This is a genomic window from Haloarcula amylolytica (assembly GCF_049705545.1).
GTDB classification, from domain to species: domain Archaea; phylum Halobacteriota; class Halobacteria; order Halobacteriales; family Haloarculaceae; genus Haloarcula; species Haloarcula amylolytica_B.
The window spans coordinates 1,649,223-1,703,284 of sequence record NZ_JBNAMU010000001.1 but is presented as its reverse complement, the minus strand read 5'-3'; the positions used below and the strand labels follow the sequence as shown (position 1 = coordinate 1,703,284).

The following is a 54,062-nucleotide window of genomic DNA, read 5'->3' as shown; positions in this document are numbered from 1 at the left end:
AGAGTGCAACGATGGAGCGCCCGGTTCCCTGCATGTAGTACGCGACCGGCGCGAGCCCGAGCAGCGCCAGCAACGTTACGATCCGAGGGCTTGACGCAGACATACCTGGCCGTACGTTAGAGGGGTTATAAAAAGAAACGGGTCGTTCCTGCCGGCTGAAAACACCATCAGGGGTTTTTTTAGGTGATCTGCTATTCTCCCAGATATGGTACGGCACGAAGCTAGAAGCAGCCAGCTGCCAGATTCGCACGACGCGGTGGGGGTGCGACGATGGCGCTGAGTCGGCGACAGTTCGTCGGTGCCGCAGCCGGGACAGCGGCGCTGGCCGCGACCGGCACGGCGACAGCACAGGAAGAACCGGACTACGGCGGCTGGTTCGACGACGTTTCGAACTACGACGGGACCGTCGACCAGCGAGGACAGGACACCGTTACAATCACTGTCGGCGCGCAGGGCAACAACGGCGCGTTCGCCTTCGACCCGCCGGCAGTGATGGTCAATCCGGGAACGGAGGTTGTCTGGGAATGGACCGGCGAGGGCGGCGGCCACAACGTCGTTTCTGACGGCGACGGCCCGCTTGACTCGGGCGATCCCGTCAGCGAAGCCGGAACGACCTACAGCCACACCTTCGAGTCGGAGGGGATGTTCAAGTACGTCTGTGTTCCCCACGAAGCGCTCGGGATGAAAGGCGCAGTCGTCGTCCGGTCCGGTGGCAGCGGCGGCGGCGACTCCGATGGCGGCGGTCAGCAACAAGGACCGCCGGCAAACCCGGATTACGGCGGCTGGTTCGACGACGTTTCGAACTACGACGGAACGACAGTCGACAGAACCGACGCCGATAGCGTCGAGATATCGGTCGGCGCGCAGGGCAACAACGGCGCGTTCGCCTTCGACCCGCCGGCGGTCCGGGTGACACCCGGGACTGAGGTAACCTGGACCTGGACCGGCGAGGGCGGCGGCCACAACGTCGTTTCTGACGGCGACGGCCCGCTTGACTCGGGCGACCCCGTCAGCGAAGCCGGAACGACATACAGCTACACCTTCGAGGAGATGGGCGTGTATAAGTACGTCTGTGTCCCTCACGAGTCGCTCGGCATGAAGGGCGCCGTCGTTGTCGGCGGCCCACTTGACGGTGGCAGTGGTGGCAGTGGCGGCGGAAGCGGACAGGAGGGTGGCGGTATCGAACTCTCCGGCCCGCAGTGGCTCCTTTCGGGCTCGGTCCTGCTGGCGTTCTTCTCGCCGCTGTTGTTCGCGTTCGCGATGCGGCGCCGCCAGAGCGGGCGGCCGCCACAGACGAGTGAGGGTGGCGAGCTGCGGCGGGCGACCGGTCCGGAACCGGTCGAAGAGGCTGCGGAAACTGAACCGGCTGTCGAACTGGGCCACGACGAGTACGACCCGAAGGGAACAGCGGCGCTGGTCGCCTTCTACTTCGTGCTGATCGGCCTGCTGTGGGTGTTCATGTACTTCGTCGAGTTCCTCGGCCGTGTCTCAATAATCGGGTGATAGCATGCAGGTTCATAGATTCGAAAAGGTCTGGCTCGGCGCAGCGATACTGCTCATCGTCGGTTTCATCGCGACCATCGCCTACGGATCGGTCGGCGTTGGCGTCGGGATGGTCGGCGATTCGGGCGGACAGATCAGCGCAGAGGCGGTACAGAACGGTAACACTGGAACCCAGTTCGACGACCCCGGTGTCGTCAAAGAGGACGGGCAGTACGTCGTGTACGTCGTCGCCCGGCAGTTCCAGTTCTCTCCCGGAACCGGAGACACACCGATCCGCGTGCCCGCGGGTGAGAACGTCACGTTCAGAGTAACCAGTGCCGACGTGGTTCACGGGTTCTCCGTGGTCGAGACCAACATCAACACGATGGTCATTCCCGGGCAGGTCTCGGAAGTCTCGGCCCGGTTCAACGAGCCCGGCACCTACGGGCTCATCTGTCATGAATACTGCGGGGCGGCCCATCACACGATGGGTGGCTCCGTCGAAGTCGTCCCGCCGGAGGAGTACGATATGCAGCAAGAGAACATCGACCAGTCCGCAGATGACGCACAGGCTCAGGAGGAGGCGGATCAGTAATGGTGTTCGTCGACTCCTATCCGAAAACGTCGAAGCTCGTCCGTAGCGAGTTCCTCGTCTCGTTCATCGCGCTCGGAATCGGTGCGCTGTTCGGCGTCATCCAGGCGCTCCATCGCACCGGCGTGTTCCGGGGCTTCGTCAGTTCGGCTGACTACTACACCATTCTGACGGGCCATGGCGTCCTGCTGGCGCTCGTATTTACAACGTTCTTCATCGCGGGACTGTTCGCGTGGGCCGTCACAAACAGCCTCGAACGCGAGCTCCCACAGCGAATCGCCTGGTCGGCGTTCTGGCTGATGCTCACGGGAACAGTGCTTGCGGCCGTGTCCATCATCGGTGGTATCGTCGGTTCGCCGTCGATTCTGGGTCACGACCTCGAAGCGGACGTGCTGTTCACCTTCTACGCCCCGATGAAGGCCCATCCGGCGTTCTACATCGGCGCCGCGCTCATCATCGTCGGCTCGTGGATCGCCGGCCTCGCGTACTTCAAATCCCTGTGGGAGTGGCGCTCTGAGAACCCGGGTGAGCGGATTCCGCTGCAGACGTTCATGGTCCTGACGACGATGCTGATGTGGTACATCTCCACCATCGGCGTCGCCGTCGAGGTCGTTGCCTTCCTCATTCCGTGGTCGCTCGGGCTCATCCAGAACGTCGACCCGCTGCTGACGCGGACGCTGTTCTGGTACTTCGGCCACCCTGTCGTGTACTTCTGGCTCATGCCGGCGTACCTCGTCTGGTACACGATCCTGCCGAAGCTGGCCGGCGGGCGACTGTTCAGTGACCCGCTGGCCCGCGTCGTGTTCGTCGCCTTCCTGCTGCTCTCGACCCCGGTCGGCTTCCACCACCAGTACACCGACCCCGGCATCCCCTCGGGCTACAAGTTCATCGCGATGACGAACACGATGTTCTTGCTGTTGCCCTCGCTGCTGACCGCGTTCACCGTGGTCGCATCGGTCGAACACGGCGCTCGCCAGCGGGGTGCAAAGGGCTACCTCTCCTGGCTTCGAGATCTGCCGTGGGACAAACCGGCCTTCGCCGGCTGTATGCTCGCCGGCCTGATGTTCGCCGCAGGAGGGTTCTCCGGTATGATCAACGCCGGGATGAACATCAACTACCTCATCCACAACACCATCTGGGTGCCCGGCCACTTCCATCTCACCGTCGGGACTGCGTTCGCGCTGACGGCGATGGCGATCAGCTACTGGCTGGTCCCACAGATCACCGGGAAGAAGCTTCGACAGCGGGGCTTGGCCGTGTTCCAGCCCTACGTCTGGTTCGTGGGCATGGCCGTGATGTCGAACGCCATGCACCGCGCCGGGCTCGCCGGTATCCCACGACGGACTGCCGAACCGACGTACGACGAGTTCGCGTTCGAGGGCGTCGCCGGAACGGTCGGCGAAATGCGACTCCAGATCGCCATCGGCGGCTTCCTGCTGTTCGTCGGCGCGGCGATGTTCCTCATCGTCATGGCCGACACGCTGCTCGCACGACGCGGCGGGACGCTGTCGGTCAACAGCAACATCCCGGAACCACTGTCCGGTCCGGACCACAGTCCGCGCATCCTGGACAACTACAAGCTCTGGACGGCTATCGCCCTCCTGCTCATCGTCATCGCCTACGGTCCGCCACTCGCCAGTATGGTCGCTGACGGACTGTTCGCACCCGGTAGTCCGCCGATCCCGGTCTAACACCACTTCACTACTCTCTCATTATGTTCGAAGACGTCGACGGTCCGGAGAAGAAAACGCTGCTACGACTGCTCATCATCGTCGGAATCGGCTTGCCGATCCTCATTGAAGTCGTTACGTTCGGGAGTATGCTGGGTCATCACCTGACAGGAGACACCGGAGGCGAGGCGGTCACTGAAACGCCGACGGCGGAGTCGGCCGGTGCCGGGGTGGGCGACCCGATCCTCGAATCCTCGGCAGTCTCAGCTCGCATCGAGGCGGCGTCTGTCGTCACCGCGGACGAGGGGTGGCGGTTCACGCTCACGGTGAACGTGACGAACACCGGGTCCGACACCGCGGCAGTTCGTCTCGACAGCGTCACAACCCGGAGCGGCGAGACGATTGAGGGGGCCGCGAGCACTGGACGGCTATCAGTGGAGCAAACTGACGACGTGACTCAGTCGTGGCTGCTTCCCCCCGGCGAACGACCGGATACCGTCTCTGTAACGGTGTTCCGGTATCCGGCCGGGGAATCAGTACAATCGACACAGTACACCGTTGCGCTCGGTGACATCCCCGTGTCGAACCGCTAGCGGCCGACGGGGTCGCCACAGGACGGGCAGGTGTCGGCGTCGGGCGGGAGCGACTCGCCGCACTCGCCGCAGTACGACTGTCCGGCATCGCGTCCGCCCGGCGTGAAGACGGACGTGTCGTCCATCCACGCTTCGTCGGTCCCATTCGTATCCCCCGTCCCGGCAGTCTCCGGTTCCGTTTCCGTACCGCTGTCCTTGGCTGCCGCCCCCGGTCCGGCGTCCTCATCTGAGGACCACACGTTATCTTGCGCCGATTCGTGGGCAGGTGGTTTCGCCCGTGGCGCTTCGTCGGGCGAGAACACTCGCGTCCCGGTGTGGCCCGGTGACTCCTCTGCGCTGCCATCGTCCGCGGTGTTGGTCCCATCCCCAGCCTGTTCCGGGGAATCCGGTTCAACACCCACGTTCTGGTCAGGAACTGGAGTCTCGTCGCCGTTTTGCGGACCGCCGACCGGTGGCATGATGGGGAACCGCTGGTCCGGACGGCGCTGGGGGTTCGAAAGCGGCGCACGGATTCTGACGACGGTTCCAGCGAGCAGTTGGAACAGGAGGTACGCGCTCGCCAGCACGCCGGGGACGGCGATAAACAGAGGTGTGGCTTGCGATGGCTGTACACCCGTCAGTTGCAGCGCCGTCTCGGCCACGGGGCCGACGCCGGCCTGTGCCAGCCACGGGGACAGTGTCGACGACCCGCCGGGTGCGTTGACTGGCTGGATCAGCCACCCAGTACCGAGGGAGGCAGCGCTCACGAACACCAGTACCGACAGGAGGGGCGGGACCGAGAGCGTGTACACGCGGTGTCCGTAGGCGACGGTCCGGACGACGAGATGCACCGTCCCGAACAGTGCAACCACTGTGAGCGGACGCCGCTGCCCGAGCGTGACAGTGAGCAGCAGGCAGCCGAGGAGCACACTGCCAGGGATAGCGAGCAACAGGCTCGGATGGTCCAATCGATACGCGTCGACGAGGTTGCCGTAGCTGTTCCGAAGCCGTCGGTTGAGGAGCACGACGGTCGCAAGCGACGGACCGACGAGCCAGACACCGGCAGCGAGGGCAGTCCGCATCGAGACAGCGACCCCTTCGATTATCGCGAGAACAGTGCCTTCGAGCCCCAGCGTCTCCATCAGCAGTCCCGTTGCGAGCACCCAGCCGCCGTACGTGACCCATGCCAGGCCCACGCCGACGAACAGCCAGGTTTCGGCTCGCAGTAGTGCGGCGGACTCGCGGAGTTCCAACCCAAGTCGACCACGCTCCATCGCCCTGATGTTTCCCGACCGACCGCTTAACTGTGGGTGGTCACACCGCCCGGATTGTCATCGTGGCGACGCCCGACAGTTCGAGTTCATCGCCCGGGTGGATCTGTTCCCGGTCGCCTTTCTTCAGCGGCGTCTCGTTCAGCAGGGTCGGGTTGTCCCCGAGGTCGACCAGGTAGTACCCTTCCGGCTGGCGGTCGAACCGGACGTGTTCGCGGTGGATCCGAACTGCTTCGTCTTCCGGCCGTCCGGCATCCAGTAGCGCAGCCCGGATTTCCCGGCCGATGCGGTCCCCGTCTTCGACGGTGATGTCGCGACCCTCGACCGAGAGAACGAGTTTGTCCGGGACCGTCGCGTCGTCCGTGGACTGTGATGCGAGCGTGTCGACGGCGTTGCCCGCGGCCGCCGATTCAGCCCCTGTCTCGTCGCCGGTCGACGAGTCGGATGCCGAGTCAGCAGTCGGCGCGTCGGTTTCGCCGCGGTGGGCGTCTAGGTTCTCCCCGCAGTTGACGCAGAAACTGGCATCGTCGTCGATGGCGGTGTCACAGGACGGGCAGAAATCGAGCGATCCGTCGTCACCCGGCGTGATGTCCTGTACATCGGCGCCGCAGTCGACGCAGAAATTCGCGTCGGCGTCGAGTTCCCGATCGCAGTCCGGGCAGGTAATCGTCGCCGGCTCGTCATCTGCGTCCGGGGTTTCGTCGGGCGCTTCGACGTGCTCGTCGGAGTCGCCGCCGGACTGGTCCGGTTCGTCGTCGGACTCGTCGGGCCCCCCAGCTTCCGGCTCGGTCTGGCTTTTGTCTTCGCTGTCGGTTTCATCTTCGTGTCCCGTAGCCGTCTCCGCAGCTTCGTCTCCGGCTTCGGCTGCCCCAGTGTCCGAAGCCTCGTCCGTCCCTTCCGCTATCAGGTCGGCATCGTCCGGCACCCCGTCGTCGGTGTCGAAATCGGCGGCGGTTTCGTCAGTGTGTTGCCACTCACCACAGTCCGGGTTTGTGCACCACCCACCGGCAACTGTCGGATCGAAATCCTCGTCGCATATGGGGCATTTTACCGTGTGGTCGGATTCAGGCATGGGTTTCGTTAGAGTCTATAGAGTCGAGAAATAAAATACTTGTCCCACGAAACTTTCCCGCTACTCGTCTGTCATAATAACTGTATCACGTTCGGAAATATCGAGGTCCGGATCGATATCTCGAACCGGCATTCCACCGCTTTCCGGCGTCTCCGGGAGCGCGCTGTCGGCGAACAGGAGCACGGAGATATTGTCCTTCCCGCCGCGGTCGTTCGCCAGCGCCACGAACTCCTTACTCGCCGCGTCGAGAGACGAGGCATCGAGGACCACGTCTCGGATTTCGTCGTCGGTGACGACCGCTTCACGGATTCGGTCGGCCACCGCGTCGGCCCGGTCCGAGTCGACGTACTTCTCGTGCAGGCCCGGCGCGTCGGTCTGTGCATCGATGAGTCCGTCACTGGTCGCCAGTACCGTGTCTTCCGCGTACAGTCTGACTGTCCGTGTGTCCACCTGAACAGTCGCCTCGCCGGGGTCCTCGTAGCCGGATCCGCCCAGAGCGCGCGTGATTTCGTTTCCGTTGGGGTGGACGTGGGCCTCGACGGGGTCGATTTCGTCGCTGTCGACCCACTCCTGAACGACAGCGTGGTCCCTTGTCAGCGGCGAAATCGTCTCACGGGCACTGTTGACGACGTAGGCTCGGCTATCACCGACCCAGCCGTAGTGAAGCTTCCCATCGGCGTAGATTCCCGCGACGACCGTCGTGTAGGACTGGGTCCCGGTCTCGTCGGCGTACCGGATGATTTCTCGATGGGCCGCCGTAATCGCCTCGGCAACGGCGGCTTCGAGTTCCTGTTCGCCGGGCGGGTCCGGGAGGACGTCGCGGGCGACATCGACGTCGAACCCGCCGGGATAACTCCGGGCCGTTCGAATCGCCACGGGGGCGAGGTGTTCAGCCACGATAGTCGTCGTAATGTACGACGCAATGTCTCCGGCGTCGTGTCCGCCGGCACCGTCGGCCACCACGAACACGCCGGCCGAACGGTTCATTGGTCGGCTGTCGCCGTCAGTGTCGGACGACTCCGATTTATCGGCGTCAACAGCCCCAGTATCGGCTGTCCCGTCCCCTGCTTCGTCATCGTCCGCTCTGTCTGAGTTCAGAGACTGCGGTCTGTCTTGCCCGCGGTACCCGTCCCGATGGCCCTCCTCGAACACCGTCAGTGAGACGCTGTCCTCGTTGATTCCCTGTCCTCGCTTCCTGTCGCCGATGTCGTAGTTCGTGCTGTATCTCATGACTCCTCCGGATGGAACTCGAACGTGACCCCGTAGGTCGGATGGACCAGCGACACCAGGTCGCCGTCGGTGAGTGTGACCGCCTCGGGTGGGACGTTGCCGTGTCGGTCGGTCGGGTCCTCGCCCTCGGAACGCAGTCGGTCACGCCCGGGCGCGGAGAGGACCCGCTGCCAGCCGGCCCCTTTCTGGACGAACGTCCCGTTGAGACTCCGGTCGTGGAGGGACCAGTCGCCGTCCTCGATGTCGAACTGAACCTGGACCGAGGAGATGTACTCCCCCTGTGGGTCTTCAATCGTTATCGACGCTGGGGGACCGCTCGCGCCCTGTCGCCCGATGGTGTCACCGGGCTCGATGGTGAACTGCCTCTCCGCCTGGATGTACGTCACCGACGCCGTTGCGGGCGGCGTGGGATCGCGCTGTTCGAGGACCTCCTTGAGGACCGTCGCGTTCCGGTATCGGTCGCGGTAATGTGACTGTGTGGCTCGTTCAACGATTTCAGCCAGATAATCGTCGCAGTCGGCCCCGAACGCCTGCGGGTTCACACCGTCTTTCTTCGGGACGCTCCCCTTGAGCAGGAACAGGAGTATCTTCCCGATGGAATAGACATCCGACCACGGCCCCTGCCGAACGTCGGTTCGGCTGGCCTCGGCGACTTCACGCGGCTTGAACGGCCCCAGAATCGTCGTCCCGGTGTTGCCGGAGGTCGGATCCTCGGTGGCATCGAACCCCGTCGCCGTATTGAAATCGATGAGCGTGGGCGTGATGTCGGGCGTGAGCATCACGTTCTCCGGTTTCAGGTCCCGGTAGACGATCTCGTTCTCGTGGAGAAACCCCATCGCGTCACAGAGGTCGATGCCGATCTGTCGGACCTGCTCGCTGTCGTCGATCGGGCCGTGCTGGTCGATGACCTCGTCGAGTTCGATCCCGTCGACGATCAGTTGGACGACCAGAAACGGAACGTCACGCTCCGTGACCTGGTCGTAGTAGTCCATCACGTTCTCGTGGCCGCCGGCTCGGCGGATGCGCTCGAGCGAGCCGACTTCCTTTTTGAAGTACTCCTCGATGATATCGGGGTCGTTCTGTGATTCGGTGTAGTTGGGGTACTTGACAGCGACCGCCTCGCCCGTCTCGGTGTCTCTGGCGCGGAACGCCTTTGCGAACCCGCCCTTGCCGAGGAACTCCTCGAGTTTGTATCGGCCGGCGATGACATCACCGCTCTCGGGTTCCCAGGTCATGAATTACCCGTCTCTCCGGCCTATTGCGGCACTGCCGACACGGCGGGTTCGCGGGGTCACTTTTGGATGCCCTCGTCGGTGACGATCTTCGTCGCCTTGTTCTGCTCTTTGCGTCCGCCTTCCATCACGATACGCGTTTCCCGCTCAGCTGTCTGGACGGCTTCGGTGTCCTCGCCGTGGATGCGCGTCATCCGCTCCAGTTGGGTCTGGGCTTCGGCGACGTTGCCCTTGCCGAGTTCCGTCTTGATAACCGTCTGTCGGTGATCCACGTCGACCTGTTCGTTGTGCTCGGCCAGTTTCCCCTCGTCGTCGGTGTAGTCGACGGTGATTGATTCCCGCGTCGTCTCGCCGCCGGCGTGCAGCGTGACATCCGCCAGGGACACAGCGTCCTGCGGGTCATTGGCCGGGGCGTGTATCTTTAGCACGACCCGCTGAGTCTCCCGATCAAGTAGATCGGGCAGCGGTACGACGGCCGCGTTGTCCTCCCAGTCGAGGTCAACGGACTGGGTCTGTGGGAGCGAGCGATACACCTCGCTCACTTCGACGCCGTCGGCCACGTCGAGTTCCAGTCTGGCGTCTGGGGCGACGACTGTGCCGGCCTCCTCGACTGCATCACCGAAGAACGACTCGATGTCACCGGCGGCGTCCAGATGGGTCCACTCGCCGCGAGCGACAGTGCCGAGGGTCCGGATAGTTTCCTCGCGGTAGTCGCTCCCGATGCCGGCCGCCTTGATTCGGATACCCTCACTGTCGATTTCGCGGGCCAGCGCTCCGAACGCTTCCGGGTCGTGGGCATTGTCCTTTCCATCAGAGAGGAGGAGGACCCGCCTGGCCGTGCTGTCGTCGCTCGGTAAATCCTGCAGCGATGCCTTCGCTTCCAGCAGGCCGCTGTACATGTCAGTGCCCCCGCCAGCGGAGATATCAGCGACCGCGTCTACTGCCGTCTCGCGCGAAATACTCTCCCATCGCGTCGGCTCCAGCACCGTCGTGACCTCGCTGTCGAAAGCGATGATCGATATGTAGTCGTCCTCATCGAGCAACCCGAATACCCACTCCGCACCCGCGCGTGCCTGCTCGATATCGTCGCCGGCCATCGACCCACTGGCGTCGATACAGAGGGCGATCTGTCGCGTGGGTGGTTCCTCCAACCGTCCGGGCTCGACTTCGATCTCAGCGGTCAGTTTCGCCCCGCCCGTCGGCACGTAGGGTCGGTTGACCTCGCTCACGACAGTAGCGGTCATACTGGTAGTTGGGTCGTACGGAGTAGTTATATGTTTCCCTCAGATCGAGGGAAAAAAGTGTCAGCTACCACCTCGCCCGGTAGCTTGCTGCTACCGCCCCGCTCCCAGCAGTAGGCGCTATTTACTTCACCGTTCACGCTGCCTCGACCCGACTACCAACCCAGAGGAGCGTTCCGAGCAGCGCCACGAGAGTGATGGGAAGCAGCCACTGGAACAGCGAGAGGATGCCAGCACTCGCCTGGACCCCGACCACGAGCAGGATAGTGGGGCCACAACAGGCGAACCCGGAGAGCAGTCCCGGCAGGCCCGCGACAGTCCCTGCGCCCGGGCCGAGGCGACAGGCCGACGGACCGCGCCACGCGACGACGGAGACGGCGAGGTTGAGTCCGACCAACGATGCCAGGATGGCCCCGAGAAGCATGTTCAGCGGCGCGACGAGCAGTTCAACGGGACCGACGACCACTAACGCAATTGGTTCCCACTGAAACGGCCCCACCTGCCGGAGCGCGCGGGTGAGCGGGTCACTGACAACTGACACCGAAAACCCCGACCGGCCGAGCCCCAGATGTCTGAGCCCGACGAGATACAACAGGAAGTACGCTAGTCCCGTCAGACCCAGGGTCATCCGTCCGTCGGGGCGGGTGAGTGCACCACGAACTGCGACAGCCGTGTTCCCGAGCAGGCCTTCGATTCTGGCAGCCAAGCCGGCCTCGCCCGTCGAACTGTCAGTCGACATACGAACTCCTCGGATAGAATCCAGCCCAGGCGAACCACATCGCGTCGAAGGCCAGCGAACGGTCCAGCGGAAGGGAATCGGCATCGTGTGTGGTCCCGTCAAGCGTGTAGCCGTCGTCTGACACCTCGACCGTCGCTGACTCCGGGTTCGCGTATACGTAGCCCGTTGCGAGGTCGGTGTCGGCGACGGCGACGTACGGCGTGTCGTCGATGTGACCGGTCAGCACACGCTGACGCAGCAGTGTTTCTTTATCGAAAGCGAGCGCCCCCGTTTCCGTCCGGGTTCCGATGACGATGGCCTTCGGATGAGCGCGGCTGTCACCCTGCAGCGGCTCGAACAGCGTTCGAGTACTCGAATAATAGCCGCGTTTCTCGTTGTACTGGCCGTACGGATCGACGCCGTAGCGCCGCGAGAAGCCGGTGTCTTCGGTCAGGACGGTTGTCTCCGGATAGGCGCTAGACCAGCGCTTCCACGTCGTCCAGGTGACCCGGAACTCCCGCAACGACTCGCCAGTTAGTGGGCCTTTAATTGCCGTCGCGAGCATCTGTGGCCACCAGCTGTCGGTACCCCGGTCGTACATCGTCAGGTTCGAGTTCACCAGCCGACCGGAGACGCCGAACTCCACCGCGCCGCGCTCGAACCCCTGTGCGGTGCCCGTCAGCGGACAGTATGTGACCGCGACGGGGTCGGCAGCGATGGTGTCGTTGACGATTTCGTGGTGGACGAGAATGTACTGCGGGTACGCTTTCGCTTCCCCGTCACGGGTCACGCCGAACACCGGGTCGTCCGGAGCCAGTAGGTCTGGGGCCCTGTCGGCAAACGTCGGGTCGTCGATGGCCGGAATGCCGTCTTTGGGAACGCCGCCGCTGACGACGTTCTCTTCGAGCGTTCCGATGTCGTAGTCCAGATATAGTCGGCTGTCAGCTGTGGGTGGTTCTGGCCCCTCGTTTCGGTCGGTTGCAGTCGATGCCGTGCCGGTTCCAGTACCGGTCCCGGATGCCGAGCCGCCGCCGGTCGTCGAACCGTCGTCTCCTACGCAGCCCGCACCGCCGAGTGTCACACCGACTCCAACCGTAGCGAGAAGCTGTCGGCGGGAGATTTCCATATCATGTGTGTGTTTCCCAACCACTAAGTCTCGCGGTGAGGGGGCGGTAACTCCCTGTTTGGCCACTCAGTGAACCAATCTCGTTGAGCGAGCCAGCGGTCGGGCCACTTAGCTGACGAGATCAGCGACCAACGACGAGACGTACTCCAGTTCGTCTTCGTTCACGCCGTGACCCATCCCCTCGTAGATGCGTTCCTCCACATCCCCGTTCAGTTGCTCGAAGACCGAGGCGGTGACATGAACGCGCTCCTCGGGGATGTGCGGGTCGACGTCGCTACAGCCCAGGAACACCGGCGTCTCCTCAGTGTCGCCCTCGTACTCGCTTTCATCGATGGTCTCGCCGATGAGGCCGCCACTGAGGGCCACGAGGCCGCCGTAGCGCTGTGGGTTGCGGGCGACGAACTCGCTCGCGAGACAGGCCCCCTGGGAGAAGCCCAGGACGAGCACGTGGTCGGTCGGAATCCCGGCATTCTCGGCTTCCGTGATGGCGTCCTCGATAGCCTGCAGCCCCGATGTCCGTCCGGGTTCGTTCTGCTCGACCGGCGAGAGGAAGGAGTTGGGGTACCAGGTGTTCCGCGCGGCCTGTGGGGCGAGCAACGCCAGCCCGTCCTGCTGGAACTCTGCCCCCATCTGGACGATGCTCCGGGCAGTCGCACCCCGGCCGTGAACCAGCACCGCCGCCGCGCTCGCCTCCGAGAGCGTGGTTCCCGCGGTCACGAGCTGCTGGTCCTGATGGGGGTCGCTCACCGCTCTCCTCCCGGTTGTCGGCTGCGTTCTGCCAAGTCCGCGCAGTCGGTTTCTTTTCCCGCTCGTCCGGTTGCCGAAGCCAGCCACCGTGTCGTGTGCATACCCCAGATAGCGCGCGAAGATACTTGACTTGGCACATCGATCAGTAGATCGAAATGTCCGTGCTCAGGTTCGCAAGCGGAGTTCGATATCGTCGCCGTCACGCACTGTGAAACCAGTGTCAGTTTCGGAGACAGCGTAGTCGGACCGACGGAGGCGCTTGCGTGTCGTATCGAGAGTCGCTTCGTCAGGCAGTCGAATCTCGAACCACGCCAGTCCCTGTCCGTGGTGGGGCCTGGACCGCCCCTGCCAGACGTTAGCCCCGATGTGGTGGTGGTAGTCGCCGGCCGCCAGAAACACTGCCCCGTCGTACGTGGCCCTGACTCGCAGTCCGAGTGCATCGGCGTAGAACGACCGGGCCGTCTCCACCGACGAGACCTCCAGATGCACGTGTCCAATGTCGGACCCGGCGGGCATCGACTGTTCGCCGGCGGCAGCAGCCGCGACTGCCTGCGTATCGAGGGGCTCCGTGACCATTTCGACGTGACCCGACGGTGTCTCCTCCCACGACGCCCGCGGGAAGTCCCGATAGATTTCGACACCGTTACCGGCCGGGTCCGACAGATACAGCGCCTCGCTGACGCCGTGATCCGATGCGCCGGTGAGTGTCCACTCCGAGTCGATACGCTGGAGTGCGTCACCCAGCGCCGCTCGGGATGGAACGCGAAACGCGACGTGGTACAGCCCGGCCCCGGCAGAATCTCTCGCTGGTGCGTCTGGCCGATGGTTCAGGATCAGTAGTTCCTGTCCACCCACACCGAGTATCGTCCGGTCGTCGTCTGAGTCCAGGACGTGCAATCCCACAACATCACGGTAGAAATCGACGACCGGTAGCGGGTCAGCAACAGTCAGGGCTACCCGGCCGATTTCAGTTCCCGACGGGAGAGGCGCTTGGTCCATACCGATGGTAGACAGAGGCGACCCATAATCCTGGGTGCCAGCCGCCGACCGCAACGACCGGGTCGTATCGGCAGGGTGCCTCCTGAGCCGACTAAGCATCGTCGCTGAGGCCCAGTTAGCCTATGGCAGCGCCTTCACGGAAACGTAGAATTTAGTGTAAGATATACACAGTATACTTTGTTGCGGGAAACAGTCATAAACTATCACGTAGTATTAGCAGGGTCGTGTGTTAACCTTCATCAGAGTAGTACTATAACCTTCGAGTTGTTACCTTGGGTTGACTATGAAAAAGCAGGAGCTCATCCACCTTCACGGCCTGCTTGCACAGGTACAGAACCACTACGAAGCCGAATCCGGGACGGAAGTGGACCACGACGAATACGCGGAACTGGGCGTCAAGCCGACATCGATTCACAAGTCGAAAACAGACCACAAGGCCGCTGTCTTTGCGATTGCTGACGGTATTGCATCCGAGATGGCCGACGAATCCAAAGAGCCTGTTTCTGCCGCCGCGGACTAACAGTTCTCCGTAGTTTCTACGCAGTGCTCCCGACGAGCAGTGCCATTAGTGGTTATATAACGACTGCCAAATTCGTATCAGAAGCGCCATACGTCGAAGAGTGAAACAGATACGCCCCGACTGCTCGACGACCGGGCTTACTCGTCGATTAATTCCTCGAACTCGGGTAATACGTCGTCCGATTCGTCCTCGGACTGGCCCGACGACTGGTCGTCGGCCTCGGCCGTCGACTCGGTGGTCGAGGACTCGTCTTCCGTCGTCTCGTCGGATTCTTCCGGGATCTCCTCGATTTCGAGCACGTCAAGCGGGATGTTCTCAAGCCGTTGTCCGATCTCCTTGCGGGCGATTCGGGCGGCGTGTTCGTCCCGTTCGACGTTGAAGACGGTCATCTCCAGTTCGAGTGCGACGAGACTCTCATCGGCCGCGAGAAAAGCGGGTTCCAGTGTCTCACCGCAGTGTGGGCAGTGCCGATCCCCCATGTTAATCTCGACGTAGTTGAGGTCGGGATTCAGCATCTCCCCCGTCTTCGAGATGGCGATGCGAACTGCCTCGTCCGCAGACGCCACGTCGTACACTGGGACTGCGGCCTCGACAACAACTCGGCAATTCATACTAGCATGTTCGTTTTCCAATATAATGAAGGTTAGCCCTGGAACAGCGTTCATGTCATACCTCGTATATCGGGGTGTAGCGGGACGGAAAACTCCATTGAGGGTGACTCCGGCGAGCGGCGCAAAACATCACGACGACGAAAAACAGTGACAGGTGAGACAGACTGTAGTTACTAGTCCGCCGAGATGTGTGTCAAGGCGGTGTGAACGGAACTCGTAACGTCATTACCTCCAGGCCCGTACCACACAGACAATGGAACAGGGCGTTATCGATGTCGGGTCGCTGGCCGGCGGGATCGACTTGCAGGCAACTGTCGAGAGCGGTCAGTCCTACCTCTGGAACCGGGACGACGGCGAAATGTACCAGCGTGACGGAGCGACTGGCAGCGACGCGTGGTACTGGACCACAGTCCGTCGAGACGGCTCGCCAGCAGTTATTCGCGTCCGCCAGCGGGACGGTGTCCTCGAATGGGAGTCGACAATCGACGCCGAGGCGGACCTCAAACGGCTCCTCCGGCTTGAAGACGATCTCTCCGCGATTCGGGAGACAGCACCAGACGATGACGTGGTCCAGTCAGCCTACGATAGGTTCTGGGGGATGCGACTGGTTCAGGACCCACCCTTTGGCGCGCTCGTTTCGTTCATTTGTTCGGCTCAGATGCGCGTCGCGCGGATTCACGGCATGCAGCAGGCGCTCCGTGACGCGTTCGGCGAAAAAGTCGAATTCGACGGCCGGACGTACAACGCCTATCCGACGCCCGACGCACTGGCCGAAACGACCGAAGCGCGGCTCCGGGACCTCGGGTTGGGCTATCGTGCGCCGTACGTCCAGCGCACTGCGGAGATGGTCGCGACCGGCGATGCCGACCCGGAGGAAGCCGTTGGCCTCCACTACGAGGACGCCAGGGAGTCGCTCACCCGCTTCGTCGGCGTCGGCGACAAGGTCGCGGACTGCGTGTTGCTGTTCTCGCTTGACTACCTCGAAGCAGTCCCTCTGGACACCTGGATCCGGACGACCATCGAGGAGTATTACCCGGAGTGTGAGCGGGGGAACTACGCCGACACGTCGCGGGCCATCCGGGCCGCACTCGGTGGCGAGTACGCCGGCTACACGCAGACGTATCTGTTCCATTACCTCCGAACGGGCAGTAACGAGGAGTGATACGCGTAGCGGGAGGCGACAGTATAACGGGGTCCGCCGGCAAACCCTCGGACATGGCTCGCACGCGAGCACACGTGTTCGTCTCCGGTCGTGTTCAGGGCGTCTATTACAGAGCGACCACGCGGGAGCGCGCACAGGACCAGGGGGTCGACGGGTGGGTCCGTAACCTCGACGACGGACGCGTCGAAGCGGTGTTCGAGGGCCCCGAGGACGACGTAGAAGCGATGGTCGAGTTCTGCCACGAGGGGAGCGAACGCGCGAACGTAACCGACGTCGAAGTCGAGTTCGAGGAGCCGGAGGGTATCAACGGTTTCGAGGTCCGCTGGTAAGCCGCCGTCCCGTAGAGTTACTTCACTGGCGGGCGAACCCGCGGGTATGCTCACCGGCTCCGAAATGGGTGTCATCGATGAGAACGCCGCGGCGCTCGGCGTCCCGCGCAAACAGCTGATGGAGTCGTCCGGGCACGCCGTCGCACGGGCGGTCCGTACCCTCGCTGACCCCGGCGACCAAGTCACCATCGTCGCTGGTCGAGGGAACAACGGCGGAGACGCGCTCGTCACCGCCCGCTTTCTCGACGAGTACGACCTCCGCGTCCTTTTGTTGGGCCGCCCGGACGCCATCTCGACGACGATTGCCAGGGAGAACTGGGATGCGCTCCAGCACGCTGAGTATCCGACGGAACCAGTCAAAGATTCCTCGGCCTTCGACCTTGGGAGCCCTGACGTCGTCGTCGACGCGATGCTAGGAACGGGGATCGCCGGTGCCCTCCGGGAACCGGAGGCAACGGCCGCCACGGCGATGAACGAGAGCGACGCGACCGTCCTCTCTGTGGACGTCCCGTCGGGCCTCGACGCCGAAACGGGGCGGCTGGCCGAGAACGCCGTCGACGCCGACCACGTGGTCACGTTTCACGACACCAAGCCCGGCCTGCCGGACCTCGACGTCCCGGTCACCGTCGCCGACATCGGCATCCCCGACGCTGCGGAGTTGTTCATCGAGCGGGGCGACCTCACCCGCCTCGAACGGGACCCTGCGAGCCACAAGGGTGATAACGGCGAAGTACTGGTCGTCGGTGGCGGCCCGTACACCGGTGCGCCGGCGCTCACGGCCCAGGCTGCCCTCAGAGGCGGGGCCGACCTCGTCCGAGTCGCCTGCCCGGCCGTCGTCGCGCGCGAAATCCAGTCCTACAGCGAGAACCTCATACTGCGACCGTTCGACGGTGATCACCTCGCGCCACCACACGTCGACCGCCTCGCCGAACTGGCGGCAGAGCACGACACGCTGATCGTCGGGCCAGGGCTCGGGAACGCCGACGCGACGCTGGAAGCGGTCGGGGACCTGCTGTCAGGATTCGAGGGGACGGCCGTCGTCGACGCCGACGCCCTTTCCGTGGTTCCGGACATCGAAACGGACGCGGACCTCGTCTGCACGCCCCACCAGGGCGAACTTCTCGGCATGGGTGGCGAGACGTCCGAGGACTGGCGAGAGCGAGCGGACCTCGTCGAGTCCTTTGCATCGGAGATCGGCCAGACGCTGCTGGTCAAAGGCCCGTACGACATCGTCTCCGACGGCGAGCGGACTCGCGTCGGCCGGACGGGCAATCCGGGGATGACGGTCGGCGGAACCGGCGACGTGCTCGCGGGCGTGACGGGGGCGCTCGCCTGCGTTCAGGACCCACTCGATGCGGCCGCTATCGCCGCCTACACTGTCGGCAGCGTCGGTGATCGTGTCGTCGACGACCGCGGCTACGGACTGGTCGCAACGGACCTGCTAGAGGAGATACCGAGCGTCCTGTGGCAGCGAGAATAGGCAAGGTCAGGCCGACGCACCGACCAGGTCCCCCGCTTTCGCACGGGACTGCTCGATGATGGCCGGCCGCGCCTCGAACTCGATGACCACCTGATCGCCGTAATCGACCGTCTCCACGCTGGCGTGGTCGTGAATCCACGAGACGAGACTCATCGTGTCGTCAGTCATCGGGAGCACGAGCCGCTCGCGCTCGTAGTCCGGCAGTTCGTGGTCGATGCGCTCCGTCAGGTCGTCGATGTTGAGTCCCTGTTTGGCGCTGACCGCGACGGGGTTCGGCGCCAGCGACGAGAGCGCGTCTTTCTTGCGACGGACCTCTTCGTCATCGACCATGTCGGTCTTGTTGAGCACCGTGACGATGGGGGCCTCGTTGCGCTCGTACAGCGTGTCGTGGCTCGTCACCAGTTTCTCCCGGATTTCCTCGACGGACTCGGAGATGTCGACGACAAGCAAGACGAGGTCGGCGTGGTACACCGACCCGAGCGTCGATTTGAACGATTCGACGAGCCAGTGCGGGAGGTCCTGAATGAACCCGACGGTGTCGGTGACCAGCACCTCGCGCTTGCCGACCTCCGCGCGTCGCGTGGTCGTGCCAAGCGTTGTGAACAGACGGTCCTTGCTCTCGGCCGTCGTGTCCAGGTCGGGGTGCAAATCGTCGTTCTCGTCGACGTCGAGATCGTCGGCGAGGCGGCGCAGGAGCGTCGATTTCCCGGCGTTAGTGTAGCCGGCGAGGGCGACGAGGTCGAAGCCGGACTCCCGGCGCTGCTCCCGCCGGTGGCGCTCGGTCTCCTCGATGGATTCCAGTTCGTCACGGATGTTGGAGATCTGCTTTTTGATGTCCTCTTCGCGGGACTCGTCGTACTCGCCAAGGCCCATGAATCCCGGCCGTTCGTCGCGTTTGGCCAGGCTCGCCTTGGCCTCGGCACGCGGGAGTTCGTAGCGAAGTTCGGCAAGCTCGACCTGGAGCTGGGCTTTCCGCGTCTGGGCCCGCTGGCCGAAGATTTCGAGGATGAGCCGGAAGCGGTCGATGACGCGCACTCGCTCCGGGAGTTCGTTCCCGATGTTGTACGTCTGGTACGGGCCGAGCTGGTTGTCGAAGATCACGACGGCGGCCCCTTCGCGAGCGACCGCGTTGCTCAGTCGCGTTACCTTCCCCTCGCCGAGGTGGTACGCCGGGTCCTCCGTTCTGGTCTGTGTGATCTCGTCGACGACCTCGTAGCCGGCCGCCCGAGCGAGGTCCCGGATTTCCTCCGTGTCGGCGGTGCCACTGTCGACACGCTTCGCGATGACCGCCCGTTCCATGGTGTGTGTCGCCGTCACTCGTTAGAAAACTACGGTGTCCGATTATTTAACCCCCCGGGAGGACCTCGCATTCGTCCAGGGAGTCAACGGGGGTCGTAAAATGGCAGCTACTGTTGAGTGACTGCAGCCGGTCGGCGAAACCGACGATTTCGATACCCGCTCGAAGGCTGAAATACAGCCACCGAGGCGGTAGCGTTCAGTCCGGCCTATTCGAGGTCGAAGCGGTCGAGCTTCATGACCTTGCTCCACGTGTCCACGAAGTCATGCACGAGCTTCTCCTCTGCGTCGGCCGAGCCGTAGACTTCAGAGATTGCCCGTAGCCGGTCGTTCGAGCCGAAGACGAGGTCGATGCGTGTGGCTTCCCACTTGACCTCTCCGGTGTCGCGGTCGAGACCCTTGTAAACGTGTTCGGAGTCCGAAGCCGGCTCCCACTCCGTGCCCATGTCGAGCAGGTTCACGAAGAAGTCGTTGGTCAGCGTCCCCGGCTCGTCGGTGAAGACGCCGAGGTCGGTGTCCCCGTAGTTCGCACCGATCGAGCGCATCCCGCCGATCAGGGCCGTCAGTTCCGACGCCGTCAGGTTCAGGAGGTCCGCGTTGTCGACCAGCACTTCCTCAGCCGGTCGCGTGATGTCGTCCTGAATGTAGTTTCGGACCCCGTCGACCTTCGGCTTGAGCGCTTCGAAGGAGGCGGCATCGGTGTGCTCCGGCCCCGCATCCACTCGCCCGGGTTCGAACGGAATCTCGACGTCGTAGCCGGCGTCCGCTGCCGCCTGTTCGACGGCCGCATTGCCGCCCAGGACAATCAGGTCGGCAAGCGAGACCTGCGTCCCGTCAGAGCGCGAGTCGTTGAACTCCGCCTGGATGTTTTCGAGCGTCCCCAGAACCGTCTCTAGCTGCTCGGGCTCGTTGACCTCCCAGTTCTTCTGGGGTTCGAGCCGGAGGCGTGCGCCGTTGGCGCCGCCGCGCTTGTCGCTGTCGCGGTAGGTCGATGCCGATGCCCACGCGGTCTTGACGAGCTGGGAGACAGAGAGGTCCGAGTCGAGGATTTCGGCCTTGAGCTCGGCGATTTCCTCGTCACCGATGAGGTCGTAGTCGGCGTCCGGGAGCGGGTCCTGCCAGATCATCTCCTCGTCAGGGACTTCCGGACCGAGGAACCGCTCCGGCGGCCCCATGTCACGGTGGGTCAGCTTGTACCAGGCCTTCGCGAAGTTCATCCCGAACTCCATCGGGTTCTCCTGGAAGGTTTCCATGATCTCCCGGTAATCCGGATCTCGCTTCAGGGCGATATCCGTCGTGAGCATCATCGGCGTCTGCTTCTCGTCCGGGTCGTGGGCGTCCGGGACGCTGTTTTTCAGCTCCTCGCTCTTGGGTGCCCACTGCCACGCGCCGCCGGGGCCCTTCTCCGGCTCCCACTCGTAGTCGAGCAGGTTGTTGATGTATCCCATGTCCCACTCGGTCGGCGACTGGGTCCACGGGCCTTCGATACCGCTCGTGATCATCTCGCCGCCCTTGCTGTTCCCGTTCTTGTTCTGCCACCCGAGGCCCTGCTGCTCGATAGGGGCTGCTTCCGGTTCGGGACCGAGGTTCTCCTCGGGATCGTCAGCACCGTGGACTTTCCCGAACGTGTGTCCGCCGGCGATGAGTGCGGCCGTCTCCTTGTCGTTCATCGCCATGCGGTCGAACGTCTGCCGGATGTTCTTCGCCGACGCCTCCGGGTCAGGGTTGCCGTCCGGTCCTTCCGGGTTCACGTAGATGAGGCCCATCACGGAGGCACCGAGCCCTTCTTCGATTTCGCCTGGCTCGTCGAAGCGCTCCTGGGTTTCCATCTCGTCTTCCGGCCCCCAGTTGACAGCCTTATCCTCCTCGAAGGCGTCCTCGCGGCCGCCGGCGTAGCCGAACGTTTTGAACCCCATCGACTCGATAGCGACGTTCCCTGCGAGGATCATCAGGTCGGCCCAGGAGATCTTTTGGCCGTATTTCTGCTTGATCGGCAGGAGCAGCCGTCGCGCCTTGTCGAGGTTCGCGTTATCCGGCCAGCTATTGATAGGTGCAAACCGCTGTCGACCGCCAGCCGCGCCGCCGCGACCGTCGGCAGTCCGGTACGTCCCGGCGCTGTGCCAGGCCATCCGGATGAACAGCGGGCCGTAGTGGCCGTAGTCGGCCGGCCACCAGTCCTGCGATGAGGTCATCAGCTCTTCGAGATCCGACTTCACCGCTTCGAGGTCGAGCTTCTGGAACTCCTCCGCGTAATCAAAGTCATCCTCCATCGGACCGACATCCCGGGCGTTCTGGTCGAGAATCTCCAGGTTCAGCTTATTTGGCCACCAGTCCTGGTTGGATTTCGGTCGCTTCGAACGTCCGCCTGCAGCGCCGCTCATATCGGAATTCGGTGTTTCTGCCATCTTAACAGTAAGTAAGATTCGTCGGTAGCATACAAATCTTTGGATATGAGTAAAGAAATAGCATCGTGTGAAAAAACAATCCCCTGAATTCTTCGGGACGCCTGGGTAGCAACGACGCCCTGTTCCCGGGACTGTAACTGGGTATAAAAAGGAAAGCTCCGAGGGAGCACAAAGGATTTAAAAACAGACAGTCAGGTACGCGGTATGGGTGAGTTCGTCCTACAACTAGATGGGTTGGGCCTCCAGCAGATGGGTCTCGAATTCGGTGGCGGCGGCCTTATCGGCGGGATCATCGGGTTCGCCGCGAAGAAGGTCGCCAAGCTCATCGCCGTCATCATCGGCATCGAGTTGGCGCTGTTCAAGTTCCTTGAGACGCGCGGTATCCTCGAAGTGAACTGGAACGCGATAGGCGGGGCAGCACAGAACGCGACCGGTACTGCCGGGGACGCGGCGGCGACGCAACCGCCGTCTTGGGTCATGTCGCTGCTTTCGGCGCTGCCGGTCAGTGCTGGTTTCACGGCCGGCTTCCTGATCGGGTTCAAGAAGGGGTAACGCGACGCCGCGGCGTCAGCCGCGCGTACTGATGTCGTCTTCGTCTTTGATTATCTGGGTTTCCGCCTCGCCGCTGGTGTGTTCGTTCACCACGTCGTAGAAGTCGTTCTGTAGGCCGGCTGGGAACGTCATGACGCCGACCCACGAGCCGTCGGACTGCCACTCCTCGCGTTCGAGGTCGCCGAACTGCCGGATCTGGGCCTGGGCGCTCCCGGCGTAGTCCGCGGGGACCTGTACGGCGACGGTGACCTCGTCGAACCGGATCGGGATGACCGGCCGGAGCGCATCGAGGGCGTCGTCGACCTGCGCCTCGACGGGCTCCATCGGGTCGACCCTGAAGTCCGTCTCTTCGAGGGCTGACTCGATTCGCTCCGGCGGATGTGGCGCGTCGTCCATCTGGGGATTGACCGCGTTGCGCGTGATCCGCTGGATGAGCTGTTTATGCTTTTTTTCTTGCATCTCGCGGCGCTGGTCGGCTGTGATCTGAATCTCCCCCCGCTTGATGACTTCGGGGATGATAGCCATCGGATCGGTGGTGTCAAACACCTCTTCGAGCATGTTCTCGGGCGGTCGATCCCCCCGCGAGGCGTCCTCGAACACGTCCTCTGCCGCGATAACGTCCTCGAGGTCGCCGTCGAAGTCATCACGTTTTATCGCTAGCGCCGCGTCCGGATCCACCAGTACCTCGAACCGTTGGCCGTGGGATTCGAGGCGCGCCGTCACCGCCTCGTCAAGCGATATCATACCCGTCGGTAGCAGTGGGCCAGTTAAAGGCCTTACTGCGTGGTCGGACAGAAAAAGTCCGGTCGCCCGCGAAGGCACGTCGGAAGCGTTACTCTTCCTCGGTGTCTTCGTCGTCCTCGTCTTCGCCGGTATCAAGCAGGTCGGCCTCCGCGAGATGGGTCTCCTTCTCCTCGTCGGTCAGCTGGCCGAACGTCTCCGTTTCGACGTCGACCGTGGCGACGCCGATGCCTTCCGGCGTGAGCCCGTCCTCGTTGACCGACGCGAGAGCGGCCAGCGCGAGGTCGACGCCCTCGTCGAGGTCCATCCCCTCGTCGTAGTGCTCTTCGAGGTAGTCCCGGATGTCGCCGCGGTCGGCACCGACAGCGAGGGCCTTCCACTCGTAGGGCGTCCCGGAGGGATCGGTCTCGAACAGGCGCGGCTCGCCGTTGACGATGCCGCCGATGATGAGCGCGACGCCGAAGGGGCGCGCGCCGCCGACCTGGGTGTACTGCTGGATGTAGTCGGTGATTTCCTTGGTGAGGGTCTCGACGCCGACCGGCTCGCCGTAGCGCAGCTGGTTCACCTGTGCCTGTCGGCGGGCGAAGTCGATGAGCTGTCGGGCGTCAGCGACGTGGCCGGCCGAGGCGATACCGATGTGGTCGTCGGCCTTGTGGATCTTCTCGACCGAGGAGCGCTCCATCAGCGGCGACCGGATGCGCTTGTCCACGGCCAGAACGACGCCGTCGCTCGTTCTGACGCCGATGCTTGCTGTGCCGCGTTTGACTGCTTCGCGGGCGTACTCGACCTGGTAGAGGCGTCCGTCCGGCGAGAAGATAGTGATCCCGCGGTCGTAGGCCTGCTGTTGGTTTTGTCCCTGCATAGTTATCGGAAATCGAGTGCTGTCGCGCCGACGAACGCACCGCCGGAGGCCGCTTCGACATCGTAGCGCGGAGGCCGAACAGTAGCGCCCCGGTCTGCGTTCTCGAACACGACGTGTCTCTGTTCAGTGGATTCCGGCGGCCCGCGTATATACTTTTCTTCACAGGCACGCACGGTGCCGCTAATCCCCCGGATTCGGACCCGAACCTCGTCGCCGTCGACGCTCTCCAGACAGGTCAGCGCGGCCCGTGCTGGGTCTGTCTGGCCGCGTCTTGTCCGGATGATAGCCTCGGCCGTGCCGTCGTAGTCGTGGAACTGGAGGACGGTCATATCCGTCTCGGCGCTGCCGGTGTCGCCCAGCAGGTTCTGCGCGGCGTACCACACCGCCCGCTGGAACGCCCGGCGGTCCAGCGACGCCGTCGGCCACGTCTCGATGCCGACGGCGAGATAGCGCCACCGGGGCCGGAGATGCTTCGGGAGGTGTTTCATACGCCAGCGTCGGGACGGAGGACAATGAGCGGTGCGGTGTGGGAATTGGCGGTAGTCGGCCAGTCCGCCCAGCACAGTGTCTCCCCGGGAGACGAGCCGACCCCGGTATCGCGTTAGAACAGGCTGTCGGTCGTCACCGCACCGACAACGCTGAACACGGCCCCGACACTGATGGCGCGGAACGTGACGACCATCCGGTCGGCCAGGGGGAGGCCACCTATGAACTGATCGGGAGCAGTAACTGCTATTGCGAGCGTTCCGACAGAGCCGAACGCGACGATGAGGACAGAAATGAACCGGACCGGGACGCCGGCGACCGCGGCTTCGCGTCTGGGGTCACGGTCGTTGTCAGCGCCGTACAGCCCGCCGTATCCGATGGCGGCGACGATACAGACGAGGAACACGTTGTGGAAGACGGTCATGTTCAGCGCGAGCGCCCACACCTCCTGGGTCACGACGAACGGGCCGGACAGCAGGAACCCGCCGACGATCTGCTGGGCCGTGTCCGCGAGTTTGTGCTTTTGTCGCTTCTTCATACGTCCCGGTACTTCGGTCGGATGCAAACGCGTTCGGGTCAGGTCAGTCGGCTGACGTGGCGTGGCAAAAAACGGAGCGCGGTCTGCACCCGGCACATACTGTACGCAACCGGTATCGACCGTTTTGAGTGGTATCAGCGCCGGTTACTCGGTGTCGTCTGCATCGCTTTCCAGCCGAACGCCCGGTTCGATGACGGCGTCGCTCTGGCGCTCGCGGTTGCGCTCCGCGACCCGCCCCCACTCTGCCAGGCCCTCCCGGACGGTATCAGCGTCGAAGCCGATAGCCTCCCCGACAGCGATGATATCCCGCGGCGCGCGAATCTGCAGATGGTTGCTCGGTGACGCCGAGACGACGAAGGGTGCGCCGGCGTCCTCGACCAGTTCTCTGAGCTTCCGCAGCTCCTTGATGGCTCGGACGCGACTGCCGCCGGACTCGCGAAGCACCGGGCCGAAGTCGAACTCGACGCGGACGCCGTTGTCGGCCGCCGCGTTCGCCAGAACGTGGTTGAAATCGCCGTCCTCGCGCATCGGGTGGGCGAGCACGTCGACGGTCGGTTGTTCGACAGCGAACCGATTGATGCGGCGGTCGCCGCCGTGGACGACGACGACCGTCCGCTCGCTCCGGTAGTTCCCGACGAAGCCGCTCGCCCGCGAGGGGTCGTCTGCCCGGACCTCGACGCCGGCTGCGACATCGATGTCGTAGGCGTCGCTGATGGCCTCGGCGCCGTAGTCCGCCTGCTCGTCGCCGTGGTTCCTGACGACGATGCCGTCGTAGCCCGAGTCGGCGGCCGTCAGCGCGTGCCGGGCGACGGTGCTGTCGCCGTCGGGGTGGGCGTAGACGGCCTCGTACATCACAACTCCTCGAGGAGTTCGCGGGCGTTTTCGACGGCCTTCTCCCGCTTTGCTGGGTAGGCCTCGACTTTCGCCCGGAGCGTGATGCCGTCGCCGCGTTCTACGCTCCCCCCGAACGCGGCCTGTTTGTCGAAGGTGAGGAAAAACGAGCAGTTGTCGTCGACCCGGTCGTCCAGTTCCGCACGCACCGCGTCGATATCCGGCGCTGACGCGACCTGCGTGAGCACGTGGCGGATGTCGTCGGCGTTCTCGACGCGAGCCGAGAGAACGATGATACGGTCGCCGTAGTGCCCTTCGCTCTTCGCTCGCTCGATAGGGTAGTCCTCCGGGAGAAACGTCCGGAGCGCTTGCTCGACACGCTTGTCGTCCTCTGTCGCGTAGCAGAATGTCCGAAGGTCGACGTAGTGGAACGGAACCGACGACATCGAGGCCCTACTCGTCCTCAGCGGCTTCGAGGTTGTCCTCGGGGACGCCCTGCTCCTGTCCGTCCTCGAAGGAAACCGTGTAGTTGGCGTCGCCGAACATCGTCTCGACGACCTGCGTGATAGTGCCTTCCTCGCCGTCGTAGTCGCTGTGCTCGTCGTGGAGAATAACGCTGTCGTCCTCTTCGAATGCCATACCCGGCGGTACTCGGTGGCTCGTCAAAAAGGGACTGATTCAGTGTCGAAGGCTTATAGGCACCTCGCGCCAACTGCTTGCCATGAGCAGCACGGCAGGGGTCCCCGGATACTCGTCGCCCTCACGGCGGGCGCTCACACAGCGTTCGAACAGATGACGAGCGTCGACGACCTGTGGTTTCTCGCCGACGGCGCGTGTCAGACCGCCGAGCAGACGTATCACCAGCTCCGGGAGCAGTACAGCGGCTACGTCGAGTTCACGCGCCACCGCAACGTCCCGCGGAATCGGTTCCGGGACGTGGCCACCGTCGCCCGGGACCACGGCGCGCCATACGGCGCGCATACGCTCGCCTACAGACCATCCGGCGAACTCCTGCTCGTCCGCCACGAGGGCGTCGACATGTGGGTCTTGCCCGGCGGCGAACTCGACGGCGACGAATCCTTCCAGGAGGCCGCACTGCGGGAACTTGGAGAGGAAAGCGGCATCCAAGCGGCCATCGAGGGACTGGGGATGCTCGGACGGGTCGAGTTCTACTGCGACGGGAACATGGCATGGGGCGTGTTGCCGGTGTACGAGGCCCGAGCGGAGACGACCGATATCGCCGTCGACGACCCGGACCACGAAATCAGTGAGGCCCGGTGGTTCGACGAACTGCCGGCCGATACGCGCGACCGCGAGGAGATTCTGAAGTGGCGTGGACGGCGGTTCGGCGGCGGGGCGTGATCCGCCGAGATTGAGTGTGTCACTCCGGCCCGAACGACTGGCCCTCGCGAGCGTCGGCGTTCATCCGCCGGACGGTTGCGCGGGCGTTGCTTGCGTCGTACCCGAACAGCACGGTTTCGGCGTACTCTTCGGCAACTTCGACAGCCTTCGAGAGGTCGTCGACGTCCACGTCGACGGCGTACAGTTCGATGCTGAACGGGGTCGAGAGGCGGTCCTGCCAGCCTTTCGCCAGAATCTCCAGCCAGTAGGTCGTCGAATACGCCATATCGTAGATGGGGACGACGAACTCGTCGACGTACTCGGTGATATCGTCGACGGCGACGCCCGAGCGGGCTTCGAGATGGCCGGGGTAGGGGTCCGGATACAGCGTGAGGTACATGTCACCAGGCACGCGCTCGCGGGCCTCGGCGACGAACTCCGTGATGACGTTACTGCGCCAGGCCGACCAGTCCTCGAACTCGCTGTCGGCGAACCGTTGCTCGCAGCGGTCACAGTGGCAGTACTCGTCCCGGGGGAAGCCCACGTCGTCGAGCCGAATGTCCTCGTTGACGGCTGCCGCCTCCTCAATGATGTCAAGCAGCCCCTCGCGGTAGCGGTCGTGGGTCGGGCAGACGTACGTCCAGTCGAAGTACGGCTGGTTCCGGGTCGCCGGTGTCCCCTCGTCGTCGAACGCGAGCAGGTCCTCCTCGCTCTCGACCGCGTTGTCGCCGAAACAGGACACCATGTTCACCGCGCCGGCAATCGGTTCGACAGCGCGGCCGGTCACGTCCTTGACCTCGTAGAACGCCCGGTCGAACTCGGACCACTCCGTCTCCTCCTCGTTACGGGTGACGACGCCGTACATACACGCTGCTATGGGTGTTCGCCGGGTAAGAGTTCGGAAAGAGACGGCGCTGCCGCTGGCAGCACAGAAATCGGGAGAATACTGCCGGCCAGCGGGGGACCCACCCCATACGATACCGCTAAGGACCAGTGGGCAGGGCGGCCGACAGCACGGTTCAGGGAACGGTGCAGCTCGGGGAGTCGACCTTACCGCTTAACGTAGTACGCGAGGGCAAGCGCCATGACCGCGACCAGGGCGATGACTTTCTTTTGCATCATTTCAATAAACGAACACCGATTATAAAGAACTATCGCCGTGCTAATCGTCGGCACGCCCCTCTGTATCGGAGGCCGTATCAGCGTCAGGGCCGGGGATATCGGCCTCGTCGTGGGTGCCGACCGGCGGCCGGTTTACCTCCGCTGCGGGGGAGGCATCGAGGTCAGTCCGGTCCTCGGCGTCGGCCTCGATTGCCGCCATTTCGCCGTCGGACCGCGCGTCCTGATCGATGCGCATCGAACAGAACTCCGCGCCGCACATCGAACAGAAGCGCGCCTCTTTGTAGTTGTCGCCGGGGAGCGTCTGGTCGTGGTACTCGCGGGCACGGTCGGGGTCCAGCGCCAGGTCGAACTGCTCGCGCCAGTCGAAGGCGTACCGGGCTTCCGAGAGCGCGTCGTCCCAGTCCCGCGCCCCCTCGCGGCCGTTTGCCACGTCAGCCGCGTGGGCAGCGATGCGGTAGGCCGCAAGCCCGTCCCGCACGTCGGACTGCTCCGGAAGCCCAAGATGCTCCTTGGGAGTCACATAGCAGAGCATCGCCGCGCCGGCGCGGCCCGCCTCCGTTGCGCCGATGGCGCTCGTGATGTGGTCATAGCCCGGCGCAACGTCGGTCACGAGCGGCCCGAGCACGTAGAACGGCGCGCCGTCACAGACCGCTTGCTGGCGTTCGACTTGCTCGGCGACCTGGTCCATCGGGACGTGGCCCGGTCCCTCGACCATCACCTGCACGTCATGTTCCCAGGCGGTCCGCGTGAGTTCCCCGAGCGTGTCCAGTTCGGCGAACTGCGCGTCGTCGCCGGCGTCGGCGAGACAGCCCGGCCGGAGGCCGTCGCCGAGGCTGAAGGTCACGTCGTGCTCGCGGAATATCTCGCAGATGTCCTCGAATTTCGTGTACAACGGGTTCTCCATGCCGTTCTCCTCGATCCACTGGGCGAGGATGGACCCGCCGCGGGAGACGATACCCGTTTTGCGGCCGTCGGTCAGCGGCAGGTGGGCCATCCGGACGCCGGCGTGGATGGTCATGTAGTCGACGCCCTGCTTCGCCTGCTTCTCGATGACGTCAAGCAGCAGCTCGTGGGTAATTTCGCCCGGGTCGCCGGCGCGCTTGACCGCCTCGTAGATAGGGACCGTGCCGACAGGAACCGGAGAATGCTCGACGTTGGCCGACCGGATCGCGTCGAGGTCGCTCCCCGTCGAGAGGTCCATCACCGTGTCCGCGCCGTAGTGGACGGCGGTATGGAGCTTCTCCAGTTCGCCCTCGATGTCGCTGGTCTCCTCGCTGTTGCCGATGTTTGCGTTGACTTTCGTCGAAAACTCCCGGCCGATGATCATCGGGTCCAGCGCGTCGTGGCCGACGTTCGCGGGGATCACCGCCTGTCCGTCGGCGACTTGCTGACGGACGAACGCCGGTTCCACGCCCTCGCGCTCGGCGACTCGCGCCATCTCCTCGGTGACGGTCCCGTTCCGGGCCGCTGCGATCTGCGTCATAATCACTAGGTTATACTACTAGGTTATAAGCTTGCGGTAGCCGGTCGCGTCAAAGAGGCCCCATCAATACTGGGACCGACCCCAACACCGATGTACGCGAACGAGCAATGAACGAACGATGGCCCGACGGACCCGTCGTACGATACTCACGGCGCTGGGGAGTGGTATCGCCACGACGGCGGGCTGTGGGGCGTTCGGTCAGGAACGGGTGGACGTGCTGGTCGCGGGCAGTTTGCAGAAAGCGGCCAGTGAGACGCTCCAGACCCAGACGGACGTCGAAATCGCCGTCGAAGCCCGCGGGTCGGTGCAAGCCGCACGCCTCGTCGCCGACGGGAAGCGCGACCCTGCCATCGTCGCCCTTGCGGACCCGACCCTGTTCGACCGGGTCATGAACACCGCCTGGCACGCTGTGGTCGCCAGCAACGAGATGGTGCTGGCGTACAACCCACAGACGGACGGCGGGACGCGCGTTGCGGACGCGGACCCGTGGTACGACCCGCTCCGAGGCGACGGCGTCTCGCTCGGCCGGACCGACCCGGCGCTCGACCCGCTTGGCTACCGGACGCTGTTCGTGCTGTCCCTCGCAGCCGACTACTACGACGAACCCGGCCTGGCCGACGCGGTCCTCTCGCCGGACCAGACCTACCCCGAGACACAGTTGCTCGCGCAGTTCGAGACGGGGGCCGTCGACGCCGCGTTCGTCTACCGGAGCATGGCTATCGAGCGGGACTACCCCTTCCGGGAGTTCCCCCCGGAGATACATCTGGGTGCCCCCGCGCACGCCGAACAGTATCGGACCACCAGTTACGAACTGCCGAACGGCACGACAATCACCGGCAGCCCCATCGAGTACGGGGCCGTCCGCCGTGACGATCAAGACGCGACACGTACAGCCTTCGAGGCAGTCCTGTCCGGCGACTGGCTCGCACCACACGGATTTACCGTCCGCCAGACGTATCCTCGACTAGTGGGAGATGTCCCGAGTACTGTCACGCGGTGAGACCAGGGCCGGCCACACGGTCGGCGTGCGCGAACTCGTGCCCGTGCTGGGAGCGGTGCTGCTCCTGTATTTTGTCGTCCCCGTGATGGTGCTCGTACTCACATACTCCCCGACAGCACTGCTGACGAGTCTGACTGAGACGTACATCATCAACGCCGCGGTCACGTCCCTCGTCGCCGCGCTCGGCAGTACCACCGTCGCCGTCGCCTTCGGCCTGCCGCTGGCCTACTGGCTGTCCAGGAACACCGGCGCGCTGGCGACCGCCGCGATGGGGGCCGTCGTCCTGCCGCTCGTCCTCCCGCCGGTCGTCAGCGGGATGTTACTGTTGACCGTCGTCGGCCCGAACGGACTCGGCGGCCTTACCGATCTGGCGCTGACCCGGTCGCTGCTAGGCGTCGTCGCCGCCCAGACGTTCGTCGCGTCGCCGTTCTTCGTCGTCACCGCCAAGGCCGCCTTCGACGGCATCGACGACCACCTCGAAGAAGCGTCACGGTCGCTCGGGCGCGACTGGGTCGGGACGATGCGCTCGGTGACGATTCCGCTCGCAAAGCCCGGCCTGCTCGCCGGCCTCGTGCTGACCTTCGCCCGCGCAATGGGCGAGTTCGGCGCGACGATGATGCTGGCGTACTACCCGCGGACACTGCCGGTCCAGATCTGGGCCTCGTTTATTTCGGACGGACTGGACGCGGCGCTCCCCGTGGCGGTGGTCCTGCTGGGCGTCGCGCTGGGGACGCTGCTGATAGTCCACGCACTGCGGGCGACACCGTGGCGGTAGCGCTCGGCGTTGTAAAAATCGCGCCGCTGACTCACCGCTCGTGTGCCCAGAACTCCTCGTCGACGGTGACCTCCTTCTTGAACAGCGGTACCTCCTCCTTGAGACGGTTGATGCCGTCTTCGACGGCGCGGAACGCCTCGCCCCGGTGGCCGGCCAAGATGACCACGAAGACGATGTCTTCGCCAGCGTCGACCACGCCGGTCTTGTGGTGCAGGCGGACCGCGTAGACGCCGTCCCGCGCTTCGAGGTCCCGCCGGAGCGCGGCCATCTTCTCGGCGGCGACCTCGTCGTAGCGTTCGAACTCCAGCAGTTCCGTCGGCGGGTCTTCCGGTCCCTCCTGTGCGCGGACGCGCCCGGTGAAAGTCGCAATCGCGCCGGAGTAGACTTCGTCCGGGTCCCGCTTTACGTCCGCTACGAGCGTCTCCAGCGTGATGTAGGGGTCCCATTCCTCCATCGCCGCGATGATCTCGTCGAGGTCAGCGTCCGAGCCGTGGGGCGCGCGATGGACGACGGGGTCGGCGACCTCGCGGTCGCCAAGGACGACCTTCGGGATGCTCGCGTCCGAGTATCCCTCCACGAGCGCGTAGTCGTAGTCGGGCGCGAGCGCATCCAGCGTCTCCTCAAGCGTCCGCGACTGCCCCGTCGCGTACCACTCGCCGTCGTCGGTGAGCGCGACCGTCTCGGCCGCCCCGGCGTCGCGGTGGCGAGCCGTGTCTTTCCCATCCGTGTCAACGTCCGGCGCGTGCGTGCAGTGTTTGACCGTCGCGACACGTCCGGTCCCGGAAAGCCGCTGTGTCAACCGCTCGACCAGCGTGGTCTTCCCCGACTCGGAGTGGCCGACGATACCGAGGACTTGCATGCACACCAGTAACAGGGCGACGTAGATAGACCTTTTTCATACTAGCGGTGCAGCTACCGCCGGAAACCCCTCCTCAGCGGTCGACAGTCTTCTCGACCACGCGGATATCCTCGATAGCCGTCGCGGGGTAGTCGCCGTTCTCGTCTTTCTCGTTTGCCTTCACCATGTCCCAGACGACGTTGAGGCCGGTCGTCGCGCCCTCCAGGGCCTCCATCTCGCAGCCGGTCTTGCCGACCGTCTCGACGGCAACGGTGATTTCGACGGCCTCGTCGCCGACGGTGAACTCGACTTCGACGTTCGTGATGGGAATCTGGTGGCACATCGGCACCGTCTCCCAGGTGTGTTTGACTGCCTGAATCGCGCCGATGCGGGCCGTCGTCAGGACGTCGCCTTTCTCCACCTCGTCGGCGTCAATGGCCGCCAGCGTGGACTCGGTGAGCCGGATCTGTCCGCGCGCGACCGCGCGGCGCTGGCTCTCGGCCTTCTCGCCCACATCCACCATCTGTGCGTCCCCGTCCTCGTCGACGTGCGTGAACTCCTCGGGCATGCCTCCCTGTAGCCGACGCCGGCCCAAAACCGTGCGGGTCCGCGTACCGGCGGAACCGTGCGGGGCCGCGTTACCGACGGACGAGGCCGAGCAGGTGACCCACGGCTGGCGCGACGAGTTTCTCCGCGCCCGTCCTGGCGGCGTTCTCGCTCCCGGGCAGACAGAACACCAGGCGGTCGTCGACGACGCCGGCGGTCGCCCGCGAAGCCATCGCCATCGGGCCCACCTCCTCGTAGGAGAGCCAGCGGAACAGTTCGCCGAAGCCGGGAACCGGCCGGTCGAACAGCGGTTCGATGGCGTCGACGGTCACGTCGTCGGGCGTGAGGCCAGTCCCGCCGGTCGTCAGAACTACGTCGACGCCGTCATCCAGCAGGGCGGCGACGGCGTCCTCGATAGCGTCCATCTCGTCCGCGACGAGGCGGCGCTCGGCGATTTCGTGGCCCGCGTCTTCGCAGGCCGTGGCGATGATGTCGCCGGCCGGATCGTCGTCCAGCGTTCGCGAGGTCGAGACGGTTAGGACCCCTATATCAACCCCCTCGGCATCGTGGGCGTGATGGCCGTCGTGGGTGTGTTCCCCGCGACTGTGGTCGTGGTCACTGTCGTGTTCATGATCCGCGTGGTCGCGGCCGTGCTTTCCGTGTTCATGCTCTGCGTGGCTGTGATCCGACTCGCCGTGACCGGTCGTTTCGTCGTGATCGTGTCCCATACCGGGGATGACAGTCGGCGGAAAAATATACCCTCGGCTGTCCGGCCGGTGACAGGCGGTCGGACGGCAGCCCCGGCACGCGCCAAGACAGTCTGGCTCCGTGAGGTCAGCGGCTTACTCGTAGTACGGAAGGCGTTCGACGACCTCCGCGAACGCGACGTTCTCGCGGACCTGGTCCATCTCGACGCGGAGGCGCTCGCCGACGTCCGCGTCGGAGACGATAACGACGTACCCGCCGTCGATACGCGCGACGCCGTCGCCTTTGTCGCCGATGTTGTCGATTTCGACCACGCGCGTCTCACCCTCAGCAACGGGCGGGGACGACGGTGCGAACTCCCGTTCTCCGGTCGGCTCGTCGGAACGGGAACTGGATTGGGGCTTGGATCGGGAACTGGACTGAGGCTCGGGCTTGGATTGAGACTGTGACTGGGGCGTGGGTGCCTCGGCCGCCGACTGGAACAGTGCGATCCGGTACAGCGTCTCGGGGGCCAGGGTTCCCAGTTCGACCTCTTGTTTCGGAATCTCGATCACGTACGAGTCGTTCTGCTCCTCGACAGGTGCAGTAAAGAGACAGTGAAGATCTGAATCGGTCGCCATAATTGGTTCGGCTAGTACGGGAACTGCATTGATTCTGGTGTTTTCGATCCGCCGGTCCGACCGCAGAGAGAAACGGATGGCAGACCGGCTGTTCACCTCCGCTATCGAGCGGGCTGTCGAGCAGCGTCGACTACTCGAACTCGAACAGCCGACGGAGTTCGCGCTCGATGGCGTCAGTGAACGCCGACATAACTGCGTCGAACGTCTCTTCGTCGCCCGGCAAAGACTGTGCGCGCGCCGCAGTGTCGTCGGGCAACCGGATACTGAACGTCCCGTCGCCCTCGTACACCGGCTCGCTCTCGCTGAGGATCTGCCGGTCGATCCCGCGAAGAATCTCGGAGTCGTACTGCCCGTGGAGCTCCTGATACGCGTTCGAGTACGCCGTTTCGAGTTCCTCGAAGTAGTGGACGTATTTCTCTTCGAACTTGTCGGCGTCGAACTCGGTCATGGCTGCAGTGTCGCCGGGGCGAGGGTAAAGGGTTCTGTGACAGCGAGGATACGTCGCTCGCCGGGAGACCCGCTGGGAAATACGTCTATGTCCCCGGGAGAACCCGGAATGGGGGACTCAGCGTGTGTCAAGCAGATCGTCGAGAAGTTTCCGCTGGGCAGCGGCGAGGTGCTCGGTAAACGTCGAGGTGGAGATATCCAGCGCGTCGGCTACGTCGCCGGCGGTCGCATCGCGCGGATGCTCGAAGTACCCCATCTCGTGGGCGTGGCTCAGAACCTCGCGCTGGCGGCTTGTCAGTTTCGCGCGGTCGAGCACGACCGGACGGTCCGTCTCCGAGGTCGTGCCTTCGAGTAGCCGCCGGAGTTTGACCGTTTCACCTTCCGAGTTGAGGTCGTCGACGATGTCTCGCAGGGTCGGGACATCGTCGACTATGAACGTGACGACGAGGGACTCGGTGTCCGCAGAGAACTCCTGGACGACACACCCGGCCGCTTCGATGCGTTCACAGACGCAACCCTGACCGGCCGCTCGGGACAGTTGGAAGACGTGTCGTCGGTCGTAGGCGAACACGTGATCGACGTTCGAACCCTCGCTCTGTAGCGCTGATGGCGGCTCATCACCACCCTTGAGGGTGAACTCTTCGACGACCCGGTCGGCACCGCCACTCGTCGCGCTCCGGGAGACTGTCGACACCGACCACTCGTCGTCAGCGTGTGGCTGTACCTGACAGGACCGAGGACCGAACACTTCGACCTCGGCGAGTATTCGGCCCGACATGTCTGACAGGTGACGCGGCTCACATAAGAAGGTCCATGCGAACATGTTCGTATAAAAAACCGCCATATAATGGGCCTAAGATGTCGGGCTGGCAGTTCATCGGGGTCCTGGGACAAACCCCGAACACAGCGACACAGCGTAGCCGTTCGAATCGCTGGCGAACCGAGATAACACAAGATTATGAGACGCAACACGATACTCATCGGTCTGTTGATAACAGCGGTGTTGCTGCCGATGTGGTACGTCGCCTTGCACGGCGAGCCACCGTCGGAGGAGATCGCTATCGACGAGAGCGTCAGCGACATCCGGCCGCTCGAGAGCCCGGTAGAGACACCGAACAAGCTATCACCGAGCCAGGTCGGTGTCGTCGTCTGGGTCGCTCTGTTCGTCCTCGTGGGCGTGCTGACGGCCGCCCACCAGTTCATGAACAGGGCGGTCCGGCCGCCCGACGAGGCCGAGCCGGTCACTGACGGCGGGACCGTCTCGCTGCCGTGGCTCAATACGGAACATCGCTGGGTCGTCGAGTACCACGACGCCTCGGACGCCATAGAGGGACTCGTCGCCATGAGCGGGCTGACAGTCCTGTCTATCGTCTTCGCGGCGCTGTTCACCGGCGAGTACCTCACGCTCGCCCGCACCCAGTACTTCGGGCTGTACGCGACCGGGATGTTCCTCTCGCTCGCGCTCTCGACGGTCGCGTACTACGCCTGGTTCATGCCACACGTCGAAGTCGCCGAACTCAGGGGGCACGAATGATAGAGTATCCGAAACCCGATGACGACGAGGAACAGAGCGACGACTGCTCGTGTGACGGGGCCACTGGTACGTCCCCGACACTGTACGGGGATGCGCGCGCGGAACTCCGCCGGCGTGACTTCGCGAAGTTCCTCGCGACCGTCGGCGGCCTGACCGCCGTCGCCAGCCTCACAGCGCCGCTTGCCAGCACCACCCAGGTGTTCGAGCGGGGGTACGAGGGGCCGGTGTACTCCGACGGCATCCACCTCGTCGACGGCGAAGGCGAGCGCATCACGGAGGGACGGCTCTCCGAAGGCGAGCACATGACCGTCTTCCCGGAGCCCCGGCCCGGCATTGAGGACGCACCGACGCTGCTTGTGCGCTACGCCGAGTCCGACTACGGCAGCGACATCGCAGAAGGGTTCACCGTCAGCGGGTACGCTGCCTTCTCGAAAGTGTGTACCCACGCCGGCTGTATGGTCTCGGACAGGGAGGAGGACCTTGTCGTCTGTCCCTGTCACTTCGGGAAATTCAACGTCCTGGAAGGAGCAGCGGTCAGTGGCGGCCCGCCGGGACGACCGCTCCCACAGCTTCCGATTACGGTGACCAGCGACGGATTCCTCGTCGCCACCGGTGACTTCGAGGGGCCAGTCGGCCCAGGAGGTGGATAATGTCCCGCGCCAAAGCCGTCTACGACTGGTTCGACACCCGCCTCGACCTGGAGAACGGCCAGAAGTTCCTCGGGAAGGCGTTCCCGGCCGAGGACTCGTTCCTGCTGGGGGAGGTGGCGCTGTTCTGCTTCCTCCTCCTGGTGCTTTCGGGGATTTTCCTCGGGTTCTTCTTCGAGCCCTCGACCTCCGACGTGGAGTACGAGGGCAGCGTCCAGAAGTTCCAGGGCGAGGAGATGCCCGAAGCGTTCGTCTCGGTGTTGCACATCACCTACGACGTGCCTTTCGGGATGTTCATCCGCCGGCTCCACCACTGGGCGGCCCACCTCTTTGTCGCCTCTATCGGGTTGCACATGTTACGGGTGTTCTTCACCGGGGCGTACCGCAACCCCCGGGAGCCAAACTGGATCGTCGGGACCGGTTTAGCGGCTCTTTCGATGGGCGCGGCCTACACCGGCTACGCGCTGCCGTTCGACGAGTTCGCCGCCACAGCGACGAGTATCGGTTACAACCTCACGATATCCATACCCCTGTTAGGTGATTTCCTCGGCCAAGTGGTGTTCGGGGGTGAGTTCCCCAGCAGCGCCACCATCCCGCGGCTGTACTTCCTGCACGTTCTCGTGATACCGGCGGCTATCGCCGTGGGCTTAGCCGTCCACATGGCCATCCTCATCCGACAGAAACACACCGAAGCCCCGCGGGACGGCGACGTGACCGGCGGCCGTCAGTCCGTCGACGAGGAGGACGACGACATCATCATCGGCCTGCCGGCGTTCCCGAACCAGGCCGCCGTCTCCGCGGTGGTGTTCTTCGTCACCGCGGCGACGCTGTCGGCACTTGCGGGCCTGCTCCCGGTCCACAACGTCGCCGAGTACGGCCCGAACGACCCCGCGGCCACGCCGGAGCTCATCATGCCGGACTGGTTCCTGATGTGGGTGTACGGCTTCCTGAAACTCCTGCCACAGATCAGCTTCAACGTCGGCCCGGCCCACATCAACGGGGAGTTCATCGGCGGCATCGTCCTCCCGGGGCTGGTGTTTGCCGCGGTCGCCGTCTGGCCGTTCATCGACCGGACGGAGCCGACCCACTTCACCGCGGACCCGCTGGACCGGGCCTGGCAGACCGGTGTTGGCGTGGCCGCCGTCGCGTTCATCATGATCGCCTCGATTGCGGGGATGAACAACATCCTCGCGGACCAGGTTCTCGGAACGACGACGAACGTGGTCAACCCCATCCTGACGGCGGCGCTGCTCGTCGTCCCACCCGTCTTCGGCGGCATTACGTACCTGCTGTTGCGCGACGGCGAGCCCACGCCGTCACAGGAGGGCGACGTAGCCGCGGACGGCGGTGCAGTAGACGACGGAACGGCTAGCACCGAATCGGAGGAGGACGGATGACTGCGAGCGTCGAACTGACTGAGCGACAGTACCGCCTGCTGGATACGACGAGCAAGCTGGTCGGCCTCGTGCTGGTCGCCGCCGGCCTCGAAGTCGGCGGCAGCACGCTCGCCGGCATCGCCTTAGCCGTGGCCGGCACTGCCTGCGCGACTGCGACAGTGTTCATCACCAATGAGTAGAAACGACCTGACCGACGACGAAACGGACAGTGCGGGAATCAGTCGCCGCGACTTCGTGCGCGGTCTCGGAGCCGCGTCGCTACTGGGTGCGACGGGTCTGTCGTTCGCCGACGACGGCATGGACGGCCTCGAAGCGGTCGACGACCCCATCGGGAACTACCCGTATCGGGACTGGGAGGACCTCTACCGCGACGAGTGGGACTGGGACTCCGTCGCCCGCTCGACCCACAGCGTCAACTGCACCGGCTCGTGCTCGTGGAACGTCTACGTCAAGGACGGCCAGGTCTGGCGCGAGGAACAGGCCGGCGACTACCCGACGTTCGACGAGAGCCTCCCCGACCCGAACCCGCGCGGGTGCCAGAAAGGGGCCTGTTACACGGACTACGTCAACGCCGACCAGCGCGTGCTCCACCCGCTCCGTCGCACGGGCGAGCGCGGCGAGGGTCAGTGGGAGCGGATTAGCTGGGACGAGGCGCTGACCGAGATCGCCGACCACGTCATCGACGAGGTGCAGGCGGGCCGGTACGACGCGATATCGGGGTTCACGCCCATTCCGGCGATGTCCCCGGTGTCTTTCGCCAGCGGAAGCCGGCTCGTCAATCTGCTGGGCGGCGTCTCGCACAGCTTCTACGACTGGTACTCGGACCTCCCCCCGGGACAGCCGATCACCTGGGGCACCCAGACGGACAACGCCGAATCCGCCGACTGGCACAACTCTGACTACATCATCGCCTGGGGGTCGAACATCAACGTCACGCGCATCCCCGACGCGAAGTACTTCCTCGACGCCGGCTACGAGGGCGCGAAGCGGGTCGGCATCTTCACCGACTACTCCCAGACGGCCATCCACACCGACGAGTGGCTCTCTCCCCACGGCGGCAGCGACACCGCGCTCGCGCTGGGCATGGCCCAGACCATCGTCGACGAGGGGCTGCACGACGAGGAACACCTCAAAGAGCAGACCGACATGCCGCTGCTCGTCCGGGAGGACACCGGGAAGTTCCTCCGGGCGAGCGAGGTCGGCCTCGCCGAGGACGCCGACGACCCGGACAAGGTATTCGTCATGGTCGACGCCGACGGCAACCTCCGTCGTGCGCCCGGTTCGCTCGGCGAACGGGACGGGCAGAAGGACTACTCGTTAAGTATCGAACTCGACTTCGACCCGCAGCTCTCGGTCGAGCGTAGCGTCGACACCGACGAGGGCAGCGTCGCGGTCCGGTCGGTGTGGGAGAACCTCACTGACGAACTCAGCCAGTATACGCCGGACGTTGTCCACGAAGAGACCGGCGTTGGTACGAACACCTACCAGCGGGTCGCCCGCGAGTTCGCCGAGGCCGACGCCGCGAAAATCATCCACGGCAAGGGCGTCAACGATTGGTACCACAACGACCTGGGTAACCGCGCCATCCAGCTGCTCGTGACGCTGACGGGCAACCTCGGCGACCCCGGCACCGGACTGGACCACTACGTCGGCCAGGAGAAGATCTGGTCGTTCCACGGCTGGAAGGTGCTGTCGTTCCCGACCGGAAACGTCCGCGGCGTGCCGACGACGCTGTGGACCTACTTCCACGCGGGCATTCTCGACAACACTGATCCGGACACCGCCGAGAAGATACGCGAGTCCATCGACAAGGGATGGATGCCGGTCTACCCCGAGGAACGGGACGACGGGAGCCGACCGGACCCGTCCACGATGTTCGTCTGGCGCGGGAACTACTTCAACCAGGCCAAGGGCAACGTCGCCCTCGAAGAACAGCTCTGGCCCAAACTCGACCTCGTCGTCGACATCAACTTCCGGATGGACTCGACGGCGATGTACTCCGACATCGTCCTGCCGGCGGCCAGCCACTACGAGAAGTACGATCTCTCGGAGACGGACATGCACACCTACGTGCACCCGTTCACGCCGGCCGTCGAGCCGCTCGGCGAGGCCAAGACCGACTGGGAGATATTCCGCCTGCTCGCCGAGAAGATACAGGAGCGGGCCCAGGAACGCGATGTCGAGCCGATCGAGGACCGCAAGTTCGACCGAACCATCGATCTCACGACCATCTACGACGACTACGTCCGCGACTGGGAGACCGGCGAGGAAGAAGGGCTCGTCGAAGACAAAGCCGCGGCGGAGTTCATCCTCGAACACTCCGAGGAGACCAACCCCGAGGACAGCGACGAGCAGATAACCTTCGACGACATCGACGAGCAGCCACAGCGATTCCTCGAGGCTGGCGACCACTGGAGTTCGGACATCAAGGACGGCGAGGCCTACGTCCCGTGGCAGGACTACGTCCACGACAAGAACCCCTGGCCGACCTTCACCGGCCGCCAGCAGTACTACATCGACCACGACTGGTATCTCGAACTCGGCGAGGAACTCCCGACCCACAAGGAGGGGCCGGAGAACACCGGCGGGGACTACCCGCTGTCGTACAACACGCCTCACGGTCGTTGGTCCATCCACTCGACGTGGCGCGACGACCCCAAGATGCTCAGGCTCCAGCGCGGCGAGCCCGTGGTGTATCTGAACCCTGAGGACGCCGAAGAACGCGGCATCGAGGATGGCGACACCGTGGAGGTGTACAACGACCTCGGCGCGGTAGAGGTGCAGGCGAAGATCTACCCCTCCAGCGAACCGGGGACCGTCCGGCACTTCTTCTCCTGGGAGAAGTTCCAGTACCCCGACCGGGACAACTTCAACACGCTCGTCCCGATGTACATGAAGCCGACGCAGCTGGTCCAGTACCCGGAAGACACCGGGGAACACCTGCACTTCTTCCCGAACTACTGGGGGCCGACCGGGGTCAACAGCGACGTGCGCGTGGACGTCCGACCGAGCGGAGGTGACACCGAATGAGTACTGACCAACAGGACGACCAGGGAGACGAGGACACGCTGGTCAACGTCGCCGACGGCGTCGACCACCAGGTCGCGATGGTGATGGACCTGAACAAGTGCATCGGCTGCCAGACGTGTACCATCGCCTGCAAGAACCTCTGGACGGAGGACGGCGGCAGCGAGTACATGTACTGGAACAACGTCGAGACCAAGCCCGGCGAGGGGTACCCGCGGGGCTGGGAGGACTCCGGCGGCGGCTGGGAGTCGAGCGAGCACTCGGACCGCTCGCCCGGCGAGATCCCCGACGAGGAGGACTACGGCCGCGCCTGGGAGTTCAACCACAGCGAGATCATGTACGAGGGCAGCGACGAGCCGCTACGGCCCCGCGAGGGCGCGGAGTGGGGGCCCAACTGGGACGAGGACCAGGGGGCCGGCGAGTACCCCAACAGCTACTACTTCTACCTCCCGCGCATCTGCAACCACTGCACCCACCCCTCCTGTGTCGAGGCCTGCCCGCGCTCGGCGCTGTACAAGCGCCAGGAGGACGGCATCGTTCTCGTCGACCAGGAGCGCTGTCGGGGCTACCGCTACTGCGTCGAGGGGTGTCCGTACAAGAAGGTGTACTACAACACTGTCTCGAAGAAATCCGAGAAGTGCATCTTCTGTTACCCCCGCATCGAAGGGGAAGGCCCCGACGGGGAGACGTTCGCCCCGGCCTGTGCCGAGGAGTGCCCGCCCCAGCTCCGGCTGGTCGGCTTCCTCGACGACGAGGAGGGACCGATCCACAAGCTCGTCAATGAGTACGAAGTGGCCCTCCCGCTCCATCCGGAGTTCCGCACGCAGCCGAACGTCTACTACATCCCGCCCTTTGCCCCCGGGCAGCACACGGAGGACGGGGAGACGGTCGACATCGACCGGATTCCCCGTCAGTACCTCCGGGACCTGTTCGGCGACGGCGTCGACCAGGCCCTCGACACCATCGAGCGCGAGCGCCAGCGGGCCCGACAGGGGGAAGACAGCGAACTGATGGAACTGCTCCAGGACAAGAACCCGGCCAAACAGTACCGACTGGAGGTCTTTGAGGATGACTGACCACCGACGCACGCTCACACTCACGGCGGTGCTGGCGGGGCTCATCGTCGTCTCGACGGTGGCCGCGCCGATGGTGAGCGCCCGACCAGCACACGAAATTCCGGTTTCGGAGGTATCGACGGCCGACCTCGCCGAACCGAACGCCGACGGCTGGGAGGAGGTCCCAGCCTCTGACGTGCCGCTTTCGAGCGCCCCGAGTAGCGTCCCGAACGCCGACGACACGTCCGTCGAGACAGTCGACGTGCAGGCGGCTCGCACTGATGAGCGACTGTACGTCCGCCTGGAGTGGCACGACGCGACTCGGGACATGAACGCCAACGCCACGCGGGAGTTCGCCGACGCGGTAGCGGTCCAGTTCCCGACGAACACGAGCTCCCGGCCGCCGATAGCGATGGGCGGGCCGGACAACCAGGTCAACGTCTGGTACTGGAGCGGAGCGACCGGAACCCAGGAACTGCTGGCCGGCGGCGCTGGCTCGACCACGCCGTTCCAGGACCCGACCGTACAGGCGAACGCAAGTCACAGCGGCACTGGCGGAAACGCCACCTGGACAGTGGTCTACTCACGCCAACTGGACGCGCCAAGCGAGAACCGGACCGACCTGCGGACTGACGGTGATCTCGACGTGGCCTTCGCCGTCTGGAACGGCTCTAACGGCGAGCGGTCCGGCCAGAAAGCGGTCAGCGAGTGGCACTACTACCCGTTCAGCGGCGGCCCGCAGGGCCCGCCCTACGAGACGCTGCTGTGGACCGTCGCCGGCATCGCCATCGTCGCTGTCGTCGGCGTCACCAGCTTCGGCATCTACCGCACGCGGGGGGCCGAGTGATGGCGACGACGCCCACTGACCCCATGGACGACCTCGACGAGGACGCCGCCGCCCGGGGTGCGGTGTACGCCACGCTCGCCAAGGCGTTCGAGTACCCCGAGGAGTCGTTCCACAGCGCGGCGGCCGACGGGACGCTGGAAGCCGATTTAAGAGCGTGTCTCGACCAGACGGGCCTCGACGTGGCCATCCCGTCGCTCACCACCGGCGACGACTACGAGACGCTCGCGGCCCGCTACAACGACATCTTCGAACTCGGCTACAGCGAGTACACGGACCGGACCGACGGCTCGCTGGAGGCGGAGGGGCCGCCGGTCCCGCTGTACGAGTCCAAGTACCGGCCGGACCACTCCTGGAACGACGTGAACCTCGACCTCTCGCGGGCCTACAGCCACTACGGCCTGGAAATCGACCAAGACGAGCGGGACAACCACGACGCGCTGACCTACGAACTGGAGTTCGCGGGCTACCTGGCCCGCCGTGAAGCCGCCGTCGGGGACGACGCCGCAACTGCCCGGCTGGACTTCCACGACCGCCACCTCGGCCACGCGGCGGCCGGCGTCGCGGACCGACTGGCCGACGAGCCCGGGACCGACATCTACGGCGGCTTCGGCGAACTGCTCGAGGCGTTCGTCCGGGCCGACCGCAACGACCTCGCGGAACGGCTGGAGGACCGGCGATGACGGCGGCGCTACAGCAGCGAATCAGACCGCTGCTCCACGGCGGAAGCCACTCGCTCGCGAACCTGGCGGTCGGCGCTGCGGCCGTCGCGGTCGCTGCTCGGTACCTCGCCGTCCTGTTCGTCAACGCGCCCGGATACGCTGGCGTTCCGGTCTCGCCCGGCCTGGCGACGGGCGTGTCCACGGCCGTCGTCGCCGCCGCGGCTATCGCCGTCGCCGTCACCGACGCCGACCCGCTCACCGGCATCGGGCTGCTGTTCGTCGGCGTGTTCGGCCTGCTATCGCTGCTCAGTAGCGCGGCGGCACTGCCGGCGGCCGCCGCAATCGTCCTCGGGACGGCGACCGTCGCCGCCGTCGCAGGCCGGCGGCTGGACCTCGTTTCGGCCGCCGCAGTCGCCCTGCTCGTCGCGGCGCTGAGCATCGGGCTGGCGAGCGGCGTCGGCGGCTGGACGGGCCTCAGACCGGCGGCCTCGACTGTGGCGCTGCTCGGGATCGCGTCGACGCCGGCGTTCGCCGCGACGGACTGGCGCTCGCTGTCGACGGCGGACTGGGGCGCGGTGATCGGCGGACTCGCCGCCTTCGCCGTCGTCTTCGGTGTCGGTCGCGCCGTCCCGTTCGTCACCGGCGCGGTCACGCTCACGGGAACCGGCGTCGTCGGCACGAGCCTGCCGGTCGTCGCACTTGCCGCTGCCGGCGCAGTGACGGCGGCCAGCGCGGCCAGCCGAACGCGGCGTTGGCCGCTGCTCGCCGGCGTCGCGCTGGTCGCGTTCGCGGGCGTCCCGGCGTCGCTCCCGCGTGCGCTCCCGTTCGCGCTCGGCATCGCCGCCCTCGCCGCACAGGAGGGCCAGCGATGACGGGCTGTCACGACGACGACGAGTTCGAGAAGCACCTCGAAGAGGACCCGGACCCGCAACTGGACCCCGAACGCAGCCCGGGCCTGCACACCGACATCGAAGCGCTGGAAGACATAGAGGTGAGCCGAGAGGACGTGACCATCGGCGAGGCGACACCCGAAGAGCTGGCCGCCAGCGACACCGAACCCGTCGAGGACGACGCGGTGGCGTCGCTGCTGTCCGACATCGAGCACGGCGCGAAGACCGACCGACGCCGTGCCGCCCTCGAACTGAAGGACCGCGCGACCACCGACGAGATCGTGGCGGCGCTCGCCCGCGCTGCGACGACCGACGACGACAGCGACGTGCGCCAGTTCGCCGTCGAGGCGCTGACGGCCCACGGCGGCGAGCGGGCCGCAGCGGTGGCGGTGGAACTGCTGGACGACCCGGACCCGTGGGTCCGGGCGGAAGCCGTCGTCACGCTCGACAACGTCGACCGCGAGGCTCACGAGGACGATATCGCGGCCGCAATCGACGACGACCACCACGCTGTCCGGCGCAACGCGGCCATCTCGCTGTTCAAACTCCGCGGCGAGGCGATGGCCGACCTGCTGCTGGAGCAGAGCCGCGACGACAGCGAGCGGGTCCGCGAGTGGGCCGCCCACATGCTCGGCGGCGTCGACGAGGGCCGCGCTCGCGAGCGACTGCAGGAACTCACCGACGACCCGGCCACCGTGGTCCGCCAGACCGCCGAGCGGTCGCTCGACGTGGACCCCGGACGATTCCGGCGGCAGTTCGGTGGTGCGCTGGAGAACGACGCCCGACTGCTGCCCGGGGAAGACAGACTCAATCGGATGCCCGACCTCTGACGATGACTGACGGAACGCCCACCACACTGACCGACCGCATCGAAGCCGCACTGCGAGACGTGCGCGACCCGAACGCCGACCTCTCCGTGTTCGACGCGGGCTTCGTCGAGAACATCGACGCGGCCGACGGCGACGTGACAATCGAGGCCGACCTGACCGCACTGGACGGCGGGACGAGCACCCAGGTCGTCCAGGCGATGCTGCACGCGGTCGACGACGTGGACGGCGTCGACAGCGTCCACGTCGAACGGACGACGCCATCGAGCGAGGGGCAGGCCGGTGTCGAGTCCTTCGACCACGTCGTGGCCGTCGCCAGTGCGAAAGGCGGCGTCGGCAAGTCCACGGTCGCCACGCACCTGGCCTGTGCGCTGGCCGCCGACAACGAGGTGGCGCTGTTCGACGCCGACATCCACGGGCCGAACGTGCCCGAACTGCTGGAGGTGAGCGGCCCAGTCCACTCCAGCGAGGAGGGCGACCCGCTCCCCGTCCGGGCGGGCGACATGGACGTGATGAGCGTCGGCCTGATGGAAAGCGGCGCGCCGCTGGCCTGGCGCGGTGCGATGGCCCACGACGCGCTCGAGGACCTGTTCGAGAACACCGCCTGGCGCAACGACGAGGTACTGGTGCTGGACCTGCCGCCGGGGACGGGCGACGTGGTGCTGACGACGTTGCAGGAGGTCCCCGTCGACGGCGTGGTCGTCGTGACAACACCGTTTCACGCGAGCGTCAGCGACACCAGCCGGACAGTCGAACTGTTCCGCGACAACGACGTGCCGGTGCTGGGAACCGTCGTCAACATGGCCGAATACGTCTGTGACTGCTGTGGCGAGCCGAACGACCTGTTCACCGGCGACGCGCTGGGAGACCTCGATGCCGAGGTGCTGGCCGAACTCCCGTTCTCGCACGACCTGCAGGGGACGCCAGCACCCGGTGAGGTCCCCGGCGCTGTCAGCGATTTGGGCGACGCCGTCGGGTCGGCACTCGACACTGCCGGCGAGGTGGACGCCGACCCGACCGCCGATATCCGGGACCTGCCGCCACAGGAACGCAAGGATCTGGTTCGAGAGCAGTTCACCGCGCTGGACAGCGGCGACTCGTTCGTCCTCGTCAGCGACCGCGACCCGACCCCAGTCGGGCAGTTCCTGGGCCGGCTCGCGGAGGCCCCGCGGGAGGCTTTCGACCCGTTCGAGGTCCGGCGGGCGACACCGTCCGACTGGGTGCTGGAGACGGTCAAGCCGTGAGTACGGTCGCTGGCAGCCTACGGTGTTAGCCAATCACATGCCTCGCGGGCGGGACTAAAGGCATAATTGTCCGCACCCGTAGTAGTCCGATAATGACCGCTATACTCGTGACAGCGGGTCGACGCGCTCGCGGTCGCTTACGTACCGCGTCCCGGCGGATCGGAGGGCCAGCGTGACCGACCCGTTTGCGGTGATGAACGCTATCGGACTGGTCGGCTTCGCGTTCGTCGGCGCGGCGAAAGCCATCGAGGAGCGCTACGACGTGTTCGGCGTCACGGTCGTCGGCGTGATGACGGCGCTGGGTGGCGGGACGACCCGGGACCTGCTGTTGAACAGGGTTCCGAACTCCCTGCAGTCGCCCGGCGAAGTCGCCCTGTCGCTCCTCGGTGTCGCTGCCGCCGTTTTACTCGTGCATTTCCTCGACGACGGCCACCAGCACCCGGTCGTCCTGACGGCCGACGCCATCGGGCTGGCGGCGTTCACTACCACGGGAGCGCTGCTGGGTCACCAGGCCGGCCTCCCAGTGTTCGCCGTCGTCGCGCTGGCGACGGTCAACGCGGCCGGCGGCGGCGCGATATCGGACCTACTGTTGGGGCGGACGCCGTTCATCCTCCGCCAGGACTTCTACGCGTCCTGTGCCGTTATCGGCGGCCTCGCCTTCTGGGCGCTGGCACAGATGGGCGTGGCACTCAGCGCGGCATCGGCCGGGTGCGCGCTCGCAGTGCTGTTGGCCCGAGGGCTGGGCATCGGCCGCGGGTGGTCGCTCCCGACGGTACAGGCGTGGGAGCGGCGCGACGCGCAGTAGGACGGCGCTACTTCTCGTCCGGCCACCACCTGAGCGTGAGCGCGACAGACTGATCTAATCCGAACACGTCCGACGAGCGGTCGACAACGGCGGTCTCCGGACAGTCGATTTCAGTGCGCTCGTCGGCGACTTCGACGGAGATCATGCCCTGCCCCTGCTGGAAGCGATCGGCGAGCGTATCGAGTTCGGCCAGCAGCGCCTCGCGGGACATCGTCGTCTCGCGTGCGGTGTTCTGCTGGCGGTGGTCGCCGATGACAGGGTCGATATCCACGTCCTCAGAGCGGTTCGAGAGGACGGCGTTGATCGCCGCCCCGAGTAAGATAACCAGGCCGATGACGTACAGCCAGCTCAGCAGGACGAGGATGCTGGCGATAATGTTTCCGCCTGTCGAGCCGGATTTGAACGCTGTAAAGAGAACCTGCGCAATCGTGATGCCGACGGCGGCAAAGGCGACACCCGGGACGACCTCAAGCGGTGAGACGTCGGTGTCCGGGAAGATGTAGTACATCGGATAGAAGACGACGAACAGGCCGACGGCCCGGACCAGTCCGCTGGCGACCGCCCACAGCAGGCCGCTCCCGGCCTCGGGCAGGGCGCTGCCGAGCGCGCTGGCGCTGAGTATCGCCACGGCGACAGTCACGAGGAGGACCAGTCCGTCGCCGAGTTGGTCGAGGAAGGTGTTCGACGCGCCCGTCTCGTATATGTCCGAGAAGGCCGTGTCCAGCCCCCGGAAGATTCGCAGCGAGCCCCAGAGGAGAAAACCCACGCCAAGCAACGAGACGGACGCGTCGGCCTCGGTCAGCCCCTGCTGGATGATGCCGCTGGCCTGTGCGGTCAGGACGGCCTCCATGATACCGACGATTGAGGCCCGCAACGGGGCGTTCTCTGTCCGCTGGACAAAAGTCAATACCAGCAACAGCAGCGGGAGAATCGACAGGAACGCGTGGTAGGCTATCGAGCCAGCCATGAACGTGAGCCGTTCCGCCCTGATTTCGTGAACGAGAGCCCGCAGAACCTCCTCCGTGCGGGCGCGACTGAAACGCATACGGGGCGTTCGACGCCGGGACGCAAATAGACGGCGTCGGAGCCGGATGCACACAGATTGGTGTCACCAGAGTCACAAGATAAATGCCACCTCCGCCTGATACACAGACAATGGTCCTCTCGGACGTTTTGCTTGCCCCCCTGGGACTGGCGGCCCTCCTCCTGGCAGTGCCGATAGTGGTGCTGTATCTCATCCGGCCGGACCCGCAGGAGCTCACGCTGCCGACGTTCCAGTTTCTCGTCGCCGGCGAACGCCAGCAGTCAGCGACGCCGTTTCTCGAACGGATTTCACGGAGCCTCCTGCTACTGTTGCAGGTGCTGGTCGTACTGGTGCTCGCGGTCGGACTGGCGACGCCGTATGTCACCGTCTCCGAGCGGGCGACGGTCGAAGAGACGGTCATCGTCGTCGACACCAGCGCGTCCATGCAGACCGACGCGGACGGCCAGACACGCTTCCAGCGGGCCGTCGCGGCCGCCCGGGAAGAAGTAACAGGGACGACCTCCGTCGTCACGACGACCAACGGCGGCGAGGTCGTGCTCCAGCGTGGCACGCCGACAGCGGCTCAGGGGACACTGGACGGGCTCAGCCCGACGGACGCGCCGGGAGAGCTCAGCGGCGCTATCTCGCAGGCAGCTTCGATTGCCGGCGAGAACGCCAGAGTCGTCGTCCTGAGTGACTTTGCGGGCGAGGAGTGGACCACTGCAGTCACGACGGCACGCGGGCGCGGGCTCTCCGTCGACCTCCAGCAATTTAACCGCGGGGGCGATGCGAACGTCGGTTTCATCGACCGCCGGTTCTCCGGCTCGGAGGTGGCGCTGTCGGTGAAAAACTACGGCGACTCGTCCGTCACCCGGACCGTTCGGCTCGGCAACGCCCAGCAAGAACTGCAGCTCGGGCCCGACGACGTGGGTTCGGTGACGCTACCGGTCCCGGCCGGCGGGAGCGAGGCCCGGCTCAGCCCGGGCGACAGTTTCGCGACTGACGACAGCGTCTACGTCGCCGCACCGGCGGACGCGGCTGTCGACGTACTGGTGCTGACAAACGACCGGAACCGGTACCTGACCACCGCGCTGTCGGTCGTCGACCGGGTGAACGTGACGGTCAGGCAGCCGCCGACGACGATTCAGGGCGACTACGACGTCATCCTGTACAGCAACGTCGACCCGAGTTCACTGCTGCCTGGCAACGTCGAAAGCGGGCGCGAACTGGTCGAAGACGGTGGCGGCGTGGCGGTACTGGCTCAAGATAACCTCCCACAGCGGTACCGGGACCTCCTCCTCATCGAGCCCGGCGAGACCCGGGCGGGCGCGACAGTGGGCCAGACGACACAGACACAGCTCACCCGCGGCATCGACTTCCAGCCCCCGGACGAGTACATTTCCGGGTCGCTACGTTCCGGGTCGGCCCAGGTGCAACTGGGTGACGGGACGCCGCTCATCGCGACGGAGGACCGGAACGGCGGGCGGGTCATGTACTACGGCTACATCGAGGACCGATCCAGCTTCAAGTTCAACTATCAGTACCCCGTGTTCTGGAAGCGGGCGGTGTACTACCTCGCGGACAGGGAACAGCTCCCGGCGCTGAACCACGAGACCGGTGAGACCGTCCGGTTCGGTAACACCACCGTCGAGGGGCCGGCCGGCCCCGTCTCCGGGAACTCGGTCCCGCTCCAGCGAGCCGGGCTCTACCGAAGCGAGAGCCGGCAAGTGAGCGCGTCGCTGCTGGACGAAGGCGAGTCAAACACCAACGTCGGAGCGCTCGACCAGCGCTCCGGAACGGCCGGGAACCTGACCCGGACCGAGCAGCGGTCAGTGCCACAGCCGCTGACCGAATACTTCGCGCTGGGCGGGCTGGTGCTCGCGCTGGTCGAGATCGGCTATCTGCGCCGGCGGGGTGACCTCTGATGGCGGTTTCCTACACCCTCACAGAGGGACTCACTGTCGGCGTCGAGCACCTGTGGCCCCTGCTCGCTGTGCCGGTTGCCGTCGGCCTCCTCGCGTATCTCATCCGGCGTGGCGACGGTGGACCGCGGTCGGCCTCGAACCGGAGCCGCCGACTTCTGCTTGCCAGCCGCGTGCTCATCGTCTGCCTGCTCGTCCTCGGCGCGATGGAACCGTACACCGTTCAGACCCGCGAGACGCCGGGCGAACCGGGCGTGACACTGCTGACAGATGAGTCCGCGAGCATGGGCATCTATCCGAACACGACCGACGAGCTGGTACGGGACATCGAAAACGAGGGGGTTCCGGTGACGCGAGCGACAATCGGCAGCGGGTCGAACTCGCGGATCGGCGACGGCGTGGCGGCAAACCTCCAAGAGAACGGGACGGTCGTCGTCGTCTCCGACGGACGCGTCACGGAGGGCCGGAGTCTGGCGACAGCCGCCGAGGACGCAGCCGGGCTCAACGCGACCGTCCACAGCGTCACCCCGCAGTCGCCACGCACTGAGCGAGCCGTGGCGATAGCGGGGCCGTCGACGGTGAGCCGCGGCGTCCAGTCACAGTATACCGTCTCGATGCAGGGCGTGAGCGTCCTCGAACCCGTGCCCGTCGAAGTGACAATCGACGGTGAGAGCGTGACTGAAGGAGAACTCCGGCCGGACGGCACGCTCACCGTCGACCACACGTTCGAGGAAATCGGGTCACACCGCGTGACTGCGACGCTGTCCGGCGACGACGAGTACGCGCGAAACGACGTGTTCTACAAGAGCGTCCGCGTCGTCGAACAGCCCGACGTGCTGTACGTCTCACAGGGCGAGTACCCCCTGCGGAACTACCTCGACTCGCTGTACAACGTTTCGACGGCCTCGTCAGTCCCGGCGGACCTCGATGACTACGCCGCCGTCGTCATGCAAGACACGCCGTCACAGAATATCGGGAACGCCACCGCGCTGCAGGACTTCGTCATCAACGGCGGCGGGCTCGTCGTCGCGGGCGGTGACAACGCCTACGAGAACGGCGGCTACGAAACGTCGTCGGTGGCCTCGATGCTCCCGGTCCGGGTGGGGAACGCGACCGGCGGCGAGTCGAACATCGTCATCCTCGTCGACGTCTCGGGCAGCGCCGAGGGCGGCCTCTCGATACAGAAAGCCGTCGCGCTGGACGTGCTCGACCAGCTCGGCGACGAGAACCAGGTCGGGGTCGTCGCGTTCAACTACGACGCGTATCGCGTCTCGGAGCTGCAGCGCCTCGGCCAGAACCGAGCGGAAACTGCCGACAGGATACGCCGACTGGAAAGCGGCGGCGCGACGGACATCGCCGTCGGGCTCCAAGGCGCCGACGAGCTACTGGGCGACCGCGAAGGAACGATCATCCTCCTCAGTGACGGCCAGGACCGGCTCGGTCCGCCGGCGGCCGTCGCCAACCAACTGGGCCGCGAGGGGACGCGCATCGTCTCGGTCGGCGTCGGCAAGCGCGTCGGCGTCGCGACGATGCGCCAGATCGCCAGCGAGTCCGGCGGCTCGTACTTCGCCGCCGACGAGACCGAGCGGCTGCGGCTCCTCTTTGGCGGCTCCTCGCGGCGCTACCAGGGGGAGAACCTCACCATCGTCACGGAAGACACGTTCATCACCTCCGGCGTGGAACTGACGGCGAACCCCGGCCAGGCAAACAACGTCCAGGTCAAGCCCGGGGCCGACTACCAGGTCGCCACCGCGGACGGCAAGCCGGCCATCGCCTCCTGGCGGTTCGGGCTGGGCCGCGTGGTCTCTATCACCGCCTACGACTCGGACAACACGATGGGCGGCCTGCTCGACCGGCCGGACTCGCTGGTCGTCACGAAGTCGGTCAACTACGCGGTGGGTGACCCAATGCGCACGCAGACCGGCGTCACAGCGGTCGGCGATGCCCGCGTGGGGCGTCCGACGACGCTGACCTACCAGGGCGATAGCCGCCCGGACGCAGCGGACATCTCTTTCCGCCAGATCGGTGACGGCCGGTATCGCGGCGAGTTCACGCCTCGGGAGGCAGGGTATCAGACGGCACTCGACACCGAGTACGCGGCGAACTACCCGGTCGAGTACGGTGCCTTCGGCCCGAGTGAGAGCCTCGATTCGCTCGTCGAAACGACGGGCGGGCAGACCTTCAGCCCGGACCAGGGCGAACAGATAGCCAGACAGGCACGCCAGAAGTCCACCCGGGTCCGCACCGTTCGGGACACCTGGGACTGGGTCGCCCTGCTCGGCGCGCTCCTGCTGTTCACCGGCGAGGTGGTCGCCCGGCGTGTTCAAGTATACCGCGGTCGCACCTCCCTGGAGAGTGGTCTCCCGTGAGCGCAATCGGCCGCCGTATCAACCTCGGGCTCGTGGTGTTCATCGTTCTCTCGATGGTCGGCACCGGCGGAACGACGGTGCTGTACCAGGACTCCGCGAGCGAGCTCCGGTCGCAGAACCAGGAGCTCCGACAGGAAAACGCCGAGCTCCGGGAGAATCTCGATGACACCAGGAGTGAACTGGAATCCACACAGACCCGCGTCGACGAACTCGAAGAGCAGTTGGAGACGCGGTCGGAAGACGTCGACCAGGTCGCAACCAATCTGAATCAGACGGAGTCGCAGTTGAACGCCACGGAGAGCCAGTTGGCAGAGACTCGGCAGTCACTCCGCGAGAGCCGGAACAGAGTCGAGGAGCTGGAGGGGACGGTCGGTGACCTTCGAGACGAGCGCGACACGCTCCAGGACGAAGTCGATGACCTCGAGTCGACAATCGACGATCTGGAGACGGAAAACGAGGAGTTAGCGGACGAGCGCGACGAACTCGAAGACCAGGTGTCCGACCTGCAAGACGAGATCGACAGCCTGGAATCACGGATAAGTACGCTCGAAAGCGACATCGACGAACTCGAAAGCCAAAACCAGGAGCTGCGAGACGATATCGAGACGCTCTGTAGCCAGCCCGAGAACCAAGACAAAGCCATCTGTGAGGGCTACTAATGGACGAACCAGACACAGACACCGGAGAAACCGGCGGCGAGGGCCCCGCAGATGACGGACGGGCGCAAGCCCGCGAACGCATGGCCGCAGCCATCGCCGAGGTCAGACGCGAAGGCAAGAAGGCGGCGTTCGTCTATGCCGTCGTCGACGCAGTGCTGATCTTTCTCCTGGTGAACCTCCTCCTGACTGTCCTCTCGCCGGTCGAGCTCCCGACGCAGTTGTCGGTCCCCGCGGCGGTGACGGACCCGGTCGGCACGGCCGTCGGTCGCTCGGTGTCGGGGCTATCCTTCCCCACGGGCGCAGTCGTCGGTATCGTCGGCGGGGCGTGCTGGTTCCTCGGCGAGTATCTGTACCGGGTCCGCCAGCCGCTCGTCGAACAGTTCGAGGCGGCGAACGCGAACGTCACCGACGCGCTCCGAACGGCGCGGGACGCGGTCGAGGACGGGGCCGAGACGCGGATGGCGGCCCGGCTCTACGAGGATGTCCTCGATGGGCTGAAACAGAGTTCGAGCGT

The 54,062-nt window shown here is 65.1% G+C and carries 57 protein-coding genes (2 of these 57 cut by a window edge); 28 read left to right on the top strand and 29 right to left on the bottom strand.

Features of this window, described 5'->3' with window-relative positions; all coding sequences use genetic code 11:
* Positions 1-103, bottom strand: partial view of a hypothetical protein gene (locus ACOZ4H_RS09075; protein ID WP_424328970.1) — the 5' portion only. 74 nt of this gene lie to the left of the window's left edge; only the first 103 of its 177 coding nucleotides appear in the window; it begins with the start codon at positions 101-103; the stop codon falls past the left edge of the window.
* A 167-nt stretch (positions 104-270) separates the two neighbouring features.
* Between ACOZ4H_RS09075 and ACOZ4H_RS09070 the strand changes: the two genes are divergently transcribed.
* From ACOZ4H_RS09070 to ACOZ4H_RS09055, 4 genes are read left to right on the top strand one after another with little or no spacing between them, the layout of a single operon-like run.
* A complete protein-coding gene (locus ACOZ4H_RS09070) occupies positions 271-1,503 on the top strand; it encodes a halocyanin domain-containing protein (protein WP_424328969.1) in 1,233 nt (410 codons plus the stop codon).
* A gap of 4 nt (positions 1,504-1,507) precedes the next feature.
* Complete coding sequence (locus tag ACOZ4H_RS09065) at positions 1,508-2,077, top strand: cytochrome c oxidase subunit II (RefSeq protein ID WP_424328968.1); 570 nt, start codon at positions 1,508-1,510, stop codon at positions 2,075-2,077.
* Positions 2,077-3,765 carry a b(o/a)3-type cytochrome-c oxidase subunit 1 gene (locus ACOZ4H_RS09060; protein WP_424328967.1) on the top strand — a complete coding sequence of 563 codons (1,689 nt, stop codon included), beginning with the start codon at positions 2,077-2,079 and terminating at the stop codon, positions 3,763-3,765. The genes ACOZ4H_RS09065 and ACOZ4H_RS09060 overlap by 1 nt, the downstream gene beginning before the upstream one ends.
* Before the next feature lie 23 nt (positions 3,766-3,788).
* Positions 3,789-4,337, top strand: coding sequence for a hypothetical protein (locus ACOZ4H_RS09055; RefSeq protein ID WP_424328966.1), 549 nt, complete (start codon positions 3,789-3,791; stop codon positions 4,335-4,337).
* Here ACOZ4H_RS09055 and ACOZ4H_RS09050 read toward each other — a convergent pair.
* The 9 genes from ACOZ4H_RS09050 to ACOZ4H_RS09010 form a co-directional block, all read right to left on the bottom strand.
* Positions 4,334-5,590: a zinc ribbon domain-containing protein gene (locus tag ACOZ4H_RS09050; protein WP_424328965.1), complete on the bottom strand. Its 1,257-nt coding sequence runs from the start codon at positions 5,588-5,590 to the stop codon at positions 4,334-4,336. The genes ACOZ4H_RS09055 and ACOZ4H_RS09050 overlap by 4 nt on opposite strands.
* Before the next feature lie 40 nt (positions 5,591-5,630).
* Positions 5,631-6,659, bottom strand: a complete 1,029-nt coding sequence (locus tag ACOZ4H_RS09045) for a double zinc ribbon domain-containing protein (protein ID WP_424328964.1) — start codon at positions 6,657-6,659, stop codon at positions 5,631-5,633.
* A 60-nt stretch (positions 6,660-6,719) separates the two neighbouring features.
* Positions 6,720-7,889 (bottom strand): PP2C family protein-serine/threonine phosphatase, encoded by a 1,170-nt coding sequence (locus tag ACOZ4H_RS09040; protein WP_424328963.1) that lies wholly within the window; start codon positions 7,887-7,889, stop codon positions 6,720-6,722.
* Positions 7,886-9,124 carry a serine/threonine protein kinase gene (locus tag ACOZ4H_RS09035; RefSeq protein ID WP_424328962.1) on the bottom strand — a complete coding sequence of 413 codons (1,239 nt, stop codon included), beginning with the start codon at positions 9,122-9,124 and terminating at the stop codon, positions 7,886-7,888. Before ACOZ4H_RS09035 ends, ACOZ4H_RS09040 begins: the two co-directional genes overlap by 4 nt.
* A 56-nt stretch (positions 9,125-9,180) precedes the next feature.
* A complete protein-coding gene (locus ACOZ4H_RS09030) occupies positions 9,181-10,365 on the bottom strand; it encodes a vWA domain-containing protein (RefSeq protein WP_424328961.1) in 1,185 nt (394 codons plus the stop codon).
* A 133-nt stretch (positions 10,366-10,498) separates the two neighbouring features.
* Positions 10,499-11,101: a hypothetical protein gene (locus ACOZ4H_RS09025; protein ID WP_424328960.1), complete on the bottom strand. Its 603-nt coding sequence runs from the start codon at positions 11,099-11,101 to the stop codon at positions 10,499-10,501.
* On the bottom strand, positions 11,091-12,206 hold the full coding sequence (locus ACOZ4H_RS09020; RefSeq protein ID WP_424328959.1) for a DUF3179 domain-containing protein: 1,116 nt from the start codon (positions 12,204-12,206) through the stop codon (positions 11,091-11,093). The genes ACOZ4H_RS09025 and ACOZ4H_RS09020 overlap by 11 nt, the downstream gene beginning before the upstream one ends.
* A 108-nt stretch (positions 12,207-12,314) precedes the next feature.
* A complete protein-coding gene (locus tag ACOZ4H_RS09015; RefSeq protein ID WP_424328958.1) occupies positions 12,315-12,953 on the bottom strand; it encodes an alpha/beta hydrolase in 639 nt (212 codons plus the stop codon).
* Positions 12,954-13,118: 165 nt separating this feature from the next.
* The gene (locus ACOZ4H_RS09010; RefSeq protein ID WP_424328957.1) at positions 13,119-13,952 is read right to left on the bottom strand and encodes a VOC family protein; all 834 of its coding nucleotides are present in this window, start codon (positions 13,950-13,952) and stop codon (positions 13,119-13,121) included.
* A gap of 283 nt (positions 13,953-14,235) precedes the next feature.
* On the opposite strand from ACOZ4H_RS09010, the gene ACOZ4H_RS09005 reads away from it, so the two are divergent.
* A complete protein-coding gene (locus tag ACOZ4H_RS09005; RefSeq protein WP_424328956.1) occupies positions 14,236-14,472 on the top strand; it encodes a UPF0058 family protein in 237 nt (78 codons plus the stop codon).
* A gap of 137 nt (positions 14,473-14,609) precedes the next feature.
* On the opposite strand, the gene ACOZ4H_RS09000 is transcribed toward ACOZ4H_RS09005, so the two are convergent.
* Entirely contained in the window at positions 14,610-15,083 is a 474-nt protein-coding gene (locus ACOZ4H_RS09000) for a DUF555 domain-containing protein (protein ID WP_424328955.1), read from the bottom strand.
* 253 nt (positions 15,084-15,336) lie between these two features.
* On the opposite strand from ACOZ4H_RS09000, the gene ACOZ4H_RS08995 reads away from it, so the two are divergent.
* From ACOZ4H_RS08995 to ACOZ4H_RS08985, 3 genes are read left to right on the top strand one after another with little or no spacing between them, the layout of a single operon-like run.
* Positions 15,337-16,245 (top strand): DNA-3-methyladenine glycosylase family protein, encoded by a 909-nt coding sequence (locus tag ACOZ4H_RS08995; RefSeq protein WP_424328954.1) that lies wholly within the window; start codon positions 15,337-15,339, stop codon positions 16,243-16,245.
* A 53-nt stretch (positions 16,246-16,298) separates the two neighbouring features.
* A complete protein-coding gene (locus ACOZ4H_RS08990; RefSeq protein WP_165353752.1) occupies positions 16,299-16,574 on the top strand; it encodes an acylphosphatase in 276 nt (91 codons plus the stop codon).
* 46 nt (positions 16,575-16,620) lie between these two features.
* Positions 16,621-18,054: an NAD(P)H-hydrate dehydratase gene (locus ACOZ4H_RS08985; RefSeq protein WP_424328953.1), complete on the top strand. Its 1,434-nt coding sequence runs from the start codon at positions 16,621-16,623 to the stop codon at positions 18,052-18,054.
* 6 nt (positions 18,055-18,060) lie between these two features.
* Here the strand turns inward: ACOZ4H_RS08985 and hflX are convergent, their stop codons facing one another.
* The gene (gene hflX / locus ACOZ4H_RS08980) at positions 18,061-19,371 is read right to left on the bottom strand and encodes a GTPase HflX (protein ID WP_424328952.1); all 1,311 of its coding nucleotides are present in this window, start codon (positions 19,369-19,371) and stop codon (positions 18,061-18,063) included.
* A gap of 188 nt (positions 19,372-19,559) precedes the next feature.
* A complete protein-coding gene (katG, locus tag ACOZ4H_RS08975) occupies positions 19,560-21,755 on the bottom strand; it encodes a catalase/peroxidase HPI (RefSeq protein ID WP_424328951.1) in 2,196 nt (731 codons plus the stop codon).
* 204 nt (positions 21,756-21,959) lie between these two features.
* Here katG and ACOZ4H_RS08970 point away from each other — a divergent pair, with 204 nt between their 5' ends.
* Positions 21,960-22,307: an FUN14 domain-containing protein gene (locus ACOZ4H_RS08970; protein WP_424328950.1), complete on the top strand. Its 348-nt coding sequence runs from the start codon at positions 21,960-21,962 to the stop codon at positions 22,305-22,307.
* Positions 22,308-22,322: 15 nt separating this feature from the next.
* Here the strand turns inward: ACOZ4H_RS08970 and ACOZ4H_RS08965 are convergent, their stop codons facing one another.
* The 7 genes from ACOZ4H_RS08965 to ACOZ4H_RS08935 all read right to left on the bottom strand — a co-directional run bounded on the left by ACOZ4H_RS08965 (position 22,323) and on the right by ACOZ4H_RS08935 (position 26,404).
* Positions 22,323-23,051 carry a ribosome assembly factor SBDS gene (locus ACOZ4H_RS08965; RefSeq protein ID WP_424328949.1) on the bottom strand — a complete coding sequence of 243 codons (729 nt, stop codon included), beginning with the start codon at positions 23,049-23,051 and terminating at the stop codon, positions 22,323-22,325.
* A gap of 88 nt (positions 23,052-23,139) precedes the next feature.
* Complete coding sequence (psmA, locus tag ACOZ4H_RS08960; RefSeq protein WP_424328948.1) at positions 23,140-23,910, bottom strand: archaeal proteasome endopeptidase complex subunit alpha; 771 nt, start codon at positions 23,908-23,910, stop codon at positions 23,140-23,142.
* Between the two features lie 2 nt (positions 23,911-23,912).
* Positions 23,913-24,398: an Rpp14/Pop5 family protein gene (locus ACOZ4H_RS08955; protein WP_424328947.1), complete on the bottom strand. Its 486-nt coding sequence runs from the start codon at positions 24,396-24,398 to the stop codon at positions 23,913-23,915.
* A gap of 113 nt (positions 24,399-24,511) precedes the next feature.
* Positions 24,512-24,934, bottom strand: a complete 423-nt coding sequence (locus tag ACOZ4H_RS08950; protein ID WP_424328946.1) for a DUF2391 domain-containing protein — start codon at positions 24,932-24,934, stop codon at positions 24,512-24,514.
* 144 nt (positions 24,935-25,078) lie between these two features.
* Positions 25,079-25,786 (bottom strand): RNase P subunit p30 family protein, encoded by a 708-nt coding sequence (locus tag ACOZ4H_RS08945; RefSeq protein ID WP_424328945.1) that lies wholly within the window; start codon positions 25,784-25,786, stop codon positions 25,079-25,081.
* Complete coding sequence (locus ACOZ4H_RS08940; RefSeq protein ID WP_424328944.1) at positions 25,786-26,211, bottom strand: RNA-binding protein; 426 nt, start codon at positions 26,209-26,211, stop codon at positions 25,786-25,788. Before ACOZ4H_RS08940 ends, ACOZ4H_RS08945 begins: the two co-directional genes overlap by 1 nt.
* Positions 26,212-26,218: 7 nt before the next feature.
* Positions 26,219-26,404, bottom strand: coding sequence for a hypothetical protein (locus ACOZ4H_RS08935; RefSeq protein WP_004515500.1), 186 nt, complete (start codon positions 26,402-26,404; stop codon positions 26,219-26,221).
* A gap of 153 nt (positions 26,405-26,557) precedes the next feature.
* Here ACOZ4H_RS08935 and ACOZ4H_RS08930 point away from each other — a divergent pair, with 153 nt between their 5' ends.
* Positions 26,558-27,127 carry an NUDIX hydrolase gene (locus ACOZ4H_RS08930; protein WP_424328943.1) on the top strand — a complete coding sequence of 190 codons (570 nt, stop codon included), beginning with the start codon at positions 26,558-26,560 and terminating at the stop codon, positions 27,125-27,127.
* A 19-nt stretch (positions 27,128-27,146) separates the two neighbouring features.
* On the opposite strand, the gene ACOZ4H_RS08925 is transcribed toward ACOZ4H_RS08930, so the two are convergent.
* Positions 27,147-27,971 carry a hypothetical protein gene (locus ACOZ4H_RS08925; RefSeq protein ID WP_424328942.1) on the bottom strand — a complete coding sequence of 275 codons (825 nt, stop codon included), beginning with the start codon at positions 27,969-27,971 and terminating at the stop codon, positions 27,147-27,149.
* Between the two features lie 297 nt (positions 27,972-28,268).
* Positions 28,269-29,711: a phosphomethylpyrimidine synthase ThiC gene (gene thiC / locus ACOZ4H_RS08920; protein WP_424328941.1), complete on the bottom strand. Its 1,443-nt coding sequence runs from the start codon at positions 29,709-29,711 to the stop codon at positions 28,269-28,271.
* A gap of 118 nt (positions 29,712-29,829) precedes the next feature.
* On the opposite strand from thiC, the gene ACOZ4H_RS08915 reads away from it, so the two are divergent.
* Together ACOZ4H_RS08915 and ACOZ4H_RS08910 are read left to right on the top strand one after the other, a co-directional pair.
* Positions 29,830-30,711 carry an extracellular solute-binding protein gene (locus tag ACOZ4H_RS08915; protein ID WP_424328940.1) on the top strand — a complete coding sequence of 294 codons (882 nt, stop codon included), beginning with the start codon at positions 29,830-29,832 and terminating at the stop codon, positions 30,709-30,711.
* Positions 30,686-31,486: an ABC transporter permease subunit gene (locus ACOZ4H_RS08910; RefSeq protein WP_424328939.1), complete on the top strand. Its 801-nt coding sequence runs from the start codon at positions 30,686-30,688 to the stop codon at positions 31,484-31,486. The genes ACOZ4H_RS08915 and ACOZ4H_RS08910 overlap by 26 nt, the downstream gene beginning before the upstream one ends.
* A gap of 31 nt (positions 31,487-31,517) precedes the next feature.
* Here the strand turns inward: ACOZ4H_RS08910 and ACOZ4H_RS08905 are convergent, their stop codons facing one another.
* The 6 genes from ACOZ4H_RS08905 to ACOZ4H_RS08880 form a co-directional block, all read right to left on the bottom strand.
* Positions 31,518-32,345, bottom strand: a complete 828-nt coding sequence (locus tag ACOZ4H_RS08905; protein WP_424328938.1) for a molybdopterin synthase — start codon at positions 32,343-32,345, stop codon at positions 31,518-31,520.
* Positions 32,346-32,418: 73 nt separating this feature from the next.
* Positions 32,419-32,892, bottom strand: a complete 474-nt coding sequence (moaC, locus tag ACOZ4H_RS08900) for a cyclic pyranopterin monophosphate synthase MoaC (RefSeq protein WP_424328937.1) — start codon at positions 32,890-32,892, stop codon at positions 32,419-32,421.
* Between the two features lie 70 nt (positions 32,893-32,962).
* Positions 32,963-33,598, bottom strand: coding sequence for a MogA/MoaB family molybdenum cofactor biosynthesis protein (locus ACOZ4H_RS08895; protein ID WP_424328936.1), 636 nt, complete (start codon positions 33,596-33,598; stop codon positions 32,963-32,965).
* Positions 33,599-33,712: 114 nt separating this feature from the next.
* Positions 33,713-34,195 carry a TRAM domain-containing protein gene (locus tag ACOZ4H_RS08890; RefSeq protein ID WP_424328935.1) on the bottom strand — a complete coding sequence of 161 codons (483 nt, stop codon included), beginning with the start codon at positions 34,193-34,195 and terminating at the stop codon, positions 33,713-33,715.
* A 130-nt stretch (positions 34,196-34,325) separates the two neighbouring features.
* Positions 34,326-34,643 carry a DUF5783 family protein gene (locus ACOZ4H_RS08885; protein ID WP_424328934.1) on the bottom strand — a complete coding sequence of 106 codons (318 nt, stop codon included), beginning with the start codon at positions 34,641-34,643 and terminating at the stop codon, positions 34,326-34,328.
* Positions 34,644-34,760: 117 nt separating this feature from the next.
* Positions 34,761-35,420 (bottom strand): helix-turn-helix domain-containing protein, encoded by a 660-nt coding sequence (locus ACOZ4H_RS08880; RefSeq protein WP_424328933.1) that lies wholly within the window; start codon positions 35,418-35,420, stop codon positions 34,761-34,763.
* Positions 35,421-35,600: 180 nt separating this feature from the next.
* On the opposite strand from ACOZ4H_RS08880, the gene ACOZ4H_RS08875 reads away from it, so the two are divergent.
* From ACOZ4H_RS08875 to ACOZ4H_RS08820, 12 genes are all read left to right on the top strand, one after another.
* Positions 35,601-36,176 carry a hypothetical protein gene (locus tag ACOZ4H_RS08875; protein WP_424328932.1) on the top strand — a complete coding sequence of 192 codons (576 nt, stop codon included), beginning with the start codon at positions 35,601-35,603 and terminating at the stop codon, positions 36,174-36,176.
* Positions 36,173-36,826 carry a ubiquinol-cytochrome c reductase iron-sulfur subunit gene (locus tag ACOZ4H_RS08870; protein ID WP_424328931.1) on the top strand — a complete coding sequence of 218 codons (654 nt, stop codon included), beginning with the start codon at positions 36,173-36,175 and terminating at the stop codon, positions 36,824-36,826. Before ACOZ4H_RS08875 ends, ACOZ4H_RS08870 begins: the two co-directional genes overlap by 4 nt.
* Positions 36,826-38,220, top strand: a complete 1,395-nt coding sequence (locus tag ACOZ4H_RS08865) for a cytochrome b (protein WP_424328930.1) — start codon at positions 36,826-36,828, stop codon at positions 38,218-38,220. Before ACOZ4H_RS08870 ends, ACOZ4H_RS08865 begins: the two co-directional genes overlap by 1 nt.
* Complete coding sequence (locus tag ACOZ4H_RS08860) at positions 38,217-38,399, top strand: hypothetical protein (protein WP_424328929.1); 183 nt, start codon at positions 38,217-38,219, stop codon at positions 38,397-38,399. The genes ACOZ4H_RS08865 and ACOZ4H_RS08860 overlap by 4 nt, the downstream gene beginning before the upstream one ends.
* Positions 38,392-41,250, top strand: a complete 2,859-nt coding sequence (locus tag ACOZ4H_RS08855) for a molybdopterin-dependent oxidoreductase (protein WP_424328928.1) — start codon at positions 38,392-38,394, stop codon at positions 41,248-41,250. Before ACOZ4H_RS08860 ends, ACOZ4H_RS08855 begins: the two co-directional genes overlap by 8 nt.
* The gene (locus tag ACOZ4H_RS08850) at positions 41,247-42,323 is read left to right on the top strand and encodes a 4Fe-4S dicluster domain-containing protein (protein WP_424328927.1); all 1,077 of its coding nucleotides are present in this window, start codon (positions 41,247-41,249) and stop codon (positions 42,321-42,323) included. Before ACOZ4H_RS08855 ends, ACOZ4H_RS08850 begins: the two co-directional genes overlap by 4 nt.
* Complete coding sequence (locus tag ACOZ4H_RS08845) at positions 42,316-43,149, top strand: ethylbenzene dehydrogenase-related protein (RefSeq protein WP_424328926.1); 834 nt, start codon at positions 42,316-42,318, stop codon at positions 43,147-43,149. The genes ACOZ4H_RS08850 and ACOZ4H_RS08845 overlap by 8 nt, the downstream gene beginning before the upstream one ends.
* A complete protein-coding gene (locus tag ACOZ4H_RS08840; RefSeq protein WP_424328925.1) occupies positions 43,149-43,829 on the top strand; it encodes a molecular chaperone TorD family protein in 681 nt (226 codons plus the stop codon). Before ACOZ4H_RS08845 ends, ACOZ4H_RS08840 begins: the two co-directional genes overlap by 1 nt.
* Entirely contained in the window at positions 43,826-44,680 is an 855-nt protein-coding gene (locus ACOZ4H_RS08835; protein ID WP_424328924.1) for a phosphate ABC transporter permease, read from the top strand. Before ACOZ4H_RS08840 ends, ACOZ4H_RS08835 begins: the two co-directional genes overlap by 4 nt.
* Positions 44,677-45,528, top strand: a complete 852-nt coding sequence (locus tag ACOZ4H_RS08830) for a HEAT repeat domain-containing protein (protein ID WP_424328923.1) — start codon at positions 44,677-44,679, stop codon at positions 45,526-45,528. The genes ACOZ4H_RS08835 and ACOZ4H_RS08830 overlap by 4 nt, the downstream gene beginning before the upstream one ends.
* Positions 45,529-45,530: 2 nt before the next feature.
* Positions 45,531-46,769 carry a P-loop NTPase gene (locus tag ACOZ4H_RS08825; protein WP_424328922.1) on the top strand — a complete coding sequence of 413 codons (1,239 nt, stop codon included), beginning with the start codon at positions 45,531-45,533 and terminating at the stop codon, positions 46,767-46,769.
* A 172-nt stretch (positions 46,770-46,941) separates the two neighbouring features.
* Positions 46,942-47,574 (top strand): trimeric intracellular cation channel family protein, encoded by a 633-nt coding sequence (locus ACOZ4H_RS08820; RefSeq protein WP_424328921.1) that lies wholly within the window; start codon positions 46,942-46,944, stop codon positions 47,572-47,574.
* Between the two features lie 7 nt (positions 47,575-47,581).
* On the opposite strand, the gene ACOZ4H_RS08815 is transcribed toward ACOZ4H_RS08820, so the two are convergent.
* Positions 47,582-48,619, bottom strand: a complete 1,038-nt coding sequence (locus tag ACOZ4H_RS08815; RefSeq protein WP_424328920.1) for a YhjD/YihY/BrkB family envelope integrity protein — start codon at positions 48,617-48,619, stop codon at positions 47,582-47,584.
* 110 nt (positions 48,620-48,729) lie between these two features.
* Here ACOZ4H_RS08815 and ACOZ4H_RS08810 point away from each other — a divergent pair, with 110 nt between their 5' ends.
* The 4 genes in view from ACOZ4H_RS08810 to ACOZ4H_RS08795 are tightly spaced (each overlapping or abutting the next) and all read left to right on the top strand, a layout consistent with a single transcriptional unit that may run on beyond the window.
* Positions 48,730-50,523 (top strand): vWA domain-containing protein, encoded by a 1,794-nt coding sequence (locus tag ACOZ4H_RS08810; RefSeq protein WP_424328919.1) that lies wholly within the window; start codon positions 48,730-48,732, stop codon positions 50,521-50,523.
* Complete coding sequence (locus ACOZ4H_RS08805) at positions 50,523-52,889, top strand: VWA domain-containing protein (protein ID WP_424328918.1); 2,367 nt, start codon at positions 50,523-50,525, stop codon at positions 52,887-52,889. Before ACOZ4H_RS08810 ends, ACOZ4H_RS08805 begins: the two co-directional genes overlap by 1 nt.
* Positions 52,886-53,548 (top strand): chromosome partitioning protein, encoded by a 663-nt coding sequence (locus ACOZ4H_RS08800; RefSeq protein ID WP_424328917.1) that lies wholly within the window; start codon positions 52,886-52,888, stop codon positions 53,546-53,548. Before ACOZ4H_RS08805 ends, ACOZ4H_RS08800 begins: the two co-directional genes overlap by 4 nt.
* Positions 53,548-54,062, top strand: partial view of a DUF7502 family protein gene (locus tag ACOZ4H_RS08795; protein ID WP_424328916.1) — the 5' portion only. 442 nt of this gene lie beyond the right edge of the window; 515 of the gene's 957 nt are visible here — the first part of the coding sequence; it begins with the start codon at positions 53,548-53,550; its stop codon lies beyond the right edge, outside the window. Before ACOZ4H_RS08800 ends, ACOZ4H_RS08795 begins: the two co-directional genes overlap by 1 nt.

What these genes read in the sequence shown, in the direction of transcription:
- ACOZ4H_RS08875 (WP_424328932.1), top strand. Translation starts at nt 35,601, where the DNA reads ATGAGACGCAACACGATACTCATCGGTCTGTTGATAACAGCGGTGTTG.
- ACOZ4H_RS08940 (WP_424328944.1), bottom strand. Translation starts at nt 26,211, where the DNA reads ATGTCGTCGGTTCCGTTCCACTACGTCGACCTTCGGACATTCTGCTAC.
- ACOZ4H_RS09055 (WP_424328966.1), top strand. Translation starts at nt 3,789, where the DNA reads ATGTTCGAAGACGTCGACGGTCCGGAGAAGAAAACGCTGCTACGACTG.
- ACOZ4H_RS08845 (WP_424328926.1), top strand. Translation starts at nt 42,316, where the DNA reads ATGACTGACCACCGACGCACGCTCACACTCACGGCGGTGCTGGCGGGG.
- moaC (WP_424328937.1), bottom strand. Translation starts at nt 32,892, where the DNA reads ATGCCCGAGGAGTTCACGCACGTCGACGAGGACGGGGACGCACAGATG.
- ACOZ4H_RS08895 (WP_424328936.1), bottom strand. Translation starts at nt 33,598, where the DNA reads ATGGGACACGATCACGACGAAACGACCGGTCACGGCGAGTCGGATCAC.
- ACOZ4H_RS09020 (WP_424328959.1), bottom strand. Translation starts at nt 12,206, where the DNA reads ATGGAAATCTCCCGCCGACAGCTTCTCGCTACGGTTGGAGTCGGTGTG.
- ACOZ4H_RS09065 (WP_424328968.1), top strand. Translation starts at nt 1,508, where the DNA reads ATGCAGGTTCATAGATTCGAAAAGGTCTGGCTCGGCGCAGCGATACTG.
- ACOZ4H_RS08955 (WP_424328947.1), bottom strand. Translation starts at nt 24,398, where the DNA reads ATGAAACACCTCCCGAAGCATCTCCGGCCCCGGTGGCGCTATCTCGCC.
- ACOZ4H_RS08985 (WP_424328953.1), top strand. Translation starts at nt 16,621, where the DNA reads ATGCTCACCGGCTCCGAAATGGGTGTCATCGATGAGAACGCCGCGGCG.
- ACOZ4H_RS08810 (WP_424328919.1), top strand. Translation starts at nt 48,730, where the DNA reads ATGGTCCTCTCGGACGTTTTGCTTGCCCCCCTGGGACTGGCGGCCCTC.
- ACOZ4H_RS08855 (WP_424328928.1), top strand. Translation starts at nt 38,392, where the DNA reads ATGAGTAGAAACGACCTGACCGACGACGAAACGGACAGTGCGGGAATC.
- psmA (WP_424328948.1), bottom strand. Translation starts at nt 23,910, where the DNA reads ATGCAGGGACAAAACCAACAGCAGGCCTACGACCGCGGGATCACTATC.
- ACOZ4H_RS08945 (WP_424328945.1), bottom strand. Translation starts at nt 25,786, where the DNA reads ATGTACGAGGCCGTCTACGCCCACCCCGACGGCGACAGCACCGTCGCC.
- ACOZ4H_RS08835 (WP_424328924.1), top strand. Translation starts at nt 43,826, where the DNA reads ATGACGGCGGCGCTACAGCAGCGAATCAGACCGCTGCTCCACGGCGGA.
- ACOZ4H_RS08830 (WP_424328923.1), top strand. Translation starts at nt 44,677, where the DNA reads ATGACGGGCTGTCACGACGACGACGAGTTCGAGAAGCACCTCGAAGAG.
- ACOZ4H_RS09030 (WP_424328961.1), bottom strand. Translation starts at nt 10,365, where the DNA reads ATGACCGCTACTGTCGTGAGCGAGGTCAACCGACCCTACGTGCCGACG.
- ACOZ4H_RS09040 (WP_424328963.1), bottom strand. Translation starts at nt 7,889, where the DNA reads ATGAGATACAGCACGAACTACGACATCGGCGACAGGAAGCGAGGACAG.
- ACOZ4H_RS08890 (WP_424328935.1), bottom strand. Translation starts at nt 34,195, where the DNA reads ATGGCGACCGATTCAGATCTTCACTGTCTCTTTACTGCACCTGTCGAG.
- ACOZ4H_RS08880 (WP_424328933.1), bottom strand. Translation starts at nt 35,420, where the DNA reads ATGTCGGGCCGAATACTCGCCGAGGTCGAAGTGTTCGGTCCTCGGTCC.
- ACOZ4H_RS08910 (WP_424328939.1), top strand. Translation starts at nt 30,686, where the DNA reads ATGTCCCGAGTACTGTCACGCGGTGAGACCAGGGCCGGCCACACGGTC.
- ACOZ4H_RS08965 (WP_424328949.1), bottom strand. Translation starts at nt 23,051, where the DNA reads ATGATATCGCTTGACGAGGCGGTGACGGCGCGCCTCGAATCCCACGGC.
- ACOZ4H_RS09070 (WP_424328969.1), top strand. Translation starts at nt 271, where the DNA reads ATGGCGCTGAGTCGGCGACAGTTCGTCGGTGCCGCAGCCGGGACAGCG.
- ACOZ4H_RS08950 (WP_424328946.1), bottom strand. Translation starts at nt 24,934, where the DNA reads ATGAAGAAGCGACAAAAGCACAAACTCGCGGACACGGCCCAGCAGATC.
- katG (WP_424328951.1), bottom strand. Translation starts at nt 21,755, where the DNA reads ATGGCAGAAACACCGAATTCCGATATGAGCGGCGCTGCAGGCGGACGT.
- ACOZ4H_RS08970 (WP_424328950.1), top strand. Translation starts at nt 21,960, where the DNA reads ATGGGTGAGTTCGTCCTACAACTAGATGGGTTGGGCCTCCAGCAGATG.
- ACOZ4H_RS08805 (WP_424328918.1), top strand. Translation starts at nt 50,523, where the DNA reads ATGGCGGTTTCCTACACCCTCACAGAGGGACTCACTGTCGGCGTCGAG.
- ACOZ4H_RS09000 (WP_424328955.1), bottom strand. Translation starts at nt 15,083, where the DNA reads ATGAATTGCCGAGTTGTTGTCGAGGCCGCAGTCCCAGTGTACGACGTG.
- ACOZ4H_RS08860 (WP_424328929.1), top strand. Translation starts at nt 38,217, where the DNA reads ATGACTGCGAGCGTCGAACTGACTGAGCGACAGTACCGCCTGCTGGAT.
- ACOZ4H_RS08990 (WP_165353752.1), top strand. Translation starts at nt 16,299, where the DNA reads ATGGCTCGCACGCGAGCACACGTGTTCGTCTCCGGTCGTGTTCAGGGC.
- ACOZ4H_RS09035 (WP_424328962.1), bottom strand. Translation starts at nt 9,124, where the DNA reads ATGACCTGGGAACCCGAGAGCGGTGATGTCATCGCCGGCCGATACAAA.
- ACOZ4H_RS08935 (WP_004515500.1), bottom strand. Translation starts at nt 26,404, where the DNA reads ATGGCATTCGAAGAGGACGACAGCGTTATTCTCCACGACGAGCACAGC.
- ACOZ4H_RS09025 (WP_424328960.1), bottom strand. Translation starts at nt 11,101, where the DNA reads ATGTCGACTGACAGTTCGACGGGCGAGGCCGGCTTGGCTGCCAGAATC.
- ACOZ4H_RS09005 (WP_424328956.1), top strand. Translation starts at nt 14,236, where the DNA reads ATGAAAAAGCAGGAGCTCATCCACCTTCACGGCCTGCTTGCACAGGTA.
- thiC (WP_424328941.1), bottom strand. Translation starts at nt 29,711, where the DNA reads ATGACGCAGATCGCAGCGGCCCGGAACGGGACCGTCACCGAGGAGATG.
- ACOZ4H_RS08905 (WP_424328938.1), bottom strand. Translation starts at nt 32,345, where the DNA reads ATGCAAGTCCTCGGTATCGTCGGCCACTCCGAGTCGGGGAAGACCACG.
- ACOZ4H_RS08825 (WP_424328922.1), top strand. Translation starts at nt 45,531, where the DNA reads ATGACTGACGGAACGCCCACCACACTGACCGACCGCATCGAAGCCGCA.
- ACOZ4H_RS09045 (WP_424328964.1), bottom strand. Translation starts at nt 6,659, where the DNA reads ATGCCTGAATCCGACCACACGGTAAAATGCCCCATATGCGACGAGGAT.
- ACOZ4H_RS08815 (WP_424328920.1), bottom strand. Translation starts at nt 48,619, where the DNA reads ATGCGTTTCAGTCGCGCCCGCACGGAGGAGGTTCTGCGGGCTCTCGTT.
- ACOZ4H_RS08840 (WP_424328925.1), top strand. Translation starts at nt 43,149, where the DNA reads ATGGCGACGACGCCCACTGACCCCATGGACGACCTCGACGAGGACGCC.
- ACOZ4H_RS08865 (WP_424328930.1), top strand. Translation starts at nt 36,826, where the DNA reads ATGTCCCGCGCCAAAGCCGTCTACGACTGGTTCGACACCCGCCTCGAC.
- ACOZ4H_RS08885 (WP_424328934.1), bottom strand. Translation starts at nt 34,643, where the DNA reads ATGACCGAGTTCGACGCCGACAAGTTCGAAGAGAAATACGTCCACTAC.
- ACOZ4H_RS09010 (WP_424328957.1), bottom strand. Translation starts at nt 13,952, where the DNA reads ATGGACCAAGCGCCTCTCCCGTCGGGAACTGAAATCGGCCGGGTAGCC.
- ACOZ4H_RS08925 (WP_424328942.1), bottom strand. Translation starts at nt 27,971, where the DNA reads ATGTACGGCGTCGTCACCCGTAACGAGGAGGAGACGGAGTGGTCCGAG.
- ACOZ4H_RS09060 (WP_424328967.1), top strand. Translation starts at nt 2,077, where the DNA reads ATGGTGTTCGTCGACTCCTATCCGAAAACGTCGAAGCTCGTCCGTAGC.
- ACOZ4H_RS08870 (WP_424328931.1), top strand. Translation starts at nt 36,173, where the DNA reads ATGATAGAGTATCCGAAACCCGATGACGACGAGGAACAGAGCGACGAC.
- ACOZ4H_RS09050 (WP_424328965.1), bottom strand. Translation starts at nt 5,590, where the DNA reads ATGGAGCGTGGTCGACTTGGGTTGGAACTCCGCGAGTCCGCCGCACTA.
- ACOZ4H_RS08850 (WP_424328927.1), top strand. Translation starts at nt 41,247, where the DNA reads ATGAGTACTGACCAACAGGACGACCAGGGAGACGAGGACACGCTGGTC.
- ACOZ4H_RS08915 (WP_424328940.1), top strand. Translation starts at nt 29,830, where the DNA reads ATGGCCCGACGGACCCGTCGTACGATACTCACGGCGCTGGGGAGTGGT.
- ACOZ4H_RS08995 (WP_424328954.1), top strand. Translation starts at nt 15,337, where the DNA reads ATGGAACAGGGCGTTATCGATGTCGGGTCGCTGGCCGGCGGGATCGAC.
- ACOZ4H_RS08930 (WP_424328943.1), top strand. Translation starts at nt 26,558, where the DNA reads ATGACGAGCGTCGACGACCTGTGGTTTCTCGCCGACGGCGCGTGTCAG.